Source organism: uncultured Actinomyces sp. (assembly GCA_900541895.1).
Taxonomy (GTDB): domain Bacteria; phylum Actinomycetota; class Actinomycetes; order Actinomycetales; family Actinomycetaceae; genus Pauljensenia.
This window is the reverse complement of the sequence record UWSI01000013.1, coordinates 1-44,686: the sequence shown is the minus strand read 5'-3', so window position 1 is coordinate 44,686 and position 44,686 is coordinate 1. Positions and strand designations below refer to the sequence as shown.

The following is a 44,686-nucleotide window of genomic DNA, read 5'->3' as shown; positions in this document are numbered from 1 at the left end:
CTCGACCTTTATGCCGGCCCCCGAGCGTTTTGAAGCCGGTAGCCAGCCGATTGCTCAGATCGTTGGCTGGAGTGCTGCTCTTCAATACCTCAGTGGCATCGGCATGGCACGCATTGCTGAGCACGAACGCATTCTGACTTCCTACATGCTTGAAGGCATCTCTGGAATTGACGGTGTTCGCGTGCTGGGACCGGGAGCGGATAAAGAACGGATCGGTGTCGTTGCATTTGCCGTTGAGGGCGTCCATCCGCATGATGTTGGACAAGTCTTGGATTCGCAGGACATCGCGGTGCGAGTCGGCCATCATTGTGCCATTCCATTGCATCACTTCTTTGGAGTCCGTTCCTCGACGCGAGCATCAGTTGGTCCGACAACAACCCGTGAAGAGATTGATCGTTTCATCGATGCCTTAGGACAGGTTCGTTCCTACTTCGGAGGCAAATGATGTCAAGCCTTGAACAGATGTATCAGCAGGTGATTCTTGATCATGCGCGTGAGCGCCACGGGACTGGTGATCCCTCAAGTCTTGCAGCCTCATCGCATCAGGTGAATCCGACTTGTGGAGACGAGACAACACTAGGTGTGACTCTGTCTGACTCAGGTCAGATCGAAGCACTGACATGGGATGGTGATGGCTGCTCGATTTCGCAAGCATCCCTATCGATGCTCTCTGACATGGTGAGCGGAGCTGATTTGGAGCATGTCCGTGAACTCTATGCGGCCATGGAGAAAATGATGCATTCACGCGGACTGGGCGTGGATGACGATACCCTCGACATCCTTGGTGATGCCGCTGCATTGGAGGGGACGTCACAGTTCCCGAATCGTGTGAAGTGCGCACTCCTTGGATGGTATGCATTGCGCGATGCTCTCGCGCAGCTCGGAACCGATATTGCAGGAGAAAACGAGTAATGGATACCTCTTCCAACCCGATGGCACAAACTGATGCTGTCGAGCAGCGCTTCGCCCCTGCGCCTTCTGCAGTTGCAAGCTCTGCCACGTCCGAGCAGGGTTCTGCTTCTGCTCCCGATGCGGCCTCGGCGCATGTATTTAATGTCGAAGGAACTGACATCATTGAGGGCGGAAGCATCGCCGGCCTTGATGTACTTGAGGCACTCAAGGATGTCATCGATCCCGAACTAGGCATCAATATTGTTGACCTTGGTTTGGTTTACGGTGTCAAGGTTGCGACGGATGATTCAATCGTCATTGACATGACCTTGACCTCAGCGGCATGCCCTCTGACTGACATCATCGAGCGCCAGGCTCAGATGGTACTGGCATCGCTCTCGGATGATGTCTTGATCAATTGGGTCTGGATGCCTGCTTGGGGTCCTGATCGAATTACAACTGACGGCCGCGAACAGCTCCGTGCGATTGGTTTTAACGTCTGAGCGAGTAGTGACGTCTCCGTGAACCCCTTCCGCTATGCTGGAGGGGTTCACCTGTTACAGAGGAAAGAGAAGCAATGACCCTGGCCGATGCTCCTGTTGTGCAGCCTGTACTTTTGGGCGGAGATTTTGGAGTTTATGCTCTTGCGCGTTCTTTCCACGAGGCCTATGGCGTGACCTCGATCGTGCTGTCTCACGCGCCGACAGTTGCGATCTCGCGTTCTGCCTTTTGTCGGGTTGAGCCGATCGTTGCGCATGCGTCCGATGAGGAACTTCTGGCAACGCTTGGAAAACTCGCCGATACCTATGCGGACCGTGCTCTGGTCCTTGTTGCTAATCATGACCTTCATTCTGAATTTGTTGCACGTCATTGGGATTCTCTGAGTCAACATTACGCACTCCCATTTCCCTCAATGGACGTTATTGATCGCGTGACGGATAAGGGCGCCTTTGCTCAGCTTTGTGATGAGCTGGGAGTGCCTACGCCGGCGACGCGTGTGGTCTCTTTCCGTAATTTTTCTTCCGAGGCTCCTGTTCGTCCCGAAATTCCGTTTGCTTTCCCCGTGGTGGCAAAACCTGCGCGCGGTAATGATTATGATGCTTTGGAATTTGAAGGAAAACGTAAGATCTGGTTTGTCGAGAGCCAAGAGGAACTGAACGACCTCTGGGATCTTTTGGGACGTGTTGGCTTCCGTGGTGACTTTATTGTTCAGGAACTGATTCCTGGAGATAACACGCAGATGCGTTCAGTGACCGCCTATGTCGACTCTCACGGGCATATGACCTTGATTGGTTCCGCACGCGTTCTCTTGGAAGACCACGCGCCAACCATGATTGGTAATCCCGTTGCAATGATTACCGAGGCGTTTCCTCAGTTGTGGGAGGATGCACGACGCATTCTTGAGGCAGCAAACTATCGTGGCTTCGCTAACTTCGATGTGAAGATTGATCCACGTGATGGTCGCGCGCTCTTCTTTGAAGTGAATCCGCGAATCGGTCGGAACTCTTGGTACATGACCGCGGCGGGACATAACCCCATGATTCCAATGGTTGATGATCTTGTTCGCGGCGAAAAACATAGCCCTGAAGAAGTAAATGAGGAAATCCTCTATTCGATGGTTCCCGATCGATTGCTCTTGCGATACATTCGAGAGCCCGAACTTGCTCAGCGAGTGCGTAGTTTGATTCGAGGGGGGAAGCGTTTCGATCCGCTCTTCTACTCAGCTGATTCGGACCTGCGTCGCTTCCTGACACTCCACCTGCAAAAGCTCAATCACTACCGAAAGTTCCATAGGTACTACCCTCAAGCGAACGATCGTTCATTCTAAGGGGACTTTTCTTATGACAGATACACAGCTTCGTGAGATCACTGCCGAGGAAATGCGTATTGGCGCTGCCGGAGTGACTCCTCTGCCCATTGAACAGTCCGCAATTTGGGAACAGTACGAGGCGGTTGAGGGGCGCAAGCTCTGGGGACGTTTTGAGTATTCAGAAAATGGCAAGCGTATTGCTCTTGTCGCGCTCTACGAGTACTCAATGCGAGGGGCGCGCTACCTTTGGGCGAAACATGGACCGGTGTGGCTCAAAGAGGCTACACCGAGCCGCGAACGTGCTTTCCGCGACGCGCTTGGGCGTTACGTTCGTCAGAAAGACTCATCGATCGTTTTTATTCGCTTAAATGCGATCTTTAATGACACTGATCTTCGCGATGTCATGCAGATTATTACCTATGACCGCACCGTCATCATTCGCTCCTATGGTGGTGACGAGGAAAAGATCCTTGGGGATATGACAAAGGAAGGTCGCCGTCAGCTTCGGCGTTCGCGCAAGGCCCTGGCTGAGGTCCAGACAACGATCGCTGATGAGCATGATCAGGCCGCGGAAGATTTCACTGAGTACTATGAGGTGCTCAAAGAGACCGCCGAGCGCGACGGTTTCAGTCCTCACCCCGCCCAGGTCTACTCAACTATGTTGAAAATCCTTGGCCCTGAGCATTCACGCCTCTTCGTGCTCCGAGTAGACGGGGAAGTGGTCGCATGGAATTTGATCCTTATCAATGACCGCCAGGCTGAATGCTATTACGGTGCAACGACTGCGAAGGCTCGTAAATTGGGAGCAATGCCTGAGCTTGATGTTCAGTGTGCCATCATCTTGGGACCTGAGCTTGACGTCAATGGCGGTATTGACCTGATGGGAATTCACTCACCTCGGGTTCCCGAACTATTTACAGTCGGGAAATACAAGTTGAGTTTTGCGCAGGGCTATACGGACGTCCCGGGAGCATGGGATCTACCTTTGCGTCCGCGTCTGTATGCGGGTCTACGAAACCTACTCTCAATTAAGCGTGCTCTTCGTTCGTGACATTGGGGCGAGACGGCTACGATAGAAGGGTCCAAGCCTGCTGATTCTCGAAAGAGCGTTTGACACGCCATCGTATGCGTGCAGTCAGTGGGTAGAGATGGCGCAAGACGCCAGAACCCGAAGGAGCACAGCTCGTGCCTGTTATTAACGCAACTATTGATGGTGTTGCGGTCGAAATTGAAGAGGGCTGCACCGGAACGCAGCACTACGAATCCCGCAGTGATGTCGTCGCAATGACGGTTGATGGGAACGCATGGGATCTTTCCCGCGAAATTCCTGCCGGTGCAACTGTCGAAGCGATTACTCTGAATTCCCCAGCAGGCCTCGAGATCCTGCGTCACTCCTGCACTCACGTTATGGCGCAGGCAGTCCAAGAGATCTTCCCCGATGTGAATTTGGGAATTGGCCCCTTCATCACTGACGGCTTCTACTATGACTTCGGGAATATTGATTCCGTCACTCCTGAGCTCATGCGCGATATTGAAAAACGCATGAAGCGCATTGTCAAGGAAGGCCAGGCTTTCCGTCGCCGCGTTGTCACTGAAGAAGAAGCACGCGAAGAACTTGCTGATCAGCCCTTCAAGCTCGAGCTGATTAGCACCAAGGGCGGAGGGGCGCAGGATGCCTCCGTCGAGGTTGGTGGTGCGGAACTCACCATTTACGACAATGTCCGCCGTGATGGAACCACTGCCTGGAAAGACCTCTGCCGTGGCCCCCACCTGCCTTCGACAAAACTCATTGGTAACGGATTTGCGTTGACCAAGTCTTCATCCGCTTACTGGCGCGGCGACCAGGCTAACGATCAACTGCAGCGAATTTACGGAACTGCTTGGGCCTCGAAAGACGACCTTGTCGCTTACCAAGAACGATTGAAGGAAGCGGAACGACGCGACCACCGTCGCCTCGGTGCCGAACTTGATCTCTTCTCTTTCCCAGAAGAGCTGGGCGCGGGGTTGCCGATCTTCCACCCCAAGGGTGGCGTGCTCAAGCGCGTCATGGAGGACTACGTCCGTGAGGCCCATATTGAAAATGGCTTCCTTTATGTGGGTACCCCGCACATTTCGAAGGAAGAGCTCTTCCATACTTCGGGACACCTTCCGTACTACGCGGATGGCATGTTCCCTCCGATGGATGATGATGGCCAGCTGTACTACCTCAAGGCAATGAACTGCCCCATGCACAACCTGATCTTCAGGAGCCGAGGCCGTTCATACCGCGAGCTTCCGCTGCGCCTCTTCGAATTCGGTACTGTGTATCGAAATGAGAAGTCCGGTGTTCTTCAGGGACTCACTCGCGTTCGCTCCATCACTCAGGATGATTCGCACTCCTATGTGATGCCGGAACAGGCAGCAGATGAGATTAAGCATCTTTTGAACTTCATTTTGAAGCTTCTGCGAGATTTTGGATTGAGCGATTTCTATCTGGAGCTTTCCACCCGTGATACCGATGGAAAGAAGAAGGATAAGTTCATCGGTACGGATGAACAGTGGGAAGAAGCGACTGAAATTCTGCGTCGCTGCGCCGAAGAGACCGGTCTTCAGACCGTTCCCGATCCGGGCGGTGCCGCATTCTACGGTCCTAAGATTTCGATTCAGGCCAAGGATGCAATCGGTCGTACCTGGCAGATGTCGACGATTCAATACGACTTCAACCAGCCGCACCGTTTCGGACTGGAGTACACGGCTCCCGATGGAAGCCACCGCGAGCCGGTGATGATTCACTCGGCGAAGTTCGGTTCGATTGAACGCTTCATCGGTGTTTTGACTGAGCATTATGCCGGTGCTTTCCCCGCGTGGCTCTCGCCCGTGCAGGTGCGCCTTGTCCCCGTTGCCGAGGCCTTCGATGAGTACGTTGATACGGTTGCGCAGCGTTTGCGTGAACGTGGGATTCGCGTCGAAGTTGATCATTCCGATGATCGCTTTGGTAAGAAGATTCGCAATGCTGCAAAGCAAAAGGTTCCTTTCACCTTGATTGCAGGTGGGGAAGACCAAGAAGCGCAGGCAGTGTCATTCCGTTTCCGCGATGGATCCCAACTCAATGGTGTTCCCCTTGACGAGGCGGTTGAGCGTATTGCTCACCACATCGCGTCCCGCAATAACGCTGATCCCAGCGCTGAGGACTGATAGCAATGAGTAGCACTCTTCCGACCGAGGATTCCCGGGAATTCGCTGGCGTTCCCGACGGTTTCGATCGTTTATGGACGCCGTACCGAATGGCCTATATTAATGGCGATCACAAGCCCGCCGATTCCTCGTCGGAAGAGTGTCCTTTTTGTGTTGCGCCATCGCGCACAGATAAAGAGGGGCTCATCGTTCATCGCGGTGTCAGCTGTTTCGTTCTGATGAATCTCTTTCCGTATAACTCCGGGCATTTGTTGGTCTGTCCCTACCGCCATGTCTCTGACTACACGGATCTGACTGACGAAGAACGTATTGAACTCGGTCGTTTGACTGCCACTGCAATGCGTGTGGAGCGTGCGACGGCGAATCCCGCTGGATTTAATTTGGGTATGAACCAAGGTGATGTTGCAGGCGCGGGGATCGCTGCCCACCTTCATCAGCATGTTGTTCCTCGGTGGGCTGGAGACGCAAACTTCTTCCCAATCATTGCCCGTACCAAGGCAGTGCCTGAACTACTTGAGGATGCGCGTGCTCGGCTAGCCGCAGCATGGCCCATATCATCGGAGGAATAGTGCTTGGAAACCACGGACGCTCGATAACGAAAGCTATTTTTACTCCTGTCGCGAGAGTGCTCGTAGCAGCGCACATTACTCCCAATATGGTCACTATTTCCGGAACCGTTGTGACAATCGCAGTTGCTGTCACGACCTTGCCTTTTGGCTACCTTTGGCAAGGAGCCCTAGCTCTCGCTGTCGTTCTTTTCTGCGATTCGATTGATGGTGTTCTCGCGCGAATGAGTGGGACATCGTCGCCATTTGGAGCCTTTTTAGATTCAACAATGGACAGGTTGGGCGATGGAGCGGTCTTCGGTTCATTGACTGCCTTCGCAATTTTCAGCATGGAAAGCTCACTATCGAGGACTGTTACGATCGTTGCAGGCCTTATTGCGATCGTTGGTGCAGCTACCGTGCCCTATGCGCGTGCACGTGCTGAATCAATTGGGGTTATCGCAAAGGTCGGTATTGCCGAGCGGACTGACCGTCTCATCATTGCTTTGTTGGGAGCTGCACTATACGGGTGGGGCGCACCGGCTGTGTTCCTCGCAGCAAGTTTGTGTTGGGTTGCTTTTGCATCGATCGTTACTGTTGTTCAACGTGTGCATTTCACAGCAACGCATCTTCCTTCATCCCAGGAGTCCTAATGTCAGGACGTGCCTTGGTATGGGCTTTCAGAGTAGTTCCTCGACTACCTTTCTCCTTGGTCACATGGCTCGGCAGACGTGGAGCCGATCTCATGTGTCTACTCAATGGTTCCAGCGTGCGCAGAATGCGAGCCAACCACGAGCGTGTTCTTGGACGCAAGATTTCACGACGCGAGCTTCGAGATGCCGTGCGCTCGCATATCAATGCTTATGTTGAGCAGTTGAGTTTTGGTGGCAGCGTTGGTGAAAAGCTTCGTGCACGTGTTGATCTCAGCCAGGCATACGAATTCCTTCGTCTTGCCGGCGAAGGTCCAGTTGTTTTGGCTTTACCGCATGCGGGAACCTTCGATCGTGTAGGTGCGGCTGTGTGCGCACAGGGTATTTCCGTACTCACTGTTGCCGAGAGATTGAATCCTCCTGAGCTTTTCGATGCCTTCGTGAAACTGCGCACGGACGTCGGGATGGAGATTATCGGCGTTTCGCCGGGAGATAGTGTTTTTCACTCCTTGCTTGAGCAGGCAAAGGGCAGGAAAAACCTTGTGATCCCTCTTCTTGCTGACCGCGATATTTCCGGAACCGGTATTGAGGTTGAGTTCGGTACCAAGTCTGCTTTGGTTGCCGCGGGGCCAGCAGCACTTGCACGAGCGCTCAACGCCCCGCTCATAGCTGGGGTTGTATCAGATGTTGATGGTTCTGGCAGCCCAGAATTTGTGCGTCTGGAAGTTACTGAGAATCTCTACGATCCACAGGTCAAGGATGATGACGTATCTGAGCTCACCCAGAAATGGGTGACTGCGCTTCTTCCAATTCTTCAACGTCGGATTCGCGAGTGGCATATGATGCAAGCAGTTTTTGTTGAGGATTTAGATCCGGAGCGTTTGGCCCGGGCGCGTAAGCGCGCGGCACAGAAAGGAGAATAGGTGAGAGTCGGTATTGTTAACCCTTACTCCTGGGATGTGCCCGGTGGCGTTCAGTTCCATATTCGTGACTTCGCATTGGAGCTTATGAAGCGAGGACACGAGGTGAGTGTTCTTACTCCAGCGAAAAATACCGATGACCTGCCCGAGTGGATAACTACCGTAGGTTCATCGGTCGCTGTTCCTTTTAATGGTTCAGTCGCCCGGCTTTCCTTCACCCCCTTGGCTAACATGCGAACGAAACGGTGGATTGATGAAGGCCACTTTGATCTTCTTCATGTCCACGAACCAGAAGTTCCCTCTATCTCAATGCTGGCATTACGTGCAGCCGAGATTCCGGTTGTTGGAACTTTCCACGCAGCATTGGACTATTCCTTCTCTCGTTCCGTTTCTTCCTCCGCGCTGGACCCGCTATTGGAGAAACTTGCGGCCCGTATCGCTGTTTCAGCAGAAGCACGCCGGACGCTTGTCGAACATAATGGTGGCGATGCGGTCATCATTCCCAATGGGGTTGATACTCATTTCTTCGAGCAGGCTCAGATCAAACCTGAATGGGAAGCGACTCCACAGCGCCCGGTCGTTGTTTTCCTCGGCCGTCTTGACGAGCCCCGGAAGGGATTACCAGTCTTCTCTGCAGCGATCGAAACGGTGCTTGCAGAAATCCCAGGTGCCCGCTTTCTTATTGCGGGACGAGGAAACGCACATGAATACCGCACACAATTGGAGCGTTTTGGGGACTCAGTCGAGTTCCTTGGTGGCGTGAGCGATGAAGAGAAGGCTTCGCTTCTGAAGGGAGCAAGTATTTATGTCGCTCCCCAAACCGGTGGGGAATCCTTCGGAATTGTTCTTGTCGAGGCGATGGCAGCAGGTTGCGCAGTACTTGCCTCTGATCTCGAGGCCTTCAGGGCAGTTCTTGAACAAGGAGAAGTAGGCGCGCTATTTGAGACCGGAAATAGTCAGGATCTTGCTCGTCAACTAGTTAGGCTTCTTCGTGATTCTGAGGAACTCTCAATGCTTGCACGCCGTGGAGAAGCGGCGAGTTCTCGTTATGGATGGGATACGGTCACCGACCAAGTCTTAGCCCTGTATCAGACCGTTTTAGCCTCTGCTCAAGCGCAGCCATCGGCGCCGACAACTCTTGATCTGATTCGTGGCAGGAACGAGGCCGAAGACGATGAGTAATACTTTGATCTTTCTCCTCTTGACTCTTGTCTTGGTCGCGCTGGCCTTTCTTGTGCGTCAATCAGCAATTCTTGCAACACGACTTGACCGTCTTCATTGGCGGATTTTAACGACGAGGGATTCGCTAGCACTTCTTCTTGACGAACGAGCACGCTATAGCGAGAGGATCGCTGACTATCCGGGGTTAACCTCTGAGGAATCTCAAGAGATCCGGGAGGCCTCGACAAGAGCGCGCCGGCAGATCATTCCTCTTGTTGCCGATGGGCTCGACCGGCGGACAAGCGAAGCAAGCATCCGTGAGACCCAAACGCGTGAGAAGGTCATCGAATTTTTTGAAATTCAGTCGCAACTTTCAAAAATTCTCCGAAGTGCGCTTAACGCAAAGCTCCGCAAGGAGATTGATGCCGATGATTACTGGTCTCGCGAACTACGCGAACTGGACCAAGCCTCCTATAAGGTCCAATTAGCTCGATCAATGCATAACCTTTACGTTACTCAGACCCATAAGATTCGTGAGAGAAGCTGGGTACGCTTGGCGCATCTTGCAGGACATGCGCCAATGGCTCAGACAATTGATTTTGATGACGACACCATTGAAGACGGATACGGCTATTAAATGAGTGAAACACACCCGCGTTGGGGAGGTCCCGGTGAGGACTATCGGCTGAAGAAGATCAGAACGACCGAAGCTGAACTATTCGGTCCTGACGACCCAGCCCCCGCACAAGCTCCGACATGGCGAATTCCTCAACGTGTCCGCTCCTTACCTTTCCTTGAAATTATCTTCACAATTTTGGGAACCATCGGTGTCATTGTCCTCATGGTGACGTACGTGCGTACGGGCGGTGTCGTCTCCGCAGCGGTGATGACGACCTTGGCATTAATTCCGCTTATCATTGTCCTCGGAGTGCTCAGCTACCTTGATCGTTGGGAACGTGAGGGTTGGAAATCTAATTTCATCTGTTTCATTTGGGGAGCGGGCGTCGCAACGCTTTCTTCGTTGGTCGTGAATAGCACCTTAAATTTAGATATTGCACGCACACTCGGTGATCAAGATTCCGCAGCGGTCATTGTCTCTGTTTTCGTTGCACCGGTTGCTGAAGAATTCTTCAAGGGCATTGGTGTCATCATCTTCATCCTTGCACGCCGAAATTCCATTAATTCGCGGCTTGATGGTCTGATCTGCGGTGGCATTGTTGGTGCCGGGTTTGCCTTCATTGAGAATATTCAGTACTTCCTGAAATCCAGTTCTTCCGGTGCGTTTATGCTGACAACGACGGTATTTACCCGAGGTATCCTTTCGCCATTCGTCCATCCGATGGCAACCTCTTTTACTGGAATGGCCATCGCACTTGTTTTGATTCGTCGCTACGGTGCGCTGTGGAGCACTATTCGAGTCTTACTTGGTTACCTAACCGCGGTATTCTTCCATGGCCTATGGAACTTTCTTGCGAGCAATAATGGTATCGGCGGTTGGTTCCATTCTTACGTCACCATTGAGGTTCCGATTTTTACGTGTTGGTTCATCTATCTGATTACGCAATCTTCACGTGAAGCAAAACATATCCAGCAGGGGTTAACTCCTTATGTCGTTCAAGGCTGGGTGCTTCCTGTCGAACTTCAAATGGTTACTGACCGTGCGCAGCGTCGTAATGCTGTCAAGTGGGCTGCTAGCGCAGGTTCAGAAGCCCGTAAAGCAATGAATTTCTTCTTGAATTCTCTTGCCGCCATTGGTCTTGATGAGTATGCGCGTCCTTTAAGAAAGCGCGAAGATCCCGCACGCGATGCTTACAATCGAGAACTGCTTACGAAAGCGGTTGAAGCGCGGAAGAAGTTCCTCTCGTTGACGGAACTTTCGCAAGCGGCACGTCGGGTGAGCGCGTGAGCGTTCTAGAGTGGCCTCGTGATGAGGAAGGCTTCCCACATCGAGAGGCAGCACGGGTAATTCTCATCGACAAACAAAATCGGGTTCTTCTTGTAAGAGGACACGATGCTGATAACCCCACGCGCTCATGGTGGTTCACCGTTGGCGGGGGAGTCGAGGACGGGGAAACAAGTCAAGAAGCAGCCCTACGTGAGGTCTTCGAAGAGACCGGTATACAACTCAAGCAGAAGGAACTCGTTGGGCCCATTGCTCGTCGACAGGCAATATTTGACTTTAAGAGTCTTGTTGCTCGCCAAGATGAAGAAATTTTCTGGGCACGCGTTCAAGCCCAGCCTCTCAGCAATTCTCATTGGACCCTAGAAGAACAACGAGTGATCGATGAATACCGTTGGTGGGATCTACACGAACTCGAGAAATATGCCGAGAACCATGAGGTGTACCCACGCTCGCTGGGAGATCTTATTGAGCAATGTCTTCACGGATGGGATGGAACAGTAAAAGACATTGAATAACTAGAAGTTAGCCCCCTGCGATGATGACTCACGCAGGGGGCTAACAATAAGTTTTTACGAGCTATCGGGTGACTATCGTTCCCTTGGGGACGACGGTAATTCCTGATTCCGTGACCGTGAAGCCACGCTCGAGATCGTGTTCCAAATCGAGACCGACAATCGCGCCTTCTTCAACGATGACGTTCTTGTCCAGAATTGTCTTCACGACCTGTGAGGAACGGCCGACACGCACACCGTGCATGATCACTGAGTCAGTGACTTGCGCCCATGAGTGGACATAGGAATTTGGAGAAACGATGGAGTGGTAGACTTCGCCACCCGAAATAATCACCCCGGGTGAAACGAAGGAGTCGACTGCGTGCCCCATGCGCGAATGTTCGTCTCCATAAACGAACTTCGCGGGAGGCAATGAGCCATCCAAAAGGGTCATCGTCGGCCAATCCCTGTTGTAGAGGTTAAAGACCGGGTGAACGCTAATGAGGTCCATATTTGCCTCGTAGTAGGCATCCAAGGTACCGACATCGCGCCAGTAATCGCGGTCTCGATCCGTCGAACCGGGAACATTATTGTCCTTGAAGTCGTAGTAGCCGCACATGCCACGCTCAACGAACCACGGAATAATATTCCCACCCATATCGTGCTTCGACAGGGGATCCTCAGCGTCTTCTCGAAGCGCGGCAATGAGATCCTGAGTTGTGAAGACGTAGTTGCCCATCGAGGCCAGAACCTGAGTGGGATCATCCTCGAGGCCAACTGGATTTTGAGGCTTCTCAACGAACCTATCGACGTGGCCATCCTTGCCTTCGATTACCCCGAGGGCCGATGCTACTTCGATGGGCTGGCGAATTCCCGCGACGGTCGCGGGAAGCCCGGAATCGATGTGGTGTTGGACCATCTGTGAGAAGTCCATGCGGTAAATATTGTCAGCGCCAGTGATGACAATATAGTCGGGATTTTCATCATCAACGATGTTGAGTGACTGGTAGATCGCATCCGCGCTTCCCAAGTACCAGTGTGGCCCACGACGCTGTTGGGCGGGAACTGGAGCAATGAAATTGCCAAGCAGGGGAGAGGTGTACCACGTACGGGTTACGTGCCTGTCCAGTGAATGCGATTTGTACTGAGTCAGTACAACGATCTTCATATAGCCAGAATTGACCATATTCGATAGTGAGAAATCAATGAGTCGGTAATGACCACCGAAGGGAACGGCCGGCTTTGCCCGATCCATGGTGAGAGGCATCAGCCTTTTACCTTCGCCTCCGGCTAGAACGATCGCGAGAACATGATTTTTAGCCATGGCTCTAGAGTATGCGTAAATTCCTCATTTTGGTTGCGGATTTTAGAACGTGGTGAAGAACATATTGAGAGGGAAATTTCCGCTAAGCTAGAAGCACCCGTGCGTCGAAGGAGCTCACATGCGCGTTGACTTGTTGACCAGAGAATACCCGCCACATGTTTACGGAGGCGCGGGAGTTCATGTTACTGAATTAGCTAAGGTTCTTCGCTCTCGAGTGGATGAGCTTCGTATTCACGCTTTTGACGGTCCTCGCGAAGACGCGGGAGATGTCATTGGATATTCAGATCTCCCGGAGCTGGCACAAGCCAACCCTGCTCTACGCACGCTTGGTGTTGATATTGCCATTGCGGCCGATACAGTTGGCGCCGATCTAGTGCACTCACACACGTGGTATGCAAATTTTGCCGGGCACCTATCTTCCTTGATGAACGATATTCCCCACGTCGTGACGGCTCATTCACTGGAGCCACTGCGCCCGTGGAAAGCTGAGCAGCTCGGTGGCGGGTACCGCGTTTCCTCTTTCGTTGAGCGTTCTGCCTACGAGGCTGCGGCAGGTATTGTTGCAGTTTCGCACGGAATGCGCGAGGACATTTTGCGCGCCTATCCGGCTGTGGATGCCGACCGTGTTCATGTTATCCATAACGGAATTGATCTGACTCAATGGCATATTCCAACAACCGATGCTGAGAAAGAACATCAGGTCGAGGTCCTTGAGCACTGGGGTGTAGATCCGGACAGGCCTTCGGTGATCTTCGTTGGGCGGATTACTCGCCAGAAGGGGCTGCCGTACTTCCTGCGAGCAGCACGCCGTCTTCCCGAGGAAGTCCAGGTAATCCTGTGCGCTGGTGCGCCAGATACCCCCCAGATTGCCGCCGAGGTTGAAGGACTAGTTGCCGAGCTGCGCGATAGTCGTAATGGTGTTGTTTTGATCTCCGAAATGCTGCCTCGCGTAGATCTTATTGCCCTCTTAGATGCTGCGACTGTCTTTATTACCCCTTCGATCTATGAACCTCTTGGTATCGTCAATTTGGAGGCTATGGCTGTTGGTCTACCTGTTGTTGGAACAGCAACGGGCGGTATTCCAGATGTCATTGTTGATGGTGAAACAGGTTATCTTGTGCCGATCAAGCAGCTTCATGATGGGACAGGGACACCGTTGGATCCTGAGCAATTTGAAAACGATATGGCTGATCGCTTGATCGAGGTGCTCTCGTCGCCTGAGAAAGCTCATCAAATGGGGCAAACAGGTTTACGTCGTGCACGTGATTATTTCTCGTGGGATGCGATCGCTGATAAGACCGTTGCACTTTATCAGAAGCTCGTTCACTGAGCTGATGGCTTTGAAGAGGACACTTACTGTGAGCTGCGGGATACTAAGACAATGAATACGGTAATTGAGCTCGATGACGTTGTTTTAACGCGTGGTGAAACCCAGATTTTAAACAACATCACGTGGAGTACCCATCGCGGCGAGCAGTGGGCCGTTTTGGGTGCAAATGGAGCAGGAAAGACTTCTCTTGTTCGCGTTGCGAGCGGAAAAGTTCAAGCGACAAGCGGAAGTGTTCGTTTTGACGGCAATCCGATCAATGATATCCAGCCCCAAGAACTTGCATCACGCTGTTCGTTAGTATCTTTGTCGACCACCCAACGACTACGTGCAAGTATGCGTGTGATTGATGTGGTGCGCTCAGCAGCTTGGGGGATTTCAGCACCATTCGCAGAGACTTACGAAGATATCGATACCCAGCGTGCCCGTGACTTGCTCGGTCTTTTTAGTGTTGATCACCTCGAGAAACGTCCTTTCCACACCTTGTCTGAGGGTGAACGCCAGAGGATTGTTCTTGCACGCGGTTTGATGTCGGATCCCGAAGTACTGATTCTTGACGAGCCAACTGCGGGTCTCGACCTTGGAGCACGAGAGCTTCTCATTGCCGCTATGGAAGAGATCATCGCAGGGAAGAATGCCCCTCAGGTTATTTTGGTGACGCATCACCTTGAAGAAATTCCACAGGGGGTCACCCACGCAGCAGTGATGAAGGGCGGGGAAATCTTCGCTACCGGCACTGTCGATGAGGTGCTGAATGGTCGGGTGCTTTCGGATGCCTTCGAACTAGCACTCAGCGTAGAAAACGAAAACGGCCGTTGGTTCGCCCGCGGATTACCCCGTTGATCAATTTTTCGGTACACAGAAGTAGGTGAAAACCAATGATTACCTGGTGGATGTGGTTTCTTGCCGCGCTCGTCTTCGGCATCATCGAGGTATTGACTATTACCTTCGTTTTCCTGATGTTTGCCATCGCTGCAATCGCGGCGGGTCTTGTCGAGTTCTTCGGGGGAGGAACCTTAGCCCAGATCGCCGTTTTCGTTGTTGTTTCAATACTTTTGATCTTCGCGCTTCGCCCATTGATGAAAGGACGCATTCAACGATCAGGTGAGGATGTTCGAACCAATGCCGATGCCTTGATCGGTAAGACCGGTTATGTCACACAGTTGGTGGGCGAGCGTGACGGTCGAATTCAGTTTTCAGGTGGTGAGTGGAGCGCACGAAGTGCCGGAGGTCTGATTCCTGTCGGTACCGAGGTGACCGTTGTCGCCATTGACGGCGCCACCGCAGTTGTTCAACCGCTTTACTCTTAATTTCATCCGGTTTACTCATAGAAAGGGGAGGGATTGATGAATGAAGATCCCATCGGGAGCATCGCAATGATAGTCGGTGCTGTGCTGGCGATTTTCGTCATGATCGCTATCGCTCGCGCTGTCCGTATTGTCCCGCAGTCTGAAGCATACGTCGTGGAACGACTTGGTCGTTTCCGTTCTGTTCTACACGGTGGTATTCACCTGCTTGTTCCCTTCGTCGATCGCGTTGCCGCACGCATCGATCTGCGCGAACAAGTTGTGAATTTCCCTTCGCAGTCAGTGATTACTGCAGACCAGGCAATGGTTGAAATTGATTCGGTCATCTATTTCCAGATTACCGATCCTCGTAGTGCAACCTACGAAGTCGCTAACTTCCTGCAGGCGATCGAGCAGCTGACTGCAACTACTCTTCGTAACCTCATCGGTTCCTTGGACCTGGAAGAAACTCAGACCAGCCGTGAATCTATTAACAAGCAACTTCGTGGTGTGCTTGATGAAGCAACTGGTCCGTGGGGTATTCGCGTGACACGCGTCGAGCTCAAGTCAATTGAACCACCACCGAATGTTCTCTCTGCAATGGTGCAGCAAATTACAGCTGAGCGTACGAAGCGCGCCACGATCTTGACCGCTGAAGCCGAGCGCGAGGCGCAAATTAAGAAGGCGGAAGGGGCGAAGCAGGCTGCCGTTCTCGCTGCGTCAGCACAGCAGGAAGCTCAAGTGCTTCAAGCACGTGGTGAGAAGGAAGCACTGATTCTTCAGGCTGAAGGTGCACGCCAAGCGCAGATCCTCCGTGCAGAGGGTGAAGCAGAAGCAATTTCCGTTGTCTTCAACGCGATCAATCAGGGGCATGCAACTCCTGAACTGTTGTCTTACAAGTACTTGGAGATGCTGCCTCGCATTGCTAATGGTCAGGCTTCAAAGCTGTGGGTTCTTCCTTCGGATCTCACCGGTGCACTGGATGCCATCTCCAAGGGTTTTGGTCGCTCCTAAGGTAAGCAAATGAAACAGCAACAGGAACAGGTCCTTCGTAGTGTTGCCCAGGAAGATATCCGGCTAATCCGCTTGTGGTTTACGGATGTCGCTGGAGTGCTCAAATCGGTCTCAATTGATCCCGGAGAGCTCGAAGAGGCTTTTAGCGAGGGAATCGGTTTTGATGGATCTTCCATTGAAGGTCTGACTCGTGTCTACGAATCCGATATGCTTTTGCATCCTGATGCTGCTACTTTCCAACGTTTGCATACAAAAGATGGCACTGATGTTCACGGTCGGATGCTCTGTGATGTCCTCCCCCCGGATGGTTTGCCATCGCCAGCCGATCCCCGAGGCGCGCTCGAGCGAGCGGTTCAGCGTGCCTCGGAGATGGGCTTCTCAGTCTTCGCCCACCCGGAGATTGAGTTTTACCTTCTTCGTCAGCCGGTTGATATCAATCATCTGGAACCGGTTGACCAAGCGGGCTATTTCGATCATGTGACTCGCGGGCTATCTAACGATTTTCGACGGAAGATCGTGCGTGCCTTGGAAGAGACGGGGATCCAGGTAGAGTTTTCGCACCACGAGGGTGGGCCTGGCCAAAATGAAGTTGATCTACGTGCGGTCGACGCTCTTCATACGGCCGATAACATCATGACCGCCCGGACGTTGATTGAAGAGGTAGCGCTGGCTGAGGGGATGCTTGCCACCTTTATGCCAAAGCCCTTCATTGATCGCCCTGGATCGGGAATGCACACCCACCTTTCCCTGTTTGAAGGCGATGAAAATGCTTTCTATGATCCTTCTGGACGCTACCAGCTCTCAGAGATTGGTCGCTATTTCATTGCTGGTCTGCTCCACCATGCGCGTGAAATAGCCGCGATCACCAATCAGCATGTGAATTCCTACAAGCGTCTATGGGGCGGGGGCGAAGCGCCGTCCTATATTTGTTGGGGTCACAATAATCGTTCGGCGCTCGTTCGCATTCCCGTCTATAAACCCTCGAAGAAGAACAGTGCGCGCATCGAATACAGGGGACTTGATCCTGCAGCAAATCCCTATCTCGCACTCGCTGTGCTTATCAGCGCTGGTCTTGACGGTATCGAAAAGAAGATGCCCCTCGCTGAAGAAGCAGAAGATAACGTGTGGCAACTCAGTGAAACAGAGCGTCAGATTTTAGGCATCCACCCGCTGCCCTCATCACTTTCCGATGCCCTGCGCGCAATGCGTTCATCGGATTTAGTCGCCGAAGCGCTGGGCGAGCAGGTTTTCGAGCACCTCCTGCGTGAAAAAGAAAATGAGTGGCGTGAGTACCGTCGGCAGATTACTCCGGCAGAACTCCGTCAATTCCTCAAGGTCAATGGATGATCTCTGATCGTCAATTACGCCGTTGTGGTGTGACTCAGCCTGAGCGTATTCGCAGACTCTTCGAATCTTCTGGTTTGAGCGATATCGGGCATATTGACTCACTCGAAATATGCGCGGATATTGAACAGTTTGCGGTTTTCTGCGCAAGAGCACACGATGAATGCCCTTCGCTGATCAACCTGCTACAAAATGATGCTGTTAGTGCTAGGCGTCTTGCTGTGGTTCTCGGTTTCTCATCGTGGTGGGGAGACTACCTTCTCCAGCACCCGAATTTCTTCCTTCCAGATGCTCCCGGTGCGACAAAGCTCTGTATGACGGATGAACTCTGGCGACTGCTACCCGAAGGATGGCCTGCAACGACTGCGGACGAGGCTCTTGAGTCGCGTCGGGAAGAGGCGGCCTCGTACCTTCGGATGGTCTATCGGCGGAGGCTTTTTGACATCATCGCGGATGATCTTCTGGCCGAGAATCCTTACGCACCCGACCATATTGAATCCATTACTCAACATCTCTCGCAGGCTGCAGACGAGGCTCTTCAAGGTGCGCTTTACATCGCTAGGCGACTGGAAGACCCCGATGGTGAGGTGCCTTTGTGCATTATCGCAATGGGAAAGACTGGGGGAGGTGAGCTCAATTATGTTTCCGATGTTGATGTCATGTACGTGCTTGCGGATAGTGCGCCCACGGAAGACGCAGAAGTCACTCGTTTACGCCTTGAACGTGCAACGCGTATTGCAAGCTTGGTGGCATCCATCTGCTCCAGTCCTGGTAAAGAGCCGCCACTGTGGAGCGTGGATGCGAATTTACGTCCAGAGGGTCGTGATGGAGCGCTTGTGCGCACCATTGATTCTTACCGAGCCTACTGGGAGCGTTGGGCGCAAAACTGGGAGTTTCAAGCACTCCTGAAGGCACGTCCCTGTGCTGGCGACATGGAAGTCGGGGAACGTTTTCTTGAGTGTGCCCAGCCCTTTATTTGGGAAGCTTCTGCACGGCCAGGTTTTGTCGACGAGGTTCGTTCGATGCGTGCTCAAGTTGAAAACTCAGTGCCGCCAAAGGTGCGTGACAGCGAGTTGAAGCTGGGTGTGGGAGGACTGCGTGATATCGAGTTTTCGATTCAATTTCTGCAGTTGGTCCACGGGAGAAACGATATCCAGATCAGGCAGCGATCAACTCTTGACGCACTAGGGGCATTAAGTGCACGAGGATATATTGCGCGCACGGATGCTGCTAATCTTCGGGAAGCCTATGCGTTCTTGCGTACCCTCGAGCATCGCTCCCAGCTGCTTAGGATGCACCGAACCCATACGCTTCCCACTGGTCTTCGTCAGCTCGAACGCCTTCTGCGTTCGCTTCACGCAACGCCCGCCACAGTTGAGCAGCTTTACGAGCAGCTTCGAGCACTTCGTTTGCGGGTACGAGAGCTTCACCATTCGGTATTCTTCCGGCCAATTATTGCTGCAAGCGCCCGACTGGACGAGGATCTTATTCATCTTGATGACGAAGCGGCGATGGATCGTCTACGAGCGATCGGTTATTTAGACCCGCGTAGCGCACTCAAACATATCGAGTCTCTATGTGCGGGAACTTCCCGGCGTGCGATGATTCAGCGTCATCTTCTTCCCGTATTGCTCTCATGGATTGCCGATGGCGCAAATCCCGATATGGGTTTGCTTAATTTCAGGGTTCTTTCCGATGAGATTGGTGATTCTCATTGGTATTTGGCGCTTTTACGCGATAGCGATTATGCGGCCTCTCAGCTGTGTCGGGTTCTTTCCGCATCCGCGTGGATTGGCTCCTTAATCCGTCTTTTCCCAGAGGCCGTTTCTTGGCTTGATTCAGCTGAATTGCTTGCCACACCTTCATTTGAGGTGCTTTCCCGCCAAATGCGTTCGGTTGCGGGAAGGGCGGGGAGCATTGACGAGGCAATTGAGAAGATTCGCCTTATTCGCACGCGTGAAGTTTTGCGTATTGCACTTCGCGAGGCCACAGGTTCAAAGGAAGGGGTGGGGAGGGATCTCTGTGTTGTTGCTGATGCCTGTGTACTCTCGGCCCTCGAAACCTTCGATGTTTTTGATGAGGGCAAAGAGCATATTCCCGATATGCACATCGAACTGTGTGCCTTGGGTAGTTATGGGGCGCGGGAGCTGTCCTATACATCTGATTTGGATGTTCTTGCCGTCGTTGCTGATAGCTGTGATGCCAGCGCTCTACGACGTGCGCATGATCGAATCACGCAGCTTAAGCAATTGCTTTCTACATCAAGCCGAGCTCTGCCTGTAGCTTTGGATTTTGCTCTGCGTCCCGAGGGGAAAAACGGAGCCTTAGTGCGCACTCTTGACTCCTATACGGAGTATTACGAGCGCTGGGCGCACGTGTGGGAGAAACAAATGCTTGTTCGTCTGCGCCCGCTTGGTAGCGGGAACACCGCAGATGCGCTGTATCAATTTGCGCAAGCATATTGTTTCCGCTCACCTTTGAGCCGCGATGAAACCCGTGAGATTCAATTAATGAAGGTCCGTGTCGAACGAGAAAGAATTCCCGGAGGCATTGACTCGCGGATGCACATCAAACTAGGCCCCGGAGGTCTTTCTGACATCCAATGGCTTGTCGAACTTCTGCAATTGCAGTCGGGGAGTGAGCACTGCAACCTACGTACATCCTCTACACGACAAGCTTTGCTGGAACTACTCCACAGAGGAAAACTTACTCAAAGCGACTACCAACGTGCGGCCTCGACTTGGGAATTTGGGCAAGAACTGAGGCGTGCCCGGGTTATAGCGGCGGGCCCGTCTGCCTCAAAAAACGATGTTGTTCCCTCAAATAGTGAGCAACTTGCTGCGATGGCGATGCTCATGGGTTATCCGCGTGATGAGCGTGAAGAAATGACGACAAAATGGCTGACCTCCTCACGTAAAATGCGGGAGGTATTTGAGAAACTGTTTTGGAATATCTCGTGAAACTAGGCGTATTAGCAGGGGAGCGGCATGAAACTTGCATTAATTAGACATGGACAAACTCCAGCAAACATCACGGCCTCTTTGGATACTCGTCTCCCTGGTTTGCCGCTGACCGAACTTGGGCTTTCACAGGCCGACAGCCTGAAAGAGCGTTTTGTACGTGAAGTGGCAGGGCGATTGGATGCTCTCAGTGTCTCTGCGATGAAACGCACGCAACAGACAGCGGCACCGTTGTGTGAACTTTTCGGAGTAAAACCAGTAGTGACGGCACAGATTCGTGAAGTGAGTGCCGGTGATCTTGAGATGTCATGTGATCCCGTCGCGATCAGGATTTATGTGGAAGCCTGCGCAGCGTGGATGCACGGAGATTTTTCACATCGTATGCCCGGTGCTGAGGATGGTTACGAGTTTCTCGGGCGGGTTATCCCCGAAATTCAAGCCGTGATGGAACGCGCTTACCGTGCTGCGGGGGATGAAGGGACTGGAGCGCTTGTTGCTCATGGAGGTCTGATCCGCGTGATTTCTGCGTATCTCAGTGAGGATATTCGTCGGGGAATTCCGCTTACTCGCTTTATGTCAAATACCGGAATCGTGGTGTTTAACGTTGATATCGAAGAGATTCGCGCCCTCAGCAGTGATGGGATTTTCGCTTCTCTTTCTGCGCTTAGTTGGGATGGGGATCAACTTTGCGGTGACTGAGACTTGCCTCCAGTCTGCGGCGGATTGAAAGTGCGCACCTCATAGGGAAAGTTTCGGTACTTGAGGTAATCGATGAGGAATTGCCGGTGCGCTTCGCATGAAAGCCACTTCTTAGTCCGACCGGTATGAATCTTCGGATTCGACCATTCGATGATGAAAACCGCTGAATTTTCGCATTCTCTTGCAGAGCATACGCAGTGCTCGATACCGTGTCCTAAAGACATGTTCCCTCCTAGAAGAACCAAGTCAATGCTCGATTTTTCGGCGAACATCCACCGTGCTGGCGAGGTGCATTGTCCCATAAAATGCGTGCCCGGTGGGGAAGTGAGGGTATGAGCTGTAAACTGGCACAGTATTGATCCAGCCCAAAAGGGAGAAGTAATGTCGGGACACTCTAAGTGGGCGACTACCAAGCACAAGAAGGCGGCGATTGACGCCAAGCGCGGTAAGCTCTTCGCACGACTGATTAAGAATATTGAAGTTGCTGCTCGTACCGGTGGTGGTGACCCCGCCGGAAATCCCACCCTCTTTGATGCTATTCAGAAGGCAAAGAAAAACTCTGTTCCGGCAGACAACATCGATCGCGCCGTCAAGCGTGGTTCGGGTGCAGAAGCCGGTGGCGCAAATTATGAAACCATTATGTACGAAGGCTACGGCCCCAATGGTGTCGCCTTCTTAGTCGAGTGTTTGACCGACAACCGTAATCGTGCGGCATCCGATGTTCGTCTGGGATTCACCCGTCACGGCGGCTCGCTAGCAGATCCAGGGTCGGTTGCCTACCTGTTCTCAAGGCGTGGTGTCATTGAGGTGCCCGCTGCAGACGGTGTGGATGAAGACAGCATCATGGAAGCCGTTCTTGATGCCGGCGCCGAAGAAGTTGAAGACCTCGGTGAGGGCTTTGTTATTGAGTGTGAGCCCAGCGATGTCGTTGCAGTCCGCAAGGCGTTGCAAGGAGCCGGTATCGATTACGACTCGGCGGAAGTTCAATTCGTCGCCTCCACCGAAGTTGAACTCGATCTCGAAGGCGCGCTTAAGGTCAATAAACTCATTGACGCACTTGAAGATTCTGACGATGTGCAGAACATCTATACCAATATGTCTCTTTCCGATGAGGTACAGGCCCAGCTGGAAGAAGAGGAGTGAGTGATGACTGAGCAGACGGCAACTCGCGAGGTTGGCACCCCGCAGGTCAAGCGCGGAATGGCTCAGATGCTTAAGGGTGGTGTCATCATGGATGTCGTCACTCCTGAGCAAGCGAAGATCGCTGAAGATGCAGGTGCCGTTGCAGTTATGGCGCTCGAACGTGTCCCGGCGGATATTCGCGCCCAGGGCGGTGTTGCTCGCATGTCAGATCCTGATCTGATTGACGGCATTATTAATGCTGTCTCCATTCCGGTTATGGCAAAGGCTCGCATCGGTCACTTTGTTGAAGCACAGGTTCTGCAGTCCCTTGGCGTCGACTACATCGACGAGTCCGAGGTACTGACCCCCGCCGACTACAGTCACCACATCGACAAGTGGAACTTCACCGTTCCATTCGTCTGTGGTGCGACCAACCTCGGTGAGGCGCTGCGTCGTATCAACGAGGGTGCGGCCATGATCCGTTCTAAGGGCGAGGCCGGCACCGGTGACGTCTCCAACGCGACCACGCACATGCGTAAGATCCGTGACGAGATTCGCCGCCTGACCTCCTTGCCTGAGGACGAGCTCTACGTTGCGGCCAAGGAACTTCAGGCACCCTACGAGCTCGTTGCTGAGGTCGCTCGGGAGGGACGCCTCCCCGTCGTGCTCTTCACGGCTGGCGGCATTGCAACCCCCGCTGACGCTGCCATGATGATGCAGCTTGGCGCCGAAGGTGTCTTTGTCGGCTCCGGCATTTTCAAGTCGGGTGATCCTGCGAAGCGTGCGGCCGCTATCGTCAAGGCAACGACTTTCTATGATGATCCTTCGGTCATTGCAGAAGTTTCGCGTGGGCTTGGTGAAGCGATGGTTGGCATTAATGTTGACGACCTTCCTGTTGACCATCGATTGGCTGAACGCGGATGGTAAATATTGGCATTCTCGCCCTTCAGGGCGATGTCGCCGAACATGTGCGGGCGCTGGAAGAATCCGGCGCCCGCGCTGTCCTAGTGCGACGTAGCGAGGAACTCGCGTCGGTTGACGGTTTGGTAATTCCTGGCGGCGAATCGACAACAATGTCCAATCTGCTGCTTTCATTCGGCATTTTTGATCAGCTAGCTGAACAGATATCAAATGGAATGCCGGTCTATGGGACATGCGCGGGAATGATTATGCTAGCGACGACGATTCTTGATGGCAGGGATGACCAGCGTTCATTTGGCGCCATCGACATGGTTGTGCGTCGGAATGCCTTTGGTCGTCAGGTGGACTCTTACGAAGAAGAGCTTGATATCAAAGGAATTGAGGGCAAGCCTTTCCCCGCCGTCTTTATTAGGGCGCCTTGGGTTGAGTCAGTGGGTGAGTCTGTGGATGTGCTCGCGCGCGCCGGAAATACTCCCGATGGACCTATTGTTGCTGTCCGCAGAGGTCAAGCACTCGCAACTTCCTTCCACCCGGAGATCGGCACGGACTGGCGCTTCCACGAGCTCTTTACACGGATGGTTCAGCGGGAATCTTAATCATGCGAGTTTTGGGAATTGACCCGGGTATTACACGCTGTGGCTTGGGCGTTGTTGACGTCGATCCCTCTCGGCGTGCCTCGATGGCTTTTGTTGGCGTTGCCCGGTCTTCAACCGAACTAGCCCAGCATTTTCGGTTAGCCAAGATCGCTGATGCAATTGATCATGTGATCTCCCTTTACGAACCCGAGGTTGTTGCTATCGAACAGGTTTTCGCTCAGGACAATCTTCGTTCGGTTTCGACGACTATGCAGGTTATGGGAGTTGCACTCGCTGCTGCGGGACGGGCTGGACTTCCCATGGCAATTCATACCCCGTCAGAAGTAAAAAGCGCAGTGACGGGGAATGGAAATGCTGATAAGGCGCAGGTACAGCACATGGTTGCTCGTATTCTGGGATTAGATAAACCCCCGAAGCCCGCTGATGCCGCTGACTCATTAGCTATCGCGATCTGCCATGCGTGGCGAGGGACTGGACTGCTTGGAGCTAGGGGAGACTCTACAGTTGCCGTATCTCAGTCGGGAAAGCTTTCGGCCAGGGGGCGCCTGACTCCAGCACAACAAATGTGGGCAGAGGCTCAAGCTGCGCAGCGCCGAACCGGCGCGGTCGACCCCCGTCGTCGACGTAGCTAGGGTATCGTACGTATGTTCGGTCCCATCAAGAGCATCGTTGAGGAGAAAGCATGATTTCCCGAGTTCTTGGCAGCATCGCGCGCATCGGTGTGGGTGATGTCGTTGTTGTTCACGGAGGTATCGGCTTTCAGGTTTTCGTCACTCCACCTTTTGCCAGTGAGCTCCACAAAGACGATGATGTTGAGCTCTATACCCATCTGATTGTTCGTGAAGATTCTTTAACACTCTATGGGTTCAAGACTGAAGAAGAGCGCGAAGTATTCGAAATTCTGATGTCAGTCAGCGGTATCGGCCCTAGGATTGGTCTGGCGGCTCTTTCTGTTTTCACTCCGAATGATCTGCGGCGGGCCGTGGCAGATCAAGATACCGCAGCTCTGGCAAGGATTCCCGGGGTTGGCAAGAAAGTTGCCTCGCGCATGCTGGTGGAACTGGGCGATAAGCTCGGACTCCCGGCTGAACTTCCTCAGGCCTCGGCACCGATGTCGGGAGCAGTTGAAGCAGAAGTGAAGGCAGCGTTGATTGGCTTGGGATGGAACGAATCAAAGGCTGATGCTGCGCTGGCGGAGCTAGGCGGAAATGGTCTCAACGCCTCAGATCTCCTACGTGCAACATTGATTAAGCTGGGAGGCGCAAATGGCCGATGAGTTTGAGGCCTCCGTCAATATCGTTGCCCCAGACGCGGGCGAACTTGAGAGGGCGGCCGAGGCTGCGCTCCGTCCCAAGCGTTTGAGCGAATTTGTTGGCCAGAAGGTCGTCCGTGATCAGCTTCAGTTAGTGTTGGATGCTGCGCGGGCTCGTGGGGCGAGCGCCGATCATGTACTGCTAGCGGGACCGCCTGGACTGGGTAAGACGACACTGGCAATGATCATCGCTGCTGAAATGGGGACATCTCTGCGCCTCACTTCAGGACCAGCGATTCAGCATGCTGGCGATTTAGCGGCAATTTTATCGGGGCTTCAGGAAGGTGATGTCCTCTTCATTGATGAGATTCATCGCCTTGCCCGTACCGCTGAGGAAATGCTTTACCTTGCAATGGAAGACTTCCGAGTTGACGTCGTGGTTGGTAAAGGTCCGGGCGCGACGTCGATTCCGCTGACCCTACCGCCTTTCACTGTTGTTGGCGCGACAACTCGTTCTGGCCTTCTTCCTGCACCGCTTCGTGATCGCTTTGGTTTCACCGCTCATCTCGAGTTTTATTCGACGGATGACCTTGAAATGGTTGTTCGGCGTTCTGCAGAGCTTCTTTCTACTCCCATTGATGCGAAAGCCGCCCACGAAATCGCCTCTCGTTCTAGGGGTACTCCTAGAATCGCCAATAGGCTGCTGCGGCGTGTAGTTGATTACGCCCAAGTCCGAGGCAATGGTCAGCTCACGCTTGATGCTGCGCGAGGTGCTCTTGAGCTCTTCGAGGTCGATGCTTTTGGACTTGACCGTCTGGACCGTGCTGTTCTTGACGCAATGTGTCGCCGTTTTGCGGGAGGACCGGTTGGTCTTACTACGCTTGCAGTGACTGTTGGCGAGGAAGCAGAGACCGTCGAGACTGTTGCAGAGCCCTATTTGGTTCGTGAAGGTTTTATTCTAAGGACGACACGCGGTCGGATGGCAACCGCTAAAGCGTGGAAACATCTTGGTTTAACGCCGCCGGCTGAATCTGCTCTCTTTGAGTAATCTCGTTTTTACGTTGGGATGTCACCCAAATGCGCTGCTTCCTATTACACTGTATGCGGATAGCTTTCATGCATTCCTGCCCCAAGAAGAAAGATAGATCGTGAGTACACAGTTCCTGATTTTCATCGGCCTGATGCTTGTCGTCATTTTTATTTTTAATAGTCGCGCTCGAAAGCGTATGGCTGAACAGGAAAAGAAGGCCGAAGAACGTCGTAAGGAAATGATGGTCCCCGGTGCGTGGGTTCGTTTGCGCTCTGGATTCTGGGGACGTTTCGTTGATCAAGATGGTGAGATCGTCATTCTTGAGACCCCCGGTGGTCACGAAACTTATTGGGATCAGCGAGCAATTCTGGACGTGGCTGAGGAACTTCCATTCCAGAGCACTGATGCAGAGAAAGACGACGCTTCTGGAGAATCTGAAGACGAGCCGGTTCTCGGCTTAGATTCGCAGGACGACTCGACCGAGACGAAGTGATCCCGAAGGGAACTAAAGGTAGACCATCGTGACAACTCAAAAGCGCCATCCTTGGCGTGCTCTATTTACTCTGATCTTTATTTTTGTTCTTGGTACAGCATCTCTTGTTGTTGGAAAACTGACGAATAAAGGTGCTTCATATATTCCCTCGCTTGCGTTGGACTTGCAGGGTGGTACGCAGTTGATCCTGACTCCGGTTGCTTCTGGCGGGGTGGATCGCGAGGTTACTGAGAACGACATTACCCAGGCGATCAACATCATTCGTCAGCGTATTGATGCTTCAGGTGTGTCTGAGTCCGAGATCTCTTCCCTGGGCTCCTCGAATATCTCGGTATCGATTCCAGGTACTCCCTCTCAGGAAACGCTGAACCTGATCCGCTCGTCCTCCCAGATGAATTTCCGCCCGGTTCTAGCAATGCTTCCCGCGGTTACTCAGTCGCAAAGTAACCCGAGCCCGAGTGCGACCGATTCAAGTGGCCAGGCGCAGGCGAACAATCCTGAGGCCGCTGCAAGCTCAACGCCTTCAGCGTCCGAGTCTGCCGACCCTAGCGCATCTGCATCTCCCTCGGTGTCGGCAAGCCCCTCAACTGTTAGCTCCGCTCTAAGTCCTGAGCGTGCAAAAGAACTGGCCGATCAGAATAAAGATGGTCAGCTCTCGAATACTCCCACTGAACAGCCTGAAAATAACTCAGACCTGAAGTGGGCGACCGAGCAAGCTATCTACGATCTGTACACTCTTGATTGCACGACCGGCCGCGGCGGCCGCACTGAAGCGCCTGCTGATAAGCCCTATGTTGCATGTGATTCAAACGGACAGGTTAAGTATCTGCTGGGTCCCGTTGATGTTTCAGGTTCAGAGCTCTCCAAAGCCACTGCCGGAATGGGTATGAACTCCCAGGGACACTCCACTGGTGAGTGGGGCGTTGATCTCACCTTCAACGCTGAGGGAACCAAGCAGTTTGCCGAGGCTTCAAAGCGTCTTTACGACCTGCGCAATGACACCCAAAGCGGGACCAACTTCGGAAAGCCGGATCGGAACCACTTCGCCGTTGTTTTGGACGGCCAAGTGATTACCGCGCCGTCAATGAATGCGGAAATTCCCACGGGTACCGCGCAGATTACGGGTCACTTCACTGCAAAGAGTGCGGCCGCTCTTGCAAACCAGCTGAGCTTTGGTTCGCTCCCGTTGAACTTCGAGGTCCAGTCTGAGCAGCAGATTTCCGCAACCCTTGGCTCCGAACACTTGGAGAAGGGCCTGTGGGCAGGCTTGATTGGTCTGGTTCTTGTTGTCCTTTACATGATTTGGCAGTACCGAGGGCTGGCAATCATCTCCGCTGGTTCGCTTGTCGTCGCGGGCTGCTTGACTTACCTGGTAATCACGGTCTTGTCGTGGGCAGTTGGATACCGACTGTCGCTTGCCGGCATTGCCGGTTTGATCGTTTCAGTCGGCGTGACAGCAGACTCCTTCATCGTGTATTTCGAGCGTATTCGAGATGAAGTGCGCGATGGTCGTCCGCTGAGCGCAGCAGTCGATGAAGGCTGGGACCGTGCCAAGCGAACCATTTTGGTTTCGGATGCGGTCAACCTCGTTGCTGCAGTGGTTCTTTACATCCTGGCTGTTGGTGGCGTTCAGGGCTTCGCATTTACCCTCGGCGTGACAACAGTTGTCGACCTGATCGTGATCTTCCTCTTCACACACCCGATGATGGAGTTGCTCATCCGTACCGAGTTCTTCGGTGGGGGACATAAGCTCTCCGGACTTGATCCCGAGCACCTCGGTGCCCGTTCGGCGGTTACCTACGCCGGCCGAGGCCGCGTGGTGGTTTCGGGTGCTGGTTCCGCTAGCAGCACTCCCGAGACCAACGCTGAAGGCCAGCCGCTCTCTCTGGCAGAACGTAAGCGTGCAGCACGTTTGGCCGAACAGGGCAGTCATGAGGCCGAGGACAACACTTCTTCCGAGCAGGCAGGAGAAGAACAATGATGAGTTATGCCCAGTGGGGTAATGCCCTTTATTCGGGCGAGAAGTCCTATCGGATTGTCCCAAAGCGTCGGATTTTTGTCCGAGCAGCCTTGGTCGTGATGGCTATTTGTGCGGTTCTCATTGGAATTTTTGGACTTAACCGGTCATTTGAATTCACCGGTGGCTCGCAATTCACTTTGACAGGTCTTTCTGAGACTTCCCAGCAGCCGGCATACGATGCTATCCAAAAGGGAAACCTTGCGTCTGAAGTTCGTGTCTCTTCTGTCGGTGTTGATGGCATCCGAGTTCAAACCGAATCTTTGGATTCGCAAAAGACACTCGAGGTTCGCGAAGCCCTTGCAAGCGCCTACAAGGTCGATGCGAAGGATGTTCAGTCTGCGTCTATCGGTCCTTCCTGGGGGCGCGATGTTACTGCTAAAGCTGCGCAATCGCTTGCGATCTTCTTGACGCTTGTCGCGGTGCTGATGGCTGCGTACTTCAGATCGTGGACGATGTCCGTCGCGGCGATTTTCGCGCTCTTCCACGATATTGCGACAACCATCGGTTTCTTCGCAGTTACTCGTGTCGAGGTTTCGCCAGCAACAGTTATCGGCTTTCTGACGATTTTGGGTTATTCGCTCTATGACACCGTCGTGGTGTTCGACAAGGTTCGGGAACTCACAAAGGGTATTAACGATCAAAATCGCTACACCTATGGCGACATGGTCAACCTTGCTGTGAACCAGACAATGGTGCGTTCGCTCAATACCTCGATCGTGGCTTTGCTTCCGGTTGGTTCAATTCTTGTCATCGGTTCGCTGCTTCTGGGCGCGGGCACATTGACCGACATTTCTCTTGCTTTGTTTGTCGGTATGATCGTCGGCACATATTCCTCGATCTTCATTGCTTCGCCGTTGTTGGTTATGCTGGAAGAACGCCGCTCGTCAACCAAGAAACACGATGCTTTGGTTGCGAAGCGACGCGAACGCGAAGGTCGTACCGGCGACGGTGTGCGTGTGGCCCCGGTCCAGCCTGGTCGTCGCCTTGGAAATGAAGCCCAACCCAAGAGGAAGAAGGCCCGCTGATGAGCGCAGAGCTCGGAGCAGAAGTTAGTGAACTTGTCCGCACCCATCTCCGCGAAGTACAAGACTTTCCTGAGGAAGGCGTGCTTTTCCGCGATATCACCCCTCTTTTGGCGGATGGCAACGCTTTCTCGGAATTGATTCGCTTGCTGGCTGACCATTACCGCGGGCGCATCGACGCGGTTGCAGGACTGGAATCTCGCGGTTTTATCCTTGCAGCACCTTTGGCAACTGCGCTCGGCATTGGAATGATCACTGTGCGTAAGGGAGGGAAGCTTCCCGGCCCAGTGATCGGTATCGACTACGACCTCGAATACGGAAGCGCACGAATGGAGCTTAATCCCGGCCTCGTTGAAGAAGGCGCGCGTGTTTTAGTTGTTGACGACGTCTTGGCTACAGGCGGAACGGCAGCTGCTTCTGTCAGGCTTCTCGAGCAGTGTGGTGCGAAGGTCGAGGCCGTCGCAATTCTTTTGGAACTTGAAGCTCTTGGCGGACGTTCCAAGCTTGAACCTCACGTTAAGGTTGAAACTGCTGTCGTTTTCTAAGTCAAGTCTTTCATTCACGATGATCGCTTGTATCATTGAGGAATGAGTGAGCAAAATGACAACGTGACCCGGCCGCCTGCGGCCGGGTCACGCGTGCGTTCAGGCCTGGTGTGGTTCGGTGCTCGTTCGAAGATGACGACGCCTGAGATTGAACCTTTGGTTCGCGCACTTCGTGCCAACCATCCGAAAGCTGATGTTTCTCTGATTGAGCGCGCCTATGCGACGGCTGAGAAGGCGCATCGCGGCCAGATGCGTAAGAGCGGCGAACCGTACATCACTCATCCCGTTGCAGTAGCGACAATTTTGGCTGAAGTCGGCATGACTTCACCTACGCTTGCTGCAGCTCTTCTTCACGATACGGTTGAAGATACTGACTACACCCTTGAGCAGCTCACAGCCGATTTCGGCCCGGCTATTGCTCAGCTGGTTGATGGGGTTACTAAACTCGATAAGATTCGCTATGGTGAGCGTGCGCAGTCTGAAACTCTGCGCAAGATGATTATCGCGATGAGCCGTGATATTCGAGTGCTTCTCATTAAGCTTGCCGATCGTCTTCACAACGCCCGTACCTGGCGTTTTGTCCCTGTCGAATCTGCGAAGAAGAAGGCGCGGGAAACTCTTGAAATCTACGCACCCTTAGCGCACCGCCTCGGGATGAATATGATCAAATGGGAACTGGAAGAGCGATCTTTCAAAATCCTTTATCCCGAAATTTATGAAGAAATTGACCACCTGGTTGCGGAACGAGCACCTGAACGCGATCTTTACCTACGCGAAGTAATTTCTCAGATCGAAGAAGATTTGCGACGTTCGGGTACACAGGGAACGGTGACCGGGCGCCCTAAGAATCACTATTCGATTTATCAGAAGATGATCGTCCGCAATAAGGCATTTGATGAGATCTTTGATCTTGTCGCAGTGCGCGTGTTGGTCGAAACCGTCCGTGATTGCTATGCGGTTCTAGGGGCTCTCCACGGTAGATGGAATCCAATCCCGGGGCGCTTCAAAGACTACATTGCGATGCCGAAGTTTAACTTCTATCAGTCGCTGCACACAACGGTGATTGGCCCGGGTGGCAAACCGGTTGAGATTCAGATTCGCACCTATGAGATGCACGAACATGCAGAACATGGCGTCGCGGCACACTGGAAATACAAGCAGAATCCGAATGCCAACTCTTTGGATTCTGACCGGATGAGCGCTGATGAACAGATGAACTGGTTGCGCGCACTGGTTGATATGGAACGCGAAACGGGGGATCCCGAAGAATTCCTTGATTCGCTTCGATATGAGATTTCTGGCGACGAAGTCTATGTCTTCACACCTAAGGGAGAAGTGGTTGTACTTCCTCGCGGGGCAACTCCCGTGGACTTTGCATACTCAGTGCACACAGAGGTTGGCAATCGGACTGTAGGCGCAAAGGTTAACGGTCGCCTCGTCCCGCTTAATACTCGACTTGAGTCCGGGCAAACCGTTGAAGTCGTCACTTCAAAGTCAGATAAAGCTGGTCCTTCGCGTGACTGGCTTGCGTTCGTTGCTTCGCCGCGTGCTCGGTCAAAGATCAAAGCATGGTTTTCTCGAGAACGAAAAGAAGAAGCAGTAGAGGCAGGTAAGGAAAGTATTGCGCGCGCAATGCGCAAACAAAACTTGCCTTTGCAACGTCTGATGAACCATGATTCTGTTCTTTCAGTCGCAACATCGCTGGGGTATCCAGATATTTCGGGTCTGTATGCAGCTGTTGGCGATGGCCATATTTCTGCGCAGAATATTGTCTCGAAGCTTGTTGAAAATCTCGGTGGGGGAGATGGTACCGAAGAAACCCTCTCCGAGGCTGTCACCCCAGGAGGGCATCTCCATTCGGCCCCTGAGCTCAGCGCGAAGGGACAAGGCGTGAGTGTTGATGGGATGAACGCTAATGACGTGTGGGTGAAACTTGCACGGTGCTGCACGCCGGTTCCCGGTGATGACATCGTCGGTTTTATTACCCGCGGTCAAGGCGTTTCTGTCCACCAGCGCACGTGCCCCAATGCCGTACGTCTGGAAGGTCTGCATCCGGAGCGTTTTGTCAGGGTTTCGTGGAGTAACGAACACTCTCAAGCACAGTATCTCGTTCAAATTCAGACGAAAGCTCTGGACCGCCCCGGGTTGCTTGCAGATCTGACGAAAGTGATGACTGAATATCGAGTCAATATCGTCTCCGCATCTACTGTTTCAACGCGAGACCAGGTGGCAACTGCGCGATTTAGCTTCCATTTGGCTGAAATGAGCCATTTGAATGCGGTTCTTGCTGCGCTGAGGCGTGTGGATGGTGTGTTCGAAGCGGTACGTGTTTCGACCTCCGCGAGTTAGTAACGCTGTCTCATTTTGAGGCAACCTCGTGAGACGTCACCCTATTTTTTATGAGATTGGCGGTTTTTTCCTTTAGGATGGAGCATGTACCGCTGAAGGTATGCCTGTGTGGAAAATCCATGCATCGCGTCGGATGGGAAACTGTCCCAACCTCGAAGGAATATCGTGACTACTTCGCCTGAAACCCAGGCCGCTGAGCCTGAAGTCGCCGCTGCACGTACTGTCGAACCGGCCGGAACGACCGAGCTTTCGATCGATTTTGGTCGAATTGATTCCCAGGGAAATGTGTGGGTTCAAGACGGTGATACCGAGCGAATGATCGGATCCTTCCCCGAGGGCCTTCCATCGGATCCTTTCGCGCTTTACACGCGTCGCTACGCGGACCTCGAAGCGACGATTAAGCTCTTTGAAGACCGTTTGTCGAGCCTTGGGCCGAAGGAGATCGACCAGACTCTTGCCACGCTCAAGGAAGCTGTTGAACAGCCCAATGCTATTGGTGATCTTCCGGCGCTGCGCACACGCGTCCAAGCTGTAGAGGAAAGGGCGCAAGCGCGTAAGGAAGAAGCGAAGGAAGAGCGTCGCCTCGCAAAGGAACACGCTCTGGAAGAGCGCACCGCTCTTGTTGAGCGTGCAGAGGCAATCCTTGCTAAAGAGTCCAACAAGATTCACTGGAAGCAATCGGGTCAGGTCCTGCGCGATCTCCTTGAAGAATGGAAGCAACTTCAGCGTCGTGGACCGCGCTTGGATAAGGCCGCGGAAGATGAACTGTGGAAGCGATTCTCTGCGACCCGTACGCAATTTGATCGTCGTCGTCGGCAGTATTTCTCTGAGCTCGATGAGCGACAAGGACAGGCAAAGCGCGTCAAGGAAGAAATTATTGCTCGCGCAGAAGCCTTGAAGGACTCGACCAATTGGGGTGAAACCTCCAATGCCTTCCGTGAATTGATGGAGCAATGGAAGCGCGCACCGCGTGCTTCTCGTCGTGAAGATGACGCACTGTGGGCACGTTTCCGCGCCGCCCAGCAGGCGTTCTTCGATGCGCGTCACCGCAACGATCTTGCCGTTGATTCTGAGTACCAAGCGAACCTGAGCGCGAAAGAAGAACTTCTGAAGGAAGCTGAGGCGCTTCTGCCAATCACTGACCACGAAGAGGCCAAGTCTGCTCTGAGGTCAATTCAAGATCGTTGGGCTGAGATTGGTCGTGTTCCTTCAGAGCACTTCCGTAAGATCGAAGCCCGGCTTCGCGCAGTTGAAGATGAGCTCCGTAAGGCTGAAGAGGCTGAATGGCGTCGTACGAATCCTGAGACTCGTGCTCGTGCCACGGGAATGCTCGGTCAGCTTGAAGAACAGCTCGATCAGTTGCGCGCTGACCTTGAAGAAGCGAAGGCCTCGGGTGATGACGCGAAGGTTCGCGAACTGACTCAGGCACTGGAAACGAAGCAGGCTTGGTTCGATCAGATTTCCTCTTCGCTGTCGTGAACGAGAACATTCGAATTCACGTCATCCCCACTCCCTTCTATGGCGCGAATTGCTGTGTGATTACGCCGCAGTCTCAGGGAGACGGACAAGTGGGAGCGCTTGTTGTCGATCCTTCTTTCGGTGTGCGTGAAGAAATTCGTCGGGCACTTGAGGAAGACGGAGCATACGTTGGTGCCGTTCTAGCGACGCATGGTCATGCTGACCATGTGTGGGACTGCGCTGAGGTTGCGTCGTGGGCGCCGCAGGGGCCTGGACCTGTCTGGATCCCCGGACCGGACGCATACCGCCTTGATGATCCAGCATCGTACGTTTCGCTCCCACTTCCGGAAGAAGTGAGTGAAGAATGGCGCAAGCCCTCAGTGATCAAGGAATGCCCGGTCGACTCCTTTGAGTATGTTCCTGGCCTTGTTCTCCGCATGGTCCCAGCTCCCGGGCATACTGAAGGTTCGGCGCTTTTCTTGGGAGCCTCGGTGCTCACTGTCTATTGGAATGGCGTGCGCGCGCTAGACACTGGGGTTGTCGTTCCCTGGGCGCTCAGTGGCGACGTTATTTTTGCTGGTTCAGTGGGACGAACTGATATGCCTGGCGGTGACGAGACCCAGATGCGGCATACTTTGCGAACCCTTGCAAATGTGATTGATCCGCAGACGATTCTTTTCCCAGGGCACTCTGTAGCGACGACGATGGGTGATGAATTGGCGAATAATGCCTATCTACGTCGTGCGAAGAGCATCGGTTAATTTCTTTCGTCGTACCCGCGGCTCGGGCCGACAGCTGAGCTCCTCCGTGAAAGAATAGAGATTATGGCACGTACTTCACTTTCAGGATTTCCCGAGTGGCTCCCGCAGGGCCGCATCGTTGAACAAGCGATTCTTGATCACATTCGCTCTGTATTTGAACTCCATGGATTTGCGGGTATCGAAACTCGAGCGGTTGAAACACTTGAACAGCTTCAATCCAAGGGTGAAACCTCGAAAGAGATCTATGTTCTGGATCGCTTACAGGCGCTGAAAGATGAGGGACAGCGCTCTTCCAAAGAACGCCAGATGGGCCTTCACTTTGACTTAACAGTACCCTTCGCAAGATACGTCATTGAGAACGCAAACGAGCTGGATTTCCCCTTCAAGCGTTACCAGATTCAGAAGGTATGGCGCGGAGAACGCCCGCAGGACGGGCGTTTCCGTGAGTTTACTCAGGCTGATATCGATGTTGTTGGTTTGGGAGAGTTGCCCTTCCACTACGAAGTCGATCTTCCTCTTGTCATGGCCGAAGCCTTGATGTCTTTACCGATCCCGCCTGTTCATGTTCTCGTGAATAACCGCAAGGTTGTTCAGGGGGTGTGTGAAGGCATTGGCGTGAGTGATGTTGAATCTGCACTTCGGGGATTGGACAAGCTCGACAAGATCGGTCCAGAGGGTGTGAGGGAAGAACTGGCCGAGGCAGGGTTGAGCCCCGAGCAGATTGACGTTCTTCTATGCATGGCGAAGATTCGTACCGAAGATGCTTCACATCTCCAGCAGGAAGTTGCTGCTTTAGGTGTTTCCAGTGAAACTCTTGATCAAGGTCTTACTGAGCTTTGTTCTCTTGTTGACGAGGCAAATGCTGCAATGCCGGGAGTTATCATCGCTGATCTCAAGATCGCTCGTGGCCTCGACTATTACACCGGTTCGGTTTACGAAAGCGAAATTGTGGGTCATGAAGATCTTGGCTCTATTTGCTCCGGTGGCCGCTATGACTCACTTGCCAAGGACGGGAAGCGCACCTACCCGGGAGTAGGGCTCTCAATTGGTGTTTCTCGGCTCGTCTCGCGAATTCTTTCGCAGGATATGGTTTCCGCTTCACGGAAGGTGCCGACCTGTGTCGTTATTGCCGTTGCTGACGAGTCAGAACGTCGACACTGCAATGCCTTGGCAACCATCTTGCGTAGGCGTGGTATCCCTACCGATGTGGCGCCTAGCGCCGCAAAATTCGGCAAGCAAATTAAGTTCGCCGATAAACGAGGAATCCCCTTCGTATGGTTCCCCGGTTCGGATGGAAACGCTGATACTGTGAAGGACATTCGCACAGGCGAACAGGTAGAGGCTGACATCTACAGTTGGCAACCTCCTGAAGATGATGTGCATCCTGCGATCCGTCCTACGGACGAAATGGATTCCTAAGTCGTTTTAGTGCCTTCGGTGTGCGATCTCACCGAAGGCACTACTGTTTCCGGAGCATTGACCTGATAGCCTTGCTAGGCAACGAGGCGCTACCCAATGGTGGTCGAGCATAGCCTCGGCGGTGAAAACGGTGTGGGGTCGCGCTTCATCCGTGAAGTCGACCCTGAGCGACGCTAATTGTAAGGAAAACTGTGTCCACTGCACCCGAAAACACTACCGAGACTACTTTCGCAGATCTTGGACTGCCTGATGATCTCCTCAAAGCCATCACCAACATGGGCTATGAGGTTCCAACCCCTATCCAGGCTGAGGCAATCCCAGCGCTTCTTGACTTCCATGATGTCGTTGGAATTGCTCAGACGGGAACTGGAAAGACCGCGGCCTTTGGTCTGCCGCTCTTGGCTTTGATTGATTCTGATCAACGTCATGTGCAGGCACTTGTGCTTGCACCTACGCGCGAATTGGCCATGCAGTCCGCTCAGGCGATTTCAGATTTCGCCGCTCAGAGCCGCGATATTGACGTCGTACCCGTCTATGGGGGCTCAGCCTACGGTCCTCAGATCGGCGCGCTTAAGCGTGGTGCGCAGGTCGTTGTCGGCACTCCCGGCCGAGTGATCGACCTTATCGAGAAAGGCGCGTTGGATCTGAGCAACGTCGTCATGTTGGTGCTTGATGAAGCAGATGAAATGCTCCGCATGGGCTTTGCTGAGGACGTCGAGACTATTACCGCCTCGGTTCCTGATGATCGTTTGACTGCCCTCTTTTCTGCAACCATGCCTGCCGCAATTGAGAAAATTGCGCAAACGCATTTGAAGGACCCTCTGAAGATTGCTGTTTCTGAAGAGTCTTCAACTGTTGATACGATTCACCAAACCTATGCTGTTGTTCCTTACAAGCACAAGATTGGTGCGCTTTCGCGTGTTCTTGCTACTCGTGCTCAACACCAGAGCGCGCAAGAATCTGATGCTGCAATTGTCTTCGTCCGCACGCGTCTAGATGTCGAGGAAATTGCTCTTGAACTGAACTCACGAGGCTTTAAGGCCGCAGGTATTTCGGGTGATGTTGCGCAGACCGAACGCGAACGCATGGTGGAACGTCTCAAGAACGGCTCCCTCGACGTTCTGGTTGCAACCGATGTTGCCGCTCGAGGCCTCGATGTTGAACGAATTGGTTTGGTCGTCAACTTTGACGTTCCCCGCGAAGCAGAAGCTTATGTACACCGAATTGGGCGTACTGGGCGCGCCGGGCGTGAAGGGCGCTCGTTGACCTTCTTTACGCCTCGGGAACATGGCCGACTTCGCAAGATCGAGAAGCTTACCGGTACCCCCATGGAAGAGGTTGAGATTCCTTCACCCGCTGCTGTCTCACAGTTCAGAGCCAGCGGAATCTTGGATGCCATTGGCGCGCGTATTGAACGTGGACGACTCGATCTTTACCGGCAGCTTCTTGATGAGGTCCATGACACAACCTCATTGGATATTGAGGATATTGCGGCTGCACTTCTTGCCCAGGCAGTGGGGGATGAAGGACCCGCTGCGCGCATCACTGAGGATCGTCGCGGTAATGGAAAGATTCGTCGCGAGGAAGAACTTGACGAATCGGGCGAATTTGCACGCGCTCACTTTGAGGGAGGCCGCGACAACGACCGCCCACTCAAGGCGCGTAAACAGGGTTCTTCACCTCGGCACGCAGTTGGGACCGGTACGCGCTACCGCATCGAAGTAGGGAAGAAGGACCGCGTCAAGCCCGGTGCGATCGTCGGAGCTATCACCGGTGAAGGTGGTATTGCCGGTGCAGATATCGGTCATATTGATATCTACCCGACCTTCTCTCTAGTCGAAATTCATACAGACCTTCGTCCGGATGCCATGGCTCGGATTTCAAAGGCGCATGTTTCAGGTCGCGCACTGAGAATCCGCGTTGATGAGGGACCCGATGGGAAGGCTCGTTCCCCGAGGAAGGCTGCGCTTTCACGAAAAGACTCCCGAGACTTAGCGAAGTCCCGCACGGAGCGCGGGCGTGGGCACCGTTTAGGCCATGGAGATGATCATCGCCGTGATGATCGCCGAGGCGGTCGCGAGTTCGGCGAAAAGTCCTCGTTTAGGGGTGGGAGAGCTACGCAACCTCAGCGGAAATCGGCCTCGAAGAAGTTGGGGAAGGGACGTCGTTTCGGACGCTGAGCGACAACTACATTACTAAGCAGACGCGCGAGGGAGAAGATCTTCCTCGCGCGTTCTCATTGCCGCACATACACCGACGACAGCGACTCCGAGGGCAACTAAGGTTGCGGGGAGGTAAGCAATGGCACCCGTGAATCCGAGAGCACTCCATAGAGCCAGCGCAAGAGAGACGAAAGCAAGCTCGACAGCTGCACCGGCCGAGTCCGCAACCTGAAGCCACGAGGATGCTCGTCCATGCATTGAGGGATCGGTTGCCCCAAGCGTGAGATCTGAGATCGTAGAGTGCGTGAGGCCAACGCCAAGTCCAGCAAGGAGCCAGGCGATAAAGATTGGCCAGTGAGGGGCGGATGTCTGGAGAAGCATTGTTAGTGGAGCCAGGCCAATGATAACAAAGACCATTCCGATTCGTGGGAGCCTGAGTCGGCTCTTGCCCACGTGGATATGGGACTGGATCACCGAGCCGGCAGCCCAGGATAGGGCGCTTGCAGTAACGACGAGGGAGGCTGAACTCGGAGTCCAGCCCTGAACACGTTGAAGAAGTAAAGGCAATACAACTTCTGCGCCTGTTACCGCTCCCATCATGAGTAAACGAGTTATGACAAGTGATGGGATGCCACGCTTGAGAGTAAAAGAGCCAGGAGGGAGCAGACGCGGAAGCGTTATTGCCGAGAGCGTAAGACCTGCAGAGCCCACAAGCACCATTGCCCAGACCGAAGTAAAAGTACCCGAAATCTGTAGAAGGAAAACACCGATACCGCTGCCTAGCGCCAGTCGGACAAAGCGTGAAGAAGGTAGAACTCCTTGTGATGGGATCGAGAATTTTTTAAGAACCGAATGAAGGGGAATTGCGCCGAATACTGCGAGGAGAGGAGCTAAACCAAAAACCACCCGCCATCCAATATATGTCACGATCAGTCCAGCAAGAGCAGGTCCTACGAGAGAAGGGAAGACCCAAGATAGGGAAAAAGCTGCAAAGTAGCGTGGACGGTGTAGGGGAGTGGCGATTGCTCCGACAAGAACGTAGAGCGGGACAATGATAAATCCTCCACCCAGGCCCTGGATGAGCCGACCGAGAACGAATACTGCGATATGGGGAGCGAGAGCGCTTACTAATAGTCCTACGCAGAAAAGTCCTAATCCCCAGGCAAATACCTTTTTGACGCCCAACGCATCGCTGAGACCTCCTGCTAGGACATTTGCAATCAAATTTGTAATCAGAGCAGCACCCGAAGAAACTGCGAACCAAGAATCTGCATGGAAAGAGGCAACGACGTTCGGCATGATCGTGGTCGTTGCAAGCGATTCAAAAGCGGAAAGCGTAATCAAGATGACGGAGGAGAGCATGAGTCCCTTTTCCGCACTTGACCATGCCTGAGCTCGGGGACTTGGGGACATGTCATTATCCTTGCACATTTCGCCTGAGACTTTGGCCAGTGTCTACAAAAGGTGCGCCTCAATTGTTGGTAGGGCTGATTATTGTTGAGTGAAAACAAACGAATGAACTCCTGCTGTCGACTCGTTGATCGAGGAGTGGGGGAGCATTGGGGGTATTATGTCCGTGCCGCCGCTCGTCTCGCGGATGGTACCAACGAAAGGAAAACCAGTGCTTCGCACTCACAATATTGGAACGCTTGGCCTTGACCTTGTCGGCCAAACCGTCACCTTGACCGGATGGGTCGATCGACGTCGTGACCACGGTGGTGTTGCATTCATCGATCTCCGTGATGCTTCGGGAATTGCGCAGGTGGTCGTTCGCGATGAACGCGTTGCCCACGAATTGCGCAGCGAGTTCGTTTTGAAAGTGACCGGAGAGGTCTGCGCTCGTCCTGAAGGCAACGAGAACCCGAATCTCTCTACGGGTGCTATTGAAGTCATGGGCGACGATATTGAGATTCTCAATACTTCTGCGCCGCTTCCTTTCCAGGTGTCCTCCAACGCGGAAGACTCAGGCAACGTCGGTGAAGAAACGCGTTTGAAGTACCGTTACCTTGATCTGCGTCGTGAACCCGAGCAGTACGCGCTGCGCCTGCGTTCGAAGGTTTCGCGGGCTGCTCGCGATACTCTCTACGCTCATGATTTCGTGGAAATTGAAACGCCGACGCTGACACGTTCCACCCCTGAAGGTGCGCGTGACTTCATTGTTCCTGCTCGTCTGTCACCCGGTTCTTGGTATGCACTGCCGCAGTCCCCGCAGCTTTTCAAGCAGATGCTGATGGTTGCCGGAATGGAACGTTACTTCCAGATTGCACGCTGCTATCGTGATGAAGACTTCCGTGCAGATCGTCAGCCGGAGTTCACACAGCTTGATATTGAGATGAGCTTCGTCGATCAGGACGACGTCATCGCCGTTGCAGAAGAGATTTTGAAGAATGTTTGGGCCCTCATCGGTTACGATCTTCAGACTCCGATTCCTCGCATGACCTACAAGGACGCGATGGAGAAATACGGCTCTGACAAGCCTGATCTTCGTTTCGGATACCAGCTTGTTGATCTGACTGAGTACTTCAAGGACACGACTTTCCGAGTCTTCCAGGCACCCTATGTTGGTGCAGTCGTGATGCCCGGTGGTGGTTCTCAGCCTCGCCGCACCTTCGACAAGTGGCAGGAATGGGCCAAGGCGCGTGGGGCCAAGGGACTTGCTTACGTCACTCTTGATGAGGAAGGCAGCCTTGGCGGTCCGGTTGCAAAGAACATCACTGAAGCTGAGCGCGCTGGCCTCTCCGAGGCCACTGGCGCAAAGCCTGGTGACTGTATTTTCTTCGCTGCTGGTAAGCCCACCGCCTCGCGAGAGCTGCTTGGCGCCGCCCGCCTCGAGATCGGTAAGCGCTGCAACCTGATCGATCCCGACGCGTGGGCGTTTACCTGGGTTGTCGACGCCCCTCTCTTCAAGCCGACCGGAGATGCCGAGGCCGAAGGTGACGTTGCTCTTGGACACAGCGCTTGGACTGCTGTCCATCACGCCTTCACCTCGCCAAAGCCTGAGTGGTTGGATACTTTCGATCAGGATCCTGGGAATGCTTTGGCCTACGCCTATGACATTGTCTGCAATGGTAATGAAATCGGCGGTGGCTCCATCCGTATTCACCGACGTGACGTCCAAAATCGCGTCTTCAAGGTCATGGGTATTGGCGAGGAAGAAGCCCAAACGCAGTTCGGATTCCTCCTTGATGCCTTCAAGTTCGGAGCTCCTCCGCACGGCGGCATCGCCTTCGGATGGGACCGAATTGTTTCGCTGCTCACCAAGTCTGAATCAATTCGCGACGTCATCGCCTTCCCGAAGTCGGGTGGCGGATACGATCCGCTGACCGATGCTCCTGCACCCATTACTCCTGCACAGCGCAAGGAGGCTGGCGTGGATGCGAAGCCGAAGAAGCGCGGCGAAGAGGACTCTGAGATTAGCTCTGAAAAGTAAACGTCCTTTCGGCTAATTTCTAGAAAGTTTCCGGGGTGGTTGATGCGCATCAACCACCCCGGAAATTATTGCTCAGTGAATAGGCAGATCGAGGATTGAGAGGCTAATCTTGGTAGTCAACAGGGCTCAATGCCGATTCCTCAGGAGTGATACGTGATGGCGCTTCTTCCACCCCATTTGCTACCTTCACCGATTCAGGCGCCTCCCGCCGAGCAAGTGATTGAAGGCCCACAGTGGAGGATTGAAATTCTTTCAGACACTGTGATCCGTCTCGAATGGGATCCGAGCGGTGAATTCCTAGATGGACCGACACAGATGATGGCTTGGCGCAAGTGCCTACCTGTGAAGGATCTGCGCATCGACCATGATGAAGTCGGCGGCGTAGTTATTGAGACTGCACATATGTCCTTCCACTATGACGGCAAGGAGCCCAACTCCAATGGATTGTGGGCTCAAGTAAGGGAAGAAGATAGCTGGGGTGGAACCTGGCGTTGGGGGACTGATGCAGAATTTCCCTGGATTCAAGGGAGAAACCTGCGTGGGACGACCAGAACATTGGACACGGTTGATGGACGCTGTGAACTGGATAGAGGAGTCGTCGATGGCCGTGGCATAAGCTCGTTGATTGATGACACCTGCCCGGTCTCTAGCGATGGAGTCTTCCTGGCTGCGCGTCCGGAGCACCTAGACATTTACGTTTTCGCTTGCGGACCAGATTTTCCCGAGGCCGTACGTTCCTTTTACCGTTTAAGCGGTCCTCAAGCGATTCTGCCCCGCTATGCCTTAGGAAATTGGTGGAGTAGATATCACCGCTACACAGATGAGGACTATTTGGAAGTGATGAGCGAATTTGCTCGTCACGATGTTCCGCTTGCAGTCGCTGTCATCGATATGGATTGGCATGTCACCAGCCCTCCCTTGGGAGCTGGGTCAGGATGGACAGGCTACACCTGGGATCCTGAGCTTTTCCCAGATCCACAAAAGTTCCTTGATGCTCTGCATGAGCGTGGTCTTCACACCTCACTCAATCTTCACCCTGCTGATGGTATTCGTTACTTTGAAGAGGGGTACGAGCGCTTAGCTCAAAGAATGGGCGTAGATCCTAGAACTAAAAAGACAATCCTCTTTGAACCAGCGAATCCCGATTTTATGTTGGCGTATTTTGAAGAGATTCTGCATCCACTTGAAGATCAAGGGGTCGACTTCTGGTGGGTTGACTGGCAACAAGGCGAGCATTCAAGCGTTCCTGGACTGGACCCGTTGTGGGTTCTCAACCACTATCACTATCTTGATAATGCTCACCGACATGGACGAGGGCTGACGCTTTCACGCTATTGTGGACCCGGGTCTCAGCGCTTCCCTCTGGGTTTTTCTGGAGATACCTACATTACCTGGGAATCGTTGAAGTTCCAGCCTGAATTTACTGCGACCGCCTCAAATATCGGCTATGGCTGGTGGAGCCATGATATCGGTGGTCACATGCTTGGCGTACGTGATCCAGAGTTGGAGACCCGTTGGATCCAAAGTGGTGTATTTAGCCCAATCATGCGCCTGCATTCATCGAATAATCCATTCACGCGAAAAGAACCATGGGTTTTCGAAGAACCTCATTGTGCAATTCAAGAGGAATACCTACGTTTCAGACACCGACTGATCGGGTATCTCCACTCCGAACAGTTCCACGGTCGTGATGAGCTTCTCCCACTCATTCGTCCAATGTATTGGGAGCATGACGGCCACGCTCAGGCTTGGGAAGTCCCCAATTGCTTCCGCTTTGGATGCGAGCTGATCGCTGCCCCAGTCACTGAACAGCTCTCTGAAGCCTCGTGCCGGGGTCACTCTGAAGCGTGGCTACCAGAGGGCATGTGGGTCGACCTCATGACGAATCTCGCCTACCAGGGTAATCGAAAGCTTTCACTGTGGTCAGAGCTTTCACGGACTCCGCTCTTTGCGCGAAGCGGATCGATCATTCCGCTTTGTGGAAGCGCTGCCGCTCCTGATGGTGAAGGCACATTGGGAATGCTTGGGCGCCAGACAAATGTTGGTACCGGTAATCCTGAAGAAATTGAGCTACTGCTCGTTTTTGGAGCGGATGCAAGCTATGAGCTGATTGAAGATCAAGATAGCGATAGTTCTCTTGTTCGTACGCTCTTTGAATGGGACGATGCTCACCATAGACTCACAATTCATGGTGCCGATGGAGATCTGGACTCAATCCCGGTGCGACGGAAGATCCTTGTTCGCACCTATGGGCATGGAATTGATACCCAACTGACTGACCTTGGTTATATTGAAACGCGCACGGGCGCCAGTTTTGACCTTGAACCAAAGTTGATGAGTGAAGAGGTTAAACGCTCAGAGCAGATTCGTCGAATTTTGACTCATGCTCGTTGTGAGGTTGAGACGCTCACACGTCTCGACGCTACGTGGAAAGAAGGTCGTGGTGCCTTCTTCGCCGCCTTAAGTGCTTCAGGCGTTGCCCCAGATTTGCGTGAGGCACTTGTCCAAATCGCAATTGCATCAGATCTCTAAAGTATCAGGAGCGAATCATGGGGTTAAAGGACGAAAAGAGTTGGTCTGAGCCCGACCTTTCGGCTTTGTGGTGCG

The 44,686-nt window shown here is 53.3% G+C and carries 39 protein-coding genes; 37 read left to right on the top strand and 2 right to left on the bottom strand.

The genetic code is table 11. From position 1 onward, the window contains the following. From QZR18_RS04925 to QZR18_RS04865, 13 genes are all read left to right on the top strand, one after another. A partial coding sequence (locus QZR18_RS04925) for an aminotransferase class V-fold PLP-dependent enzyme (protein ID WP_295910514.1) occupies positions 1-445 on the top strand: 445 nt, incomplete at its 5' end. Next, positions 445-912 carry a Fe-S cluster assembly sulfur transfer protein SufU gene (gene sufU / locus QZR18_RS04920; RefSeq protein WP_178705237.1) on the top strand — a complete coding sequence of 156 codons (468 nt, stop codon included), beginning with the start codon at positions 445-447 and terminating at the stop codon, positions 910-912. The genes QZR18_RS04925 and sufU, both read left to right, overlap by 1 nt. Then, positions 912-1,394 carry a metal-sulfur cluster assembly factor gene (locus tag QZR18_RS04915; protein WP_178705239.1) on the top strand — a complete coding sequence of 161 codons (483 nt, stop codon included), beginning with the start codon at positions 912-914 and terminating at the stop codon, positions 1,392-1,394. Before sufU ends, QZR18_RS04915 begins: the two co-directional genes overlap by 1 nt. A gap of 74 nt (positions 1,395-1,468) precedes the next feature. After that, positions 1,469-2,719 carry a carboxylate--amine ligase gene (locus tag QZR18_RS04910; RefSeq protein ID WP_178705242.1) on the top strand — a complete coding sequence of 417 codons (1,251 nt, stop codon included), beginning with the start codon at positions 1,469-1,471 and terminating at the stop codon, positions 2,717-2,719. Positions 2,720-2,732: 13 nt separating this feature from the next. Beyond that, positions 2,733-3,752 carry a GNAT family N-acetyltransferase gene (locus QZR18_RS04905; RefSeq protein ID WP_178705245.1) on the top strand — a complete coding sequence of 340 codons (1,020 nt, stop codon included), beginning with the start codon at positions 2,733-2,735 and terminating at the stop codon, positions 3,750-3,752. A gap of 134 nt (positions 3,753-3,886) precedes the next feature. Further along, positions 3,887-5,875 carry a threonine--tRNA ligase gene (thrS, locus tag QZR18_RS04900; RefSeq protein ID WP_178705248.1) on the top strand — a complete coding sequence of 663 codons (1,989 nt, stop codon included), beginning with the start codon at positions 3,887-3,889 and terminating at the stop codon, positions 5,873-5,875. Positions 5,876-5,880: 5 nt separating this feature from the next. Further along, entirely contained in the window at positions 5,881-6,444 is a 564-nt protein-coding gene (locus QZR18_RS04895; RefSeq protein ID WP_178705251.1) for an HIT domain-containing protein, read from the top strand. Continuing rightward, positions 6,444-7,073 (top strand): phosphatidylinositol phosphate synthase, encoded by a 630-nt coding sequence (gene pgsA / locus QZR18_RS04890; RefSeq protein WP_178705254.1) that lies wholly within the window; start codon positions 6,444-6,446, stop codon positions 7,071-7,073. Before QZR18_RS04895 ends, pgsA begins: the two co-directional genes overlap by 1 nt. Next, on the top strand, positions 7,073-7,993 hold the full coding sequence (locus QZR18_RS04885; protein WP_178705257.1) for a lipid A biosynthesis lauroyl acyltransferase: 921 nt from the start codon (positions 7,073-7,075) through the stop codon (positions 7,991-7,993). The genes pgsA and QZR18_RS04885 overlap by 1 nt, the downstream gene beginning before the upstream one ends. Next, complete coding sequence (locus tag QZR18_RS04880) at positions 7,994-9,172, top strand: glycosyltransferase family 4 protein (protein WP_178705260.1); 1,179 nt, start codon at positions 7,994-7,996, stop codon at positions 9,170-9,172. It abuts the gene before it with no gap. Next, complete coding sequence (locus QZR18_RS04875) at positions 9,165-9,788, top strand: hypothetical protein (RefSeq protein WP_178705263.1); 624 nt, start codon at positions 9,165-9,167, stop codon at positions 9,786-9,788. The genes QZR18_RS04880 and QZR18_RS04875 overlap by 8 nt, the downstream gene beginning before the upstream one ends. After that, positions 9,789-11,057 carry a PrsW family intramembrane metalloprotease gene (locus tag QZR18_RS04870; RefSeq protein WP_178705266.1) on the top strand — a complete coding sequence of 423 codons (1,269 nt, stop codon included), beginning with the start codon at positions 9,789-9,791 and terminating at the stop codon, positions 11,055-11,057. Next, positions 11,054-11,569, top strand: coding sequence for an NUDIX hydrolase (locus tag QZR18_RS04865; RefSeq protein WP_178705269.1), 516 nt, complete (start codon positions 11,054-11,056; stop codon positions 11,567-11,569). Before QZR18_RS04870 ends, QZR18_RS04865 begins: the two co-directional genes overlap by 4 nt. A 61-nt stretch (positions 11,570-11,630) precedes the next feature. Here the strand turns inward: QZR18_RS04865 and QZR18_RS04860 are convergent, their stop codons facing one another. Further along, entirely contained in the window at positions 11,631-12,869 is a 1,239-nt protein-coding gene (locus tag QZR18_RS04860) for a glucose-1-phosphate adenylyltransferase (RefSeq protein WP_178705272.1), read from the bottom strand. Positions 12,870-12,987: 118 nt separating this feature from the next. Here QZR18_RS04860 and glgA point away from each other — a divergent pair, with 118 nt between their 5' ends. The 22 genes from glgA to QZR18_RS04745 all read left to right on the top strand — a co-directional run bounded on the left by glgA (position 12,988) and on the right by QZR18_RS04745 (position 38,667). Further along, a complete protein-coding gene (glgA, locus tag QZR18_RS04855) occupies positions 12,988-14,199 on the top strand; it encodes a glycogen synthase (protein ID WP_178705275.1) in 1,212 nt (403 codons plus the stop codon). Positions 14,200-14,250: 51 nt separating this feature from the next. After that, positions 14,251-15,039 (top strand): ABC transporter ATP-binding protein, encoded by a 789-nt coding sequence (locus QZR18_RS04850; RefSeq protein WP_178705278.1) that lies wholly within the window; start codon positions 14,251-14,253, stop codon positions 15,037-15,039. Positions 15,040-15,074: 35 nt separating this feature from the next. Beyond that, positions 15,075-15,506 carry an NfeD family protein gene (locus tag QZR18_RS04845; RefSeq protein ID WP_178705281.1) on the top strand — a complete coding sequence of 144 codons (432 nt, stop codon included), beginning with the start codon at positions 15,075-15,077 and terminating at the stop codon, positions 15,504-15,506. Between the two features lie 36 nt (positions 15,507-15,542). Further along, positions 15,543-16,496, top strand: coding sequence for an SPFH domain-containing protein (locus tag QZR18_RS04840; RefSeq protein ID WP_178705284.1), 954 nt, complete (start codon positions 15,543-15,545; stop codon positions 16,494-16,496). A 9-nt stretch (positions 16,497-16,505) separates the two neighbouring features. Next, positions 16,506-17,843: a type I glutamate--ammonia ligase gene (glnA, locus tag QZR18_RS04835; protein WP_178705287.1), complete on the top strand. Its 1,338-nt coding sequence runs from the start codon at positions 16,506-16,508 to the stop codon at positions 17,841-17,843. Then, the gene (locus QZR18_RS04830) at positions 17,840-20,800 is read left to right on the top strand and encodes a bifunctional [glutamine synthetase] adenylyltransferase/[glutamine synthetase]-adenylyl-L-tyrosine phosphorylase (protein WP_178705290.1); all 2,961 of its coding nucleotides are present in this window, start codon (positions 17,840-17,842) and stop codon (positions 20,798-20,800) included. The genes glnA and QZR18_RS04830 overlap by 4 nt, the downstream gene beginning before the upstream one ends. Positions 20,801-20,827: 27 nt before the next feature. Beyond that, on the top strand, positions 20,828-21,499 hold the full coding sequence (locus QZR18_RS04825; protein WP_178705293.1) for a histidine phosphatase family protein: 672 nt from the start codon (positions 20,828-20,830) through the stop codon (positions 21,497-21,499). Positions 21,500-21,880: 381 nt separating this feature from the next. Continuing rightward, complete coding sequence (locus tag QZR18_RS04815) at positions 21,881-22,642, top strand: YebC/PmpR family DNA-binding transcriptional regulator (protein WP_178705296.1); 762 nt, start codon at positions 21,881-21,883, stop codon at positions 22,640-22,642. Between the two features lie 3 nt (positions 22,643-22,645). Further along, positions 22,646-23,548: a pyridoxal 5'-phosphate synthase lyase subunit PdxS gene (gene pdxS, locus QZR18_RS04810; RefSeq protein ID WP_009409494.1), complete on the top strand. Its 903-nt coding sequence runs from the start codon at positions 22,646-22,648 to the stop codon at positions 23,546-23,548. Then, a complete protein-coding gene (pdxT, locus tag QZR18_RS04805; RefSeq protein WP_178705299.1) occupies positions 23,542-24,138 on the top strand; it encodes a pyridoxal 5'-phosphate synthase glutaminase subunit PdxT in 597 nt (198 codons plus the stop codon). The genes pdxS and pdxT overlap by 7 nt, the downstream gene beginning before the upstream one ends. Positions 24,139-24,140: 2 nt before the next feature. Continuing rightward, positions 24,141-24,770 (top strand): crossover junction endodeoxyribonuclease RuvC, encoded by a 630-nt coding sequence (ruvC, locus tag QZR18_RS04800; RefSeq protein WP_178705302.1) that lies wholly within the window; start codon positions 24,141-24,143, stop codon positions 24,768-24,770. Positions 24,771-24,820: 50 nt separating this feature from the next. Next, on the top strand, positions 24,821-25,414 hold the full coding sequence (gene ruvA, locus QZR18_RS04795) for a Holliday junction branch migration protein RuvA (RefSeq protein WP_178705305.1): 594 nt from the start codon (positions 24,821-24,823) through the stop codon (positions 25,412-25,414). Further along, entirely contained in the window at positions 25,404-26,438 is a 1,035-nt protein-coding gene (gene ruvB / locus QZR18_RS04790) for a Holliday junction branch migration DNA helicase RuvB (RefSeq protein WP_178705308.1), read from the top strand. Before ruvA ends, ruvB begins: the two co-directional genes overlap by 11 nt. A gap of 100 nt (positions 26,439-26,538) precedes the next feature. Then, the gene (locus QZR18_RS04785; protein WP_295910502.1) at positions 26,539-26,913 is read left to right on the top strand and encodes a preprotein translocase subunit YajC; all 375 of its coding nucleotides are present in this window, start codon (positions 26,539-26,541) and stop codon (positions 26,911-26,913) included. 28 nt (positions 26,914-26,941) lie between these two features. Continuing rightward, entirely contained in the window at positions 26,942-28,894 is a 1,953-nt protein-coding gene (gene secD / locus QZR18_RS04780) for a protein translocase subunit SecD (RefSeq protein WP_178705311.1), read from the top strand. After that, complete coding sequence (secF, locus tag QZR18_RS04775; RefSeq protein ID WP_178705314.1) at positions 28,891-29,958, top strand: protein translocase subunit SecF; 1,068 nt, start codon at positions 28,891-28,893, stop codon at positions 29,956-29,958. Before secD ends, secF begins: the two co-directional genes overlap by 4 nt. Then, positions 29,958-30,500, top strand: coding sequence for an adenine phosphoribosyltransferase (locus QZR18_RS04770; RefSeq protein WP_178705317.1), 543 nt, complete (start codon positions 29,958-29,960; stop codon positions 30,498-30,500). The genes secF and QZR18_RS04770 overlap by 1 nt, the downstream gene beginning before the upstream one ends. Before the next feature lie 42 nt (positions 30,501-30,542). Beyond that, positions 30,543-32,849 (top strand): bifunctional (p)ppGpp synthetase/guanosine-3',5'-bis(diphosphate) 3'-pyrophosphohydrolase, encoded by a 2,307-nt coding sequence (locus QZR18_RS04765; protein ID WP_178705320.1) that lies wholly within the window; start codon positions 30,543-30,545, stop codon positions 32,847-32,849. A 165-nt stretch (positions 32,850-33,014) separates the two neighbouring features. Beyond that, positions 33,015-34,328 (top strand): DUF349 domain-containing protein, encoded by a 1,314-nt coding sequence (locus QZR18_RS04760; RefSeq protein ID WP_178705323.1) that lies wholly within the window; start codon positions 33,015-33,017, stop codon positions 34,326-34,328. Further along, complete coding sequence (locus QZR18_RS04755) at positions 34,325-35,068, top strand: MBL fold metallo-hydrolase (protein ID WP_295910500.1); 744 nt, start codon at positions 34,325-34,327, stop codon at positions 35,066-35,068. Before QZR18_RS04760 ends, QZR18_RS04755 begins: the two co-directional genes overlap by 4 nt. A gap of 63 nt (positions 35,069-35,131) precedes the next feature. Then, complete coding sequence (hisS, locus tag QZR18_RS04750; RefSeq protein ID WP_178705326.1) at positions 35,132-36,487, top strand: histidine--tRNA ligase; 1,356 nt, start codon at positions 35,132-35,134, stop codon at positions 36,485-36,487. Positions 36,488-36,678: 191 nt separating this feature from the next. Beyond that, complete coding sequence (locus QZR18_RS04745; RefSeq protein WP_178705329.1) at positions 36,679-38,667, top strand: DEAD/DEAH box helicase; 1,989 nt, start codon at positions 36,679-36,681, stop codon at positions 38,665-38,667. Between the two features lie 15 nt (positions 38,668-38,682). Here QZR18_RS04745 and QZR18_RS04740 read toward each other — a convergent pair whose 3' ends face one another. Next, positions 38,683-40,062 carry an MFS transporter gene (locus QZR18_RS04740; protein WP_178705332.1) on the bottom strand — a complete coding sequence of 460 codons (1,380 nt, stop codon included), beginning with the start codon at positions 40,060-40,062 and terminating at the stop codon, positions 38,683-38,685. Between the two features lie 208 nt (positions 40,063-40,270). Between QZR18_RS04740 and aspS the strand changes: the two genes are divergently transcribed. Both aspS and QZR18_RS04730 read left to right on the top strand, forming a co-directional pair. Then, positions 40,271-42,079: an aspartate--tRNA ligase gene (aspS, locus tag QZR18_RS04735; RefSeq protein WP_178705335.1), complete on the top strand. Its 1,809-nt coding sequence runs from the start codon at positions 40,271-40,273 to the stop codon at positions 42,077-42,079. A 156-nt stretch (positions 42,080-42,235) separates the two neighbouring features. Then, positions 42,236-44,611, top strand: coding sequence for a TIM-barrel domain-containing protein (locus QZR18_RS04730; RefSeq protein ID WP_295910497.1), 2,376 nt, complete (start codon positions 42,236-42,238; stop codon positions 44,609-44,611). The last annotated feature ends 75 nt before the right edge of the window (positions 44,612-44,686 follow it).

Excerpts from the sequence above, each read along its gene's own strand:
- sufU (WP_178705237.1), top strand. The coding sequence starts at position 445 with ATGTCAAGCCTTGAACAGATGTATCAGCAGGTGATTCTTGATCATGCG.
- QZR18_RS04915 (WP_178705239.1), top strand. The coding sequence starts at position 912 with ATGGATACCTCTTCCAACCCGATGGCACAAACTGATGCTGTCGAGCAG.
- QZR18_RS04910 (WP_178705242.1), top strand. The coding sequence starts at position 1,469 with ATGACCCTGGCCGATGCTCCTGTTGTGCAGCCTGTACTTTTGGGCGGA.
- QZR18_RS04905 (WP_178705245.1), top strand. The coding sequence starts at position 2,733 with ATGACAGATACACAGCTTCGTGAGATCACTGCCGAGGAAATGCGTATT.
- QZR18_RS04895 (WP_178705251.1), top strand. The coding sequence starts at position 5,881 with ATGAGTAGCACTCTTCCGACCGAGGATTCCCGGGAATTCGCTGGCGTT.
- QZR18_RS04885 (WP_178705257.1), top strand. The coding sequence starts at position 7,073 with ATGTCAGGACGTGCCTTGGTATGGGCTTTCAGAGTAGTTCCTCGACTA.
- QZR18_RS04875 (WP_178705263.1), top strand. The coding sequence starts at position 9,165 with ATGAGTAATACTTTGATCTTTCTCCTCTTGACTCTTGTCTTGGTCGCG.
- QZR18_RS04870 (WP_178705266.1), top strand. The coding sequence starts at position 9,789 with ATGAGTGAAACACACCCGCGTTGGGGAGGTCCCGGTGAGGACTATCGG.
- QZR18_RS04860 (WP_178705272.1), bottom strand. The coding sequence starts at position 12,869 with ATGGCTAAAAATCATGTTCTCGCGATCGTTCTAGCCGGAGGCGAAGGT.
- glgA (WP_178705275.1), top strand. The coding sequence starts at position 12,988 with ATGCGCGTTGACTTGTTGACCAGAGAATACCCGCCACATGTTTACGGA.
- QZR18_RS04850 (WP_178705278.1), top strand. The coding sequence starts at position 14,251 with ATGAATACGGTAATTGAGCTCGATGACGTTGTTTTAACGCGTGGTGAA.
- QZR18_RS04845 (WP_178705281.1), top strand. The coding sequence starts at position 15,075 with ATGATTACCTGGTGGATGTGGTTTCTTGCCGCGCTCGTCTTCGGCATC.
- QZR18_RS04840 (WP_178705284.1), top strand. The coding sequence starts at position 15,543 with ATGAATGAAGATCCCATCGGGAGCATCGCAATGATAGTCGGTGCTGTG.
- glnA (WP_178705287.1), top strand. The coding sequence starts at position 16,506 with ATGAAACAGCAACAGGAACAGGTCCTTCGTAGTGTTGCCCAGGAAGAT.
- QZR18_RS04830 (WP_178705290.1), top strand. The coding sequence starts at position 17,840 with ATGATCTCTGATCGTCAATTACGCCGTTGTGGTGTGACTCAGCCTGAG.
- QZR18_RS04825 (WP_178705293.1), top strand. The coding sequence starts at position 20,828 with ATGAAACTTGCATTAATTAGACATGGACAAACTCCAGCAAACATCACG.
- QZR18_RS04815 (WP_178705296.1), top strand. The coding sequence starts at position 21,881 with ATGTCGGGACACTCTAAGTGGGCGACTACCAAGCACAAGAAGGCGGCG.
- pdxS (WP_009409494.1), top strand. The coding sequence starts at position 22,646 with ATGACTGAGCAGACGGCAACTCGCGAGGTTGGCACCCCGCAGGTCAAG.
- pdxT (WP_178705299.1), top strand. The coding sequence starts at position 23,542 with ATGGTAAATATTGGCATTCTCGCCCTTCAGGGCGATGTCGCCGAACAT.
- ruvC (WP_178705302.1), top strand. The coding sequence starts at position 24,141 with ATGCGAGTTTTGGGAATTGACCCGGGTATTACACGCTGTGGCTTGGGC.
- ruvA (WP_178705305.1), top strand. The coding sequence starts at position 24,821 with ATGATTTCCCGAGTTCTTGGCAGCATCGCGCGCATCGGTGTGGGTGAT.
- ruvB (WP_178705308.1), top strand. The coding sequence starts at position 25,404 with ATGGCCGATGAGTTTGAGGCCTCCGTCAATATCGTTGCCCCAGACGCG.
- secF (WP_178705314.1), top strand. The coding sequence starts at position 28,891 with ATGATGAGTTATGCCCAGTGGGGTAATGCCCTTTATTCGGGCGAGAAG.
- QZR18_RS04770 (WP_178705317.1), top strand. The coding sequence starts at position 29,958 with ATGAGCGCAGAGCTCGGAGCAGAAGTTAGTGAACTTGTCCGCACCCAT.
- QZR18_RS04765 (WP_178705320.1), top strand. The coding sequence starts at position 30,543 with ATGAGTGAGCAAAATGACAACGTGACCCGGCCGCCTGCGGCCGGGTCA.
- hisS (WP_178705326.1), top strand. The coding sequence starts at position 35,132 with ATGGCACGTACTTCACTTTCAGGATTTCCCGAGTGGCTCCCGCAGGGC.
- QZR18_RS04740 (WP_178705332.1), bottom strand. The coding sequence starts at position 40,062 with ATGTCCCCAAGTCCCCGAGCTCAGGCATGGTCAAGTGCGGAAAAGGGA.
- QZR18_RS04730 (WP_295910497.1), top strand. The coding sequence starts at position 42,236 with ATGGCGCTTCTTCCACCCCATTTGCTACCTTCACCGATTCAGGCGCCT.